Here is a 57,671-nt window from a genome sequence, read left to right as displayed (position 1 = left end):
CAACCTCGCTGCCGATACGGCCCATACCAAGCACGCCAAGAGTTTTGTTCATCAGCTCAACCCCAAGGAATGTCTTGCGATCCCACACTCCATTGATTGTCTTTGTGTAAGCCTGCGGGATATGACGGCATAATGCCATCATCATGGCAAAAGCATGCTCACACGTTGTGATGGTATTGCCATCAGGGGCGTTGATAACGATAATTCCGCGTTGGGTAGCTGCCTGCAGATCAATATTGTCAACGCCAACTCCGGCGCGGCCCACAACTTTAAGCTTCTTGCCAGCCTCCATGACGCGTGCTGTGACACGAGTTTGGCTGCGAACGAGCAGAGCATCATAATCAGCGATAATATTGATCAGTTCATCCTCCGACAATCCTGTTTGCTTTGCGACTATAATGTCTTGTGCATCAACAAGCTTCTGAATCCCGAAGTCGCTAATCGGGTCGGACACTAATACTTTGAACATGGAATTCTCCCTCCTGAGCATGGCAATATCATTTATTAGAAACGGCAAAAGCCGTTATCTTACCGATGAGATATGGACTTGTTATGTACCTTGGAATATAGCAAAAAACTCTCATCCACATACTACGACCGTAGTAAGGGACGAGAGTTCCATCTTCGCGGTGCCACCCTAATTCGCTGCTTATTCGCATAAGCAGCCTTACACGTCTATGCCAGACGTCGAACGTTAACGGGTTCGATTCGGTTACGCCTACTGCCATCAGGGTTCGACGCAACAACTCCGGAACGCTGGAACAAGACAATCCGCCACCGATTCGCACCGACCATCGGCTCTCTGCAGGCTTCACTGAATGTTCGTTTCCTTCACCGTTTGACTCATGAAATTTTACTTAATGTACCATGCAAATGCTAGGGTGTCAATAGATATTTTTACGAACATAATCGTTTCATATATAAAAAATGTACGGTTTATGGTTTTTCGGCAGATCCTTTTAACAAATGATTTTTACAAGCCTGTATTGCGATTCGAGAAGAATGAATCAGTTCATCCTCTTTGGATTTTGTTCGGATTTCGAGTGCTTTTTCGAACCATTGGAGTGCTGCTTCGTAATTCGATTGATCATATTGATTTTTGCCACAATGCTGATAAAGAAAGTCAAGCATTCCAAAGTGTTGATCATGTATATTCGCTTGTTCTAGGAGTTTGTGGAACATATGGTTGGATGTGTGAAAGTCCTTCATCCATTGATAGGTATGGGCAAGGCGTAATTTGTTAATCCACACCTGCTTGGCGTTGTTGTTTGACGAATGGATGGCGATGGCGGAATTCAAATAGGTTATGCTGTCCTTATAATTTCCGACTATTCGGCTGTAGACACCAATCATTCCGTATTGTTTTCCCAAGTCCTCTTGATTTTGAGCAGATGCATGCAATTTCTCCTTTACATAAACGATGGCTTTGCGCATATCAGAAGCGGAGTGCGGAACTTCTCTCAGCTTGTCATCGAAGTAAAAGGTACAGTTGTAAGGTGTAAATATTGACAAAAAATGGACTCCCCCTTCTTCGTGAAGTGCATTCATTCTACAAGGTGTTGACCCAATTGGCAATGCAATCGTTGTAATTGTTGATACTGCGTGATTCCTAACTTGAATGAACCATCTTTTATCTGATATGATGCTTCTATTGAGCGTTATAATAAGGATTGCTAACTCGTTAGGCAGGGATGTAATGAAACAGAAATGGAATGATTTCAAATCTCGACAAGTAGACATCCAACAGTTAGATGATAAGGTGCTACTCTTAAATTTGTATGTAACGCAAGCAATTACGTTGATTCTTGGTGTGGTATGGATTTGGCTGCAAGGGAGAAATCCTTTCTCGTTGCTTATTATCCAGACGGGCGATTTAACATGGGTGTGGCTGGGAGCGGGGTTGGCTGCTCTTGTGATTATTGTCGACATCGCGGTTTCTAGATTTGTGCCAGAAGATATGACGGATGATGGGGGAGTGAATGAGAAGCTTTTCCGCTCACGTCCGGTATGGCATATCATTGTGATCTCGTTTATAGTGGGTATATGTGAGGAAATGCTCTTTCGTGGGGCGATACAGCATGCATTTGGCGCATATTGGACGAGTATTATTTTCGCAGCTATCCACGTACGGTATTTGCGCCATTGGTTACCAACTGGAATGGTGTTTCTAATTAGCTTTGCTTTGGGTACTATTTATGAGTGGACAGGAACCTTATGGGCTCCAATACTAGCACACTTTATCATTGATCTCATTATGGGACTCATTATACGATTTCGGAGGGAAGTATGAGCGAGAATCACCCACACCCTTTATTTCGAGGGTTCTCTCGCAAGCAAGAGCCAGACCTACATAGCCCGGCACTAGATGCTTTACGTTCATTGAGAGAAAATTCATCGAAGAAAGATACACATACCGCGCAACAACATACAGGCAGCAATCAAGCAATGACGGAAGAACGATTGCTCAATCTTGCTGAAAATATTGCCATGCAAGAGGAAGAGCTTGATGATCGATCGCTGCCTTCAAGAAAAAAGTTATTTCCGTCAAGTTATGTAAGACTAACAAAGTGGTTTTATAATATTTTATTTTTGTTATTTGTAGGCTTGTTAATTGGACTACTATTATGGGGTCGCCATAAGCTGGGGCTGGAGGGGTAATCCATGTTGATTGCTTACACTGTCATTGCAGGCTTGCTGGCAGCAGCCGGGGGGCTTGTTGTCTATATGTTATGGGAAGCACGGGGGTTTACAATTACAGAAGAAGAAGTGGTACTGAAGCGGTTGCCGTCGTCTTTCGACGGGGTCCGCTTGTTTTTTATTAGCGACTTCCACAGAAGGCGGTTAACGGAGAGCCATATCGCGCAGATCCAACGCCACTCACAGGCGGCAATGGTACTGGTCGGCGGGGATATAACTGAGTTTGGAGCGCCGCTTGCGTACAGTGTCGAGAATATGGAGAGGCTGCGCCGCCTTGGGCCAGTGGCTGCTGTACATGGCAATCATGATTACAAGGCAAATGTTCGTGAGCTTGATGATAAATTGAACCAATTAGGTGTCAAGCTGCTGGATAATGAGGCAATTCGGCTAGAGCAGCACGGGCATTTTATATGGCTTGTAGGCTGGGACGACTACAGCTCCAAACGAACGAATGTGAAGCTTGCCATGAATGAGCCTCAGCAAGAACCTGCGTGTACAATTGTTCTGACTCATGATCCGCTGGCTTTGCGGAAGGCTGAGCTGCAAGGGATTGATCTCGTATTGTCAGGGCATACGCATGGCGGTCAAATTTATCTGCCTGGATACGGGCCGCTGCGCACCTCGAAATTTTACCGCAAATATTTATCTGGCTGGCATACATTTACAGGACTAAAAGGCTCTACGGCTTTGTTTATTACAAAAGGGTTTGGAACATCACATATCCCACTCCGTTTATTTTGCAAACCTGAAGCGCATTTTATTACACTCCGTTCGGGCATTGATGGCCGCATTTCCTGATTTTTTACCGCATGGTTCGTTACAGATGGGCTCACACTACAATTGATCCTAACTAATTGAAGGAGGGAACTACAGTGAAAGTGACATCGTTCATTTCTGGTGCTGCTATTGGTATTTTGGCTGGAATGTATTTGGCAGATCGTCGTTCGCTGGCTAATTTGCAGTCCAGATTGCAAGTTGCTGGCAATGTCGTTCAGGATGTAGTAGGCAAGGCGAAGGATAAGGTTATGGATGCATCAGCAAGCATGCCGGATATTGCCTCCTTGCTCGACTTGAAGATGTCCAAAGAGGCGCCTAAGTCTGACGCGTTCAGTTTGGATCGGGTTAAGGAACTGATTGATCGCGATCCAGAAGTGAAGCGTAAGGTGGATGCCATTTTACGGGAAAATGGACTGGCTCCAACACCATCCAATCTGAATGCTGTAAAACTGGAAACCACTACTACGACAATATCCAACGCTTCTAAGTCGCAAGCTGCACCGCGAACAAAACCGTTTGAAGAAAATCAATCCACCCACTGATTGTAGAAGATCGATATTGGAAAAAGCTGCCGATTGAGTCGGCAGCTTCTTTGTGTTTATACACTCAATATACTGTCAACTATTTTATGTAGTGCAAATCCATGCAAGAAATGATAACATGAATTACATAGAACCATTTTCAGCACATATTATATGTTGCTTCATAATCTGTTATAACCGAAGTTGCAAAGGAGGGTCCTGTCATGAAGATCGAACGTATCAGTCAAGACAAGATTCGAATTTTTCTTACGTTCGACGATTTGTCTGAGCGCGGGATCAAACGCGACGACTTGTGGCGAGAAATGTCTAAGCTGCAGGAATTGTTCGCAGAGATGATGGATCAGGCGTATACCGAACTCGGATTTGATGCGACGGGACCGTTAGCCGTGGAAGTATTCGCAATGCCTGCACAGGGGATGGTTGTCATCGTAACGCGAACACACTGGAACCAGGCGTCAGGTCATGGCGATGGCATCGAAGATGACGAGTTGGATGATGTATATGAAATGGAAGTTACGCTTGAGGAGAGCGATACGATCGTATTCGCGTTCCGGGATTTTGAAGACTTCATCGAGGCGGCACATACGGTTCATGGCAATTTTGCCGTTCCAGGTGCGCTCTACCAATATAATGGACAGTGGATTTTCCATGCGGAACCGACGAATGTGGATCCCCAGCGATTGCAAGCTTTTATTGCAATTATGGCTGAGTATGGGGAAGCAGCGTCAGTGACGACAGCTGTTCTGGAGGAGTATGGAAAGTGTATCATTACAGAGGATGCCATTGCCGTTACTTGTACACATTTCAATCCGCGCCGTGCATAATACAGCGTAATATGCGACCGTGAACAGGGAGTGCTTGTGATTTTTCATGAGAAGTGGAAAATTCGGGCTCCCTGTTTTGCGTTTTTCCCGCTGGAGGCTATGTCAACCAATATATGCAATTTGCGATTGATTGGACACTCTGTATTATAAAATCAGTCAGATGTATGTTTTCATCAACATTATTCGACACAATAAGCGCTGTCGCATAACAGTATGATATACTTACAATATCAAACTTTTACGGATATCTAACCGACCATAGAGTTAGTCGCCAAAGGAGGATGTGAAGGTGACTTTGCTTACTGCTCTTAGCACGCTCGTCGCGGACACTTCTCAGTTGGCGATACAATCTGGTGAAGCTGCGACACCCATTTTTCCCTTGCTTACAGCAGCAATCGCACCTGGTATTGCGTTGCTGGCGTATTTCTATTTGAAGGATCGTTACGATTATGAACCGATTCACATGGTCATTCGTGTGTTTCTGCTTGGGTTTCTAATTGTATTTCCGATCATGATTATTCAGCATGGCCTCGTATTGTGGTGGGGCAAAAATCCATATATTTATTCCTTTTTTATCTCTTCTGGCGTTGAAGAGTTTGTCAAATGGTTTGTGTTATATCATATGATCTACAATCACGTAGAATTTGATGAGCATTATGATGGCATTTTGTATGCAGTTGCCGTATCGCTCGGTTTCGCCACGATAGAGAATGTCATGTACGCATGGTTGAATCAAACATCGTTTTCCCAAATGCTTGTGCGTGCTCTGCTGCCTGTATCCGGACATGCCTTGTTCGGTGTTATTATGGGTTATTATATGGGGAAAGCGAAATTTTATGGCGGACATTCGCGAAAATATTTGCTGTACTCGATTGGAATTCCTTTGTTCTGGCATGGAGTTTACGATCTGATTTTAATGACAGTGACTCGTTATTGGATATGGTTCGTAGTACCTTTAATGCTGTTTCTCTGGTATTTCGGCATGGGGAAGGTACGAAGAGCCAGTGCCCGCTCTCCTCTTAGGATGGTAAATTCAGAAGAAGAGGTTAATGTGGAGCAATAATGGGAATGCTATTATTTACAAGCTCAAATTGTGCGAGGCACGAACGGGCGCAGTTCAAGGGAAGCAAGGAGGGCTCATGTGAGGGTGAAGGTTATCATTCGCTGCAAATGCTGCGGCGAAAAATTCATTCTTCGTGGCAAACGGGAAAAAGGTCGAATTGAAACCGGCTTCAAGCAGTGCATCTGTGATAATCGGGATGCATTCCATATTGATGAAGAACCAATATGATGACTTCGATATAAGAGTGCAATAATGGGAATCGATGCATAAACCTCCCTCATATCCAACAAACTAACATCACTATGATGTACAAGTTGCTGTGAAGGGAGACGTTTGTACCATGTATAAACGATTAAGTGCGGTGATGTTTCCTATTTTTGCGCTCTTATTTGTTGGAGCGATTGTATGGGGATATCAAGAACATCAAGAGAAGAACTCTATATTGATTAAGGCAGAGAACCAATACCAGCGTGCCTTCCATGATTTGACCTATCATGTTGATAAGCTTCATTCCGAACTGGGGCAGACACTTGCAGTAAACTCCAAGTCGCAAGGGATGCATCGGAAAGGTCTTGTCAATGTATGGAGAATTACGAGTCAAGCGCAAAATGAGATTAGTCAGCTACCTTTGACACTGCTGCCATTTAACAAGACAGAAGATTTTTTGTCGCGCATCTCTAATTTTTCTTACCGAGCTGCCGTCCGGGATTTGACGAAACAGCCGCTCAGTGATGATGAGGTAAAAATACTCAAGACGCTGCACCAAAATGCAGCGCAAATTTCACAGGATTTACAGCAGGTTCAAAACAAGGTGTTAAAAGACAATCTACGTTGGATGGATGTTGAAACAGCAATGGCGTCCGAGCAAAAAACGATGGATAATACGATCATCGACGGATTTAAAACCGTAGATAAAAAGGTGAGCGCATATCCAGAACTGAACTGGGGGCCTTCGATTTCCAGCGTATATACAAAGCGTTCTGTGAAAATGCTGAAAGGCAATCCCTTATCGGAGCAGCAAATTAAAGAAAAAGCTGAAAAATTCTTGGTTAAAAAACCGAATGAGCCTGTACAAGTAAGAAAGAATGGTAAAGGAACAGACTACGAGTCCTATACGGTATTCACGAAGTTAAAAGACGATGGCAGTGCACTAACACTCGACTATACAAATCAGGGCTTCCTTATGTCGTATATGGACACACGCCATGTAGGCAAAAAAAAGCTGACGATGGCTGAAGGAGAGCAAGCAGCCAAGAAGTTCCTGAAGAAAAATGGTTATCCGGACATGGCTGCGGTTCGATATGATGAATACAACAATACGGGAAGCTATACTCTTGTGCCTGTAGCTGATGGTGTCTATATTTATCCGCAGCAGGTTACGGCGCGTGTTGCACTGGACAATGGCGAAGTGACAGGCTTGCAAGCGGCGGATTTTGTTTATGAAGACAAGGAACGCAAGGTGGGCAAGCCGACTTTGGGTAAAAAAGAGGCACAAGCTATGCTGAATCCAAGCATGAACATATTATATGATCGCATGTCGCTCATCAAAAATGATCTTTCCGAGGAAGTGCTCTGTTATGAATTCGGAGGCAAAATTAATGGTGGCGCGTATCGCATATTCATCAATGCTGAAAATGGCACAGAAGAGCAAATCGAAGAAATGAAGATGTTAAAATCGTAGTGTAATGCAGGGGTTCCAATTCCTACAAGGGATTGGAACCTTTTTCCTTTTAGTATTCTGCTATCATGGTATAATCTTCTTGGAGGGGAAGCAAATGCTGCCGAACGTCAACGATACCTTGTATGTACAGTTAATTCGTGAAAAAACGGAAGGGCTAACCTATAAGGCGAGAGTAACAGAGGTAAATGAACAACTACTATGGATGGAGATTCCGCTATCGGAGGAAACAGGAAAGTATGGTTTGTTCTCCAATGGCGATGAACTTGATATATATTTTTCTCAATCCGATGGGACGAAATGGAATTTTCGTTCGCAAGTCATGGGAAGACGACAGGATACAATTCCAATGATGTCAATCCGAAAACCAGAGCCTCATTGGCTGACACAAATGCAGCGGCGCAATTATTTGCGTATTCAAGCATTTTTGGAGATGGCAATTCGTACAACTGATGGCGTGAAGTTCCTGGCACTTACAGAGGATATTAGCGGAGGAGGTCTCTCATTTACAACAGATTTCAAATGGGGACTGCGCGAATCCCAAGTGCTGCATTGCTGGATTGCTGTGCCTTTTCGCAATGGATCAATAGAACATGTTCCGTTTACTGGCCATATTGTTCGTGTTCAGCCAATGGAGGAACATCGTCAATTAGTGATGCTTAAGTTTGAGCAAATTGCAAATGTCGAACAGCAAAGGCTAATTCGCTATTGTTTTGAACGACAGTTGGATTTACGTAAATAGCATATTAATATCTGTAAGCTGTGCATAGGTTGAATGCAAGGTTGCCATACTACTTCCAAAATGAACGAAGAGGTGACTCCTCTTGCAAAGTCGACAGGAAAAGTGGAATCGTGAAGTATCAGGACGTTCTTTTCGCAGGCATATTAGTCGAATAGAGCTTTGCAGTCTGGCTTCTAAATGGCTGATTCGTGCTTTATTAGTACTTGTTATTAGTGTTGTCATTGCCCAATGCCTTCTATTGGGGGGGGCTTCCCGCCAGTGGTTGTCTCCTGTAGATAAGCTGGAAGGGATCCCTTTTCATCCTTATGCTAAATAAGGGGAGCATCTCTGGTAGTGGCACGAGGAAAATAGATATACGATGATTACCTTTTTGCATCCCTATTCTATGTGTGGTATAATTTTCACGTCGCAGGCAATGCCTGCTTTTTTCTTGAATGATAAAGTAATGTTTTTCTACGAAGGGAGTCAGACCCGTTGACACAGTCAGATTATAGCAGACATCGCATTAATATTGCCATCGACGGGCCTGCAGGAGCTGGGAAGAGCACGGTTGCTCGCCTAGTAGCGCGTGAACTTGGATATATATACATTGATACTGGTGCGATGTACCGGGCAATATCCTTGCACATGTCGCGAGCAGGCATTCAACCTGAAGCGTCATCAGCACTCTCCGAAGAGCTGAAGCGTGTAACTTTGGAACTGATACCAGAAGGCGAGCGGCAATTCGTCATTTTGAATGGCGAAGACGTAACAGATAGCATCCGCACATCTGAAATTAGCCGTTTAGCATCTGATTATGCCAAGTCCCAAGTTGTTCGTGAGCAGCTTGTACATATGCAGCGTCAAATGGCAGCTCGTAAAGGTGTGGTTATGGATGGACGAGATATCGGCACACATGTGCTTCCTGATGCAGAATTAAAGTGGTTCATTACAGCTTCCGTAGAGGAGCGTGCCCGCAGACGTTATGCAGAATGGAAGGACAAGGAGAATGCTACTCTTGAGCAATTCATCCGAGAAATTGCAGATCGTGATCGGCAGGATGAGACTCGTGAGGTATCTCCGCTCCGTCAAGCTGATGATGCCGTACTGCTGGATACGACAGGCATGACTATTGATGATGTGGTAGCCACGATCGTTGAGCGTGCGAATTTACAAAAGAGTTGGTGAGCTGTAGCTATTATGTTCTATACGTTTGCAAGAGCAGTGCTTCGAGTATTGTATCGGATTTTGTTCCGGCTAGAAGCGAAAAAAAAGGATTACGTGCCCAAAGAGGGCGGTGTAGTCCTGTGCTCCAATCATATAAGCTTGTTAGACCCGCCAGCGATTGGAATTATGTTGGATCGCAAGGTTCGCTTTATGGCGAAGGCTGAACTTTTCGACGTACCGGTGCTTGGAAAGATTATTCATGGTCTGGGAGCATTTCCGGTCAAGCGTGGTGGAGTTGGGAAAGAGACTATTCGTACGGCTTTCAATTTGCTGCGCGATGGAGATATTATGGGCATTTTCCCTGAAGGAACACGCAATACGGATGGTGCAGTTGCTGCGAAGAAGGGTGCTGCGATGATTGCCTTGAAGAGTGGGGCAGCTGTAGTTCCCGTAGCTGTTATTGGAGAATATAAGCTGTTTCGCAAAACAAAAGTCGTATATGGCCCGCCAATCGATATGTCGGACTTGTTAGAGCAGGGCAGTGGTGGGCTGGAAATGGCGACTGACCGCATTATGGAACATATCCATCGAATAATACATGAAGAAACGGCTTCATCATAATTCATGCATGTTTTTGCTTCAATGGTATGATACTACAGGTATTATTTTCTGGTATGCAACAACCATTAGTTGTAAGGAACTCTGCTTCTTTTGAAGCGGGTTTTGAATAAATGGGGTTCAATCGAGGAGGTATTTCACATGTCTGAAGAAACAAAAGTTAACGAAACTGCCGAAACGGCAAGCCAAGAAGCGTTGGAGAACATCGTTTCCTTGAAGAAAGGCGATACCGTCAAAGGCACAATCGTCAAAATCGATGACAATCAAGCAGTAGTAAGCATTGGCTATAAATACGATGGCATCATTCCTGTACGCGAGCTGACTGCAGTATCGGTTGACAATGCTGCAGATGTGGTTGAAGTGGGCCAAGAAGTTGAATGCAAGGTTGTTAGCATTGACGATGAGAAGGAACGTCTTGTTCTGTCCAAGCGTCAAGTGGACAGCGAACAGGCTTGGGACGATATGCAGAAGCATTTCGAAGCACAAGATGTTTTCGAAGTAACAGTCGCTGATGTTGTAAAAGGCGGCGTTGTAGCTGATGTTGGCGTTCGTGCATTCATCCCTGCATCCATGGTTGAACGTCATTTCGTTGAAGATTTCAGCGATTACAAGGGACGTACGCTCCGGGTAAAAGTTAAAGAAATCGACCGTGAAAACAACAAGCTCATCCTTTCCCAAAAGGATGTATTGGAAGCAGAATTCGAAGCTAACAAAATTCGTGTTATGGAAGGCTTAACCGAAGGACAAGAACTCGAAGGAACTGTTCAACGCTTGACGCAATTCGGTGCGTTCGTTGATGTTGGAGGCGTAGATGGACTTGTTCACGTGTCTGAATTGGCATGGAACCATGTTGAGAAGCCTTCTGATGTCGTATCCGAAGGTCAAAAGGTTAAAGTCAAAGTATTGAAGGTTGATCCGGCTAACGGGAAAATCAGCTTGAGTATTAAGGCGACTCAGCCTGGTCCTTGGGAACAAGCGAGCAGCAACATTAAGACTGGTGATATCCTGACTGGTGAAGTAAAGCGCTTGGTTGATTTCGGAGCATTCGTTGAGGTGGCTCCAGGAGTTGAAGGCTTGGTTCACATCTCCCAAATCGCACACCGTCATGTAGCTACACCTTATGAAGTATTGAAACAAGGTCAAACTGTCCAAGTGAAAGTACTTGATTTCAGCCCTGCTGAGAAGCGTGTAAGCTTGAGCATCAAGGAAACAGAAGAAGCTCCTGCTATAGCTCCGAAGCCAGAGAAGAAAGTAAAGGAAGAACTGAACAATCCGAATGTATCGCTGACAAATCAGGCAATGAGCGTAACGCTTGGTGAACGTTTCGGCGATATGTTGAACAAGTTCAAAAACTAACATAAATCTTTACCTTTTTTAATACCGGCGGACTCTTCGGAGTTCGCCGTTTATTTTTGTTACGCGCTTCAAATAATAGCATCAAACAAGGAAGGAGCTGCTGTTTCGATGACGTCGTCAGGGGTGTTGGCAGTCGCGGTATGGATATGCTTTGCAATCTTAGTGGCAAGTGGGTGGCGAATGTCTCTGTTCCCTGCTGCTGTGAAATCAACGGTAATCGTGATCGGACTCAGCTGGCTGCTTCTACGAAATTGGACATTCATGCTGGCCTATGGACATCAGATTAATGGTGCATGGCTGTGGTGGATAATAATGGCGCTCCTGCTGCTTCGCAAGCAAACGCTTAGCCAATTGTTGGCATTGTGTGGACATACAGCTATGGTTGCGGCTATTTGGATGTGGCTTGAGTTGTTGAGTCGTTTTTCCCTGCAAATGTCAGAATCGTTATATCATTTTTGGTTGATTGCAGGAGTTTTCTCCTGCTATATGCTTTTGTTTACAACAGAATGGAGTATGCAATGGATGATTTTGACGTTCGGTTTAACGTTAGGGGAAGTTCTCGTTCATTTGCGTCTGCATTCGCTTATATCTGCTGGGGAAGGGCAAGTTCAGGATGTATGGTGGCTGACATTTTTGATCGTTCGTTTGCTGTCTGCTATGTTGGAGTGGATTAGAGGAAAGTTCTTAAGAGGACTTATTGGCTCCGAATAATACGGAAAAATGCGGAATCTATAAGTGTTTCAACCAATTCCGTTAGCCAAGAACCGCTTTTTTTGATATGATGATGTACGTGTATAGTTGCAAATTATGAAGGAGTGAAATGCATGGCAAAACCCATTGTTGCCATTGTCGGGCGGCCGAATGTCGGCAAGTCCACTATATTTAACCGAATCATCGGCGACCGATTGGCTATAGTGGAGGACAAGCCTGGTGTAACACGTGACCGTATTTACGGGACGGGTGAGTGGAATGGTAAACCGTTCAACATTATTGACACAGGCGGAATCGAAGTTTACGGTGAAGATGAAATGCTGCGTTCCATTCGTGTGCAAGCGGAGTTGGCTATTGAGGAAGCAGATGTAATTGTATTTATGTGTGAAGCGAAGTCCGGCGTAACGCAAGCGGATGAAGAAGTTGCACAAATGTTGTTCCGCTCAGGCAAGCCGATCGTTCTAGCGGTAAATAAAGTCGACAACATGAGTCGTATGGATGACATTTATGAATTCTACAGCCTTGGCTTTGGAGATCCGGTTCCAATTTCGGGATCTCATGGAACAGGGATTGGCGATTTGCTTGATGAAGTCGTAAATAATTTGCCGGATTTATCGGATGAAGAATATGGTGAAGATGTAATAAAGGTTGCCCTGATTGGCAGACCGAATGTCGGTAAATCTTCGCTTGTCAACGCGATACTCGGCGAAGAGCGAGTCATTGTCAGCGATGTGGCAGGAACAACACGCGATGCGATCGATACCCCCTTCGAGAAGGATGATCAGCGATTCGTACTGATAGATACAGCTGGTATGCGCAAGCGCGGCAAAGTATACGAAACAACGGAAAAATACAGTGTTATGCGCTCGATGAAGGCGATTGAGCGGGCAGATGTCGTTCTGGTTGTCATTAATGGTGAAGAAGGGATTATTGAACAAGACAAACATATTGCAGGATATGCTCATGAAGCAGGCAAGGCAGTTCTGTTCGTCGTCAATAAATGGGATGTCGTTGATAAAGATGATAAGACCATGCACCAATTCGAAACCAAGATTCGCGACCATTTCTTATTTATGACGTACGCACCAATTGTGTTCTTATCTGCGAAGACTAAGCAGCGTTTACATAAACTGCTTCCTGTCGTACAACATGTTGCTCAGCAGCACGCGAAGCGCATTCCAACACACTTGTTAAATGACGTTGTAACTGATGCTGTCGCCTATAATCCGCCACCAACGGATAAGGGAAGACGTCTCAGAATCAATTATGCGACTCAAGTTGCGGTTAAGCCGCCAACGATTGTCGTGTTCGTAAATGATCCTGAACTGATGCACTTCTCCTATGAGCGATATTTAGAAAATCGTATCCGTGCAGCGTTCGACTTTGAAGGGACACCGATCCGGATATTCACACGCCGGAAATCCGACGAAAGTTAGGAGCGAGCGGAATTGACGCTATCTATTATCGCAATTGCATCGAGTTACCTTCTCGGTTCAGTCAGCTTTAGCCTTCTTATTGGAAAATGGCTTCGTGGTATCGATATCCGTCAGCACGGAAGTGGAAATGCAGGAGCAACCAACACGCTGCGCGTATTGGGCAAAGGGCCTGCTATTGGTGTGCTTCTGCTTGATGCAGCCAAAGGAATGGTAGCTGTTCTGATGGGCTATTTGCTATCGGACAGCACTTGGGTTATGGTTTTGTGCGGAATTGCCGCTATCGTAGGCCATAACTGGCCGATTTATTTCCGTTTTCGCGGTGGGAAGGGCATTGCTACCACAATTGGGGTATTGGCTGTATTAGCATTTTTGCCAGCTCTATGTGCGGGTATTATTGCGATTGCATCAATTGCTTGGAAACGTTATGTTTCGTTAGGATCATTGCTTTTTGCTGGTCTAACCCCGATCTTCATCTTGCTGTTCGGTTACGATTGGAGCATTTTTTGGGGAAGTCTGCTCCTCTGTGTATTTGCGTTCTATCGTCACCGGAGCAATATTGTAAAGCTGGTACAAGGAACGGAAAATCGACTGGGCTCCAGTAAGGGGGGCGTATCTCGTGTCCGTTAAAGTTGCTGTATTCGTAGCAGGGAGCTGGGGTACTGCCTTGAGTGAAGTTCTCGCACATAATGGACATGATGTATACTTATGGACGAGAAATGTACAACAAGCAGAAGAAATCAATTCTAGGCATACGAACGAAAAATATTTGCCTAATGTAACGCTGCATGCTGGAATTCGGGCAACCAACTCGGTAGAAGAGGCTATGAACGGAGCGAAGGCATGCGTTGTGGTTGCGCCATCTGCAGCAATGCGCCAAGTGGCGGGTATGATAAAGCCGCTTCTGACGGACGATATGGTTATTGTACATGCGACGAAGGGGTTTGAAACGGAAACATTAAAGCGGATGTCTGAGGTTCTCGAAGAAGAGCTTGCATGCAGTGCTGATCGTATTGCTGTGTTATCAGGCCCTAGCCATGCCGAGGAAGTTGTTAAGCAATGTCCGACGACTGTGGTGGTCGCTTCGACAAGTACGAAGGCTGCTGAGCAAGCGCAGGATTTATTCATGAATGAGTCTTTCTTCCGAGTATACACCAATCCAGATGTGCTCGGCGTTGAACTTGCCGGCGCGCTCAAAAATATCATCGCCTTAGGCGCAGGTTTATCTGATGGGCTAGGGTTCGGAGATAATGGGAAAGCTGCACTTCTAACGCGTGGATTGGCTGAGATTGCACGGCTGGGAGTTGTGATGGGAGCCAATCCGATGACGTTTGCTGGCCTAGCTGGTGTCGGAGATCTCGTTGTAACTTGTACGAGTAGACATAGCCGTAACTGGAGAGCAGGCTCGCTGATTGGTCAAGGTATGGCGGTGGATGAAGTATTATCGCATATGGGGATGGTCGTCGAAGGGATTCGAACGACGAAAGCGGCTCATTCTCTAGCAGAGCGCTTTGAAGTTCAGATGCCAATTACAGAACAGCTTTACCGCGTATTGTTCGAAAAACGTGACCCGAAGACAGCGGTTGAACGATTGATGGGGCGAGTTCGGAAGAATGAAATTGAAGAAGTTGCCACTTCGAATTGGTCATCGTAGATTCATAGGCTTGTATGAGCTCTATTATTGATGAATAATCTTTCACCTTCTTAATTATGATGACATACACTGTAGAGAGTACAGACCCGAGGAGGGGCGATATGTCGAATAAATTTCCGAAGGATGCATTGAATGCCATCAATAAGAAGTCAGGCAAGAATATAACGGAAAATCAGATTAAAAAGCTTGCAGGTACGGTGAAACCTTCAACGATGCAGAATGAGGCGCAATTGCGGCAGTTGATTAAACAAGTTGCTGCAATGGCTAAACTCCCGGTCTCCGAATCGACGATAAATGATATTGTCAGCACCGTAAAGAAGAGCGGAGTAAATGCGAACAACCTGGAAGCATTGATGAAATTGATGAAGAAATAGCCGCTGCAATCAGTTTCGCATGAAAGAAAGCGACACGACAGCCATAAGGCATGTTGTGTCGTTTTTTTGTGTTTGTTGTTGTAAAACGTTTCTCTTCTAATTCATCGAATGGTATAATGAGAGCAGTTTGAATGAATGGGAGAATCGGGAAAATGGACAGTATGACAAAAATGTGGGTATCTTTTATTGGAATTGGTCTGATGGCCTTTTCCGCACTGCTCATTGCTTTTGCCAGAAGTAAGACGAGAGGCTGGATTCGAGGCATTCTTTCGCTTATTGCGTTCATTATGCTGCTTGCAGGCATGGTATATGGGTTTTTCTCTATTATGTAAGCGCACAACATACAAGCTCTCTAACTCGTAATGGACGATGGGGCGATGAAGGAGTGTGATTGAGGATGGTGGACATCCTATTTGTAGGCAAGACGAAGCAAGCTAACATTTCAGTTCCCGTAGGCACCACACTACTTGATGCGGCCAAGGAATCAGGTGTGGACTGGAATTATGCTTGTACGCGGGGGACTTGTGCACGTTGCCGCTGCTTGATTGAAGTAGGACATGAATATGTATCTGAAGTAACGGATGCAGAATGGAATCGTATGGGGGAAGAAGAGTTCGAACAGGGCTATCGTCTTTCTTGTCAGGTTGTTGCAGAGGCAGATGGCTTCATTCGGGCAGTACATAAGCCATATTTCTAATACATACATCATTCGTTTGGCTGACAGCCTGGATGAGTGAGCATGATTCAAATCGAATGGAGCAATTGGCATGATATTATCATTATCCGTACCTATAATGGATACAATTGAACAACTAACAGAGTCGGTGGATAAGGATACGAAGCACTGGATGCTAGGTGGAAGCTGCGGATTGGCATTGCAGGGAGTATCGCTTGGGCGGGAGCCACGGGATGTAGATATATATGCGGACGAAATCGATGCAAAACGGCTGCAGGAACAATGGAAGTTATTTGCTATCGACGTTCCGGAGTGGAATGAAACGCTCACATATCGTTCGTTATTAAGCCATTACCAAATCGGAGAGGTTCCTGTTGAACTGGTCGGACAGTTCATCGTCACCACCCCGAATTGCCAATATAAGACAATCATACACGATTCATTGTGGAACCATCGAATCACGTATGAAATCGCTCATTCCAGCATTGCGCTAATGCCTCTTGCACATGAACTGGTGTTCAATATTTTGCGACAGCGGGAGGATCGAGTCTCCTCGATAGCGCGGGTGATAAATACCGCCCCAGAAGAGCATATCGCTGCTATGAGTGCGGTATTGGCGAATTGCTCTGCACCGGAGTATATGGCGGCTTTAGTAGGTGGGCGGTGCCCGAATATAAAAGCTCATTTTGGTTAATAAAATATGAATTTGATGACTACAGAAAGAGCCGTATGATAGCCCAGTCAACTGTGAGGAAAGGGGCTGACGATTATGGGGACGATAGTGCGGTTTGAGCCTTCTGGAAAGGTGTGGGAGGTTAAGCGTTCGATGACGGTATTGGACGCAGCGCGGAGAGCAGGTGTTGCGATCCGTACAAGATGCAGCGGGAAGGCAGGCTGCCTAATGTGTAAAGTGAATGTAGCGATTGACGTGGATGGAATACTCGGGGAACCTACGTTAGCAGAATGCAATAAGCTTGGCATTAGTTCCCCGCAAGGGCTTCGATTATCGTGCCAAACGCTGCTCACAGGGAAGACGGGCACAGTAACGGTAGAAGTGCCAGAGGATCCATTGAAAGAACTTATCCGTCGCAAACTTGCGGAACAGGAAGAAGACAGATTATGGTGACGGCGGATAAAAAGGACTGTTATAGCCCCTAGTATGGGATGATAAATGAGGAGGAAATGTGGTTGAGTTCGGGTAGGAAAATCGGATGCATCGCACTATTCATCATTATTAGCATGACGCTTCAGGGATGTCTATATCCCAAAGATCAGCGCAAAGAGAGCCAACAATCGGTTCGTGAAGGTGTGCTGCTTGTCCAAAATGCGGTGGAACAGTACCAAAAGGATTCAGGATTGCTTCCGCTAATTAGTAGTGATGAAAGTGTTCCGCGTTATGAAAAGTTTCGCGTTAATTTTGATTTGCTCAAGCGAAGAGATCTGCTTAGTGCAATCCCTGGAAGTGCGTTTGAGTCCGGCGGATCGGGTGTTTATCTGATCATTGATGAAGAAACGAATCCAAAGGTGAAGGTAATGGACTTGCTCACCTCTCAGCGAGTCAACGATCTTACTCGTGCCATCGATTCATATAAGCGATCCAAGGGAACACTGCCGAAGCAGGAGGAGATCTATCCTGGATTCTATCGGATTGATGAGCAATTAATTAGTGTACGTCCAGCAGAGGTGCACAGTCCATTCAGCCGCAGAGTGCTGGAGTTCATGATGGATGATCAAGGAAGAGTTTATGCGGATTATGCGCAGGACATCATGCAGCTAATAGATGCCTCTAAGATACAGCCGTCTGGGCAAGAAAAAGATCTGCGGCCTATGCTCACGGATGCTTCCTTCTATGTACCGGTTAAGTCTGTCGCTTACAAATGGAGCAAGGGTGCGCCTGTTCCACAAGTAGAGACTTCCAAATCGTGAAATCATAAAATGAAATTTAGGTCAGTCGTTTCGACTGGCCTTTTTTGTATGTAAATAGGCTTGGTTTGCGAATCTATGTGCAATATATGGCATACTTCGTTTCTAACATCATATATCTGATTTGGAAGGCGAATATTTATTACCTTCTACGTACGTGCCCAATAGGGGGTCACCCGCGAAGGATATCATTACTTTCTACTAGAACAGAATCATTTTCAAAAATGTTTTGTGTGAGGGGCATATTTATGCCGTCTAGCAAATAAGATGTTACTAGTCCAAAAGCATGTACGAGTTGCGTCGAAATGCCCTTGTACGACGTGAAATCTCGGCGGCGAACACTGGCGACAACGGCAACAGCTCAATCCTAGCAACGGTGCCAATCGTTTCTGAAGGGCGAGAGGCGAACGTTGTCTCGTAGTCCGTCGGAAAAATTTGAGGAGGGGATATCAATTGGAGAAAGTGGACATTTTTAAGGACATAGCCGAGCGTACCGGCGGGGATATTTACCTCGGGGTCGTCGGTGCGGTCCGCACAGGGAAATCGACGTTCATCAAACGATTTATGGAAACGGTCGTATTGCCTAATATCACGAACGAATCCGACCGCATTCGAGCAGTGGATGAATTGCCGCAAAGCGCTGCTGGCAAGACCATTATGACGACCGAGCCAAAATTCGTTCCGAATAATGCAGTTCAAATTAAAGTAGCAGAAGGCTTGGATGTAAATGTTCGACTAGTAGACTGCGTAGGTTATGCGGTATCTGGGGCCAAAGGCTACGAAGATGAGAATGGACCACGCATGATTAATACGCCGTGGTTCGAAGAGCCGATACCATTCCAGGAAGCGGCTGAAATCGGCACGCGTAAAGTCATCCAAGAGCATTCTACACTAGGTGTTGTCGTGACCACAGACGGTACGATTGCGGAGATTCCACGAAGCTCGTACATCGAGTCTGAGGAGCGCGTTATTGAAGAGTTGAAGGAAGTCGGCAAACCATTTGTGCTGATTATTAACTCGACAAAACCCCGCAGCGAAGAGACAATTGCACTGCGTAATGAGCTGCAGATTAAATACGACATACCGGTAATGGCACTTAGTGCGGCAACGATGGGCGAAGAAGATGTAATGGGCGTATTGCGAGAAGTACTTTATGAATTCCCAGTTCACGAAGTAAACGTCAATTTGCCTAGTTGGGTAATGGTATTGAACGACAATCATTGGTTGCGCTCCAGCTATGAGGCGTCCGTGCGGGATACGGTCAAGGATATTAGACGACTAAGAGACGTTGACCGTGTTGTACAGCAATTTATGGAGTATGATTTCATTGCCAGAGCTGGATTGAGCGGAATGGACATGGGTCAAGGCGTTGCTGAGATTGACTTGTACGCGCCGGACGAATTATACGACCAAATCCTGATGGAAGTGGTCGGGGTAGAAATACGAGGCAAGGATCATTTGCTTCAACTGATGCAGGAATTCGCGCATGCGAAGCGGGAATACGACCGATTCGCAGATGCGCTTGAAATGGTCAAGACGACGGGTTACGGAATTGCAGCACCTACCTTGAACGAAATGGCACTCGATGAGCCGGAACTTATTCGTCAAGGCTCACGCTTCGGAGTACGTCTAAAAGCAACGGCTCCTTCGATTCATATGATTCGCGTCGATGTAGAGTCTGAATTTGCTCCAATTATCGGGACAGAGAAGCAGAGCGAAGAGTTGATGCGTTACTTGATGCAGGATTTTGAAAATGATCCAACGAAGATATGGGAATCTGATATTTTCGGCAGATCGCTTCATTCCATCGTACGTGAAGGCATACAAGGCAAAATCGCTATGATGCCAGACAATGCTCGTTACAAGCTTCAAGAGACATTGGGCCGTATTATCAACGAAGGCTCAGGAGGTCTCATCGCTATCATTCTATAATGGCTATGCAATTTGCCTAAGCTGCAGTTCCGCAAGGAACATGCAGCTTAGTTTTTTTGCGTGGAACAACAAAAAAATCATCAATATTTTATCGCTAAATGAATTTACAGACTCGAAAGAAGCGGTTATATTTAAGAATAATGCCGTTAACGGTAAAATGTGGGATTTTAACCATCTGTCTATAAATAAAAGAAGGATCAGTAAAGTCAAGAGGCGGGATTGAAATGAGCAGCGTATGGAAAGCGCCTGTAGATTCAAGCATACGTTCCGCGCATGTCTCCGATACGGGTGCGGCAGGCCAATGTCAATTTGAATTGGATTCAAATTTGTACATGCTTGGAATAACGAAGTCGTATAACGGGGTATCCGTTCTAAAGCAAGTCAACTTTACTGCAGCAAGCGGTGAAATTCATGCTCTTGTTGGCTCCAATGGAGCGGGGAAGAGTACGTTGATGAATATATTGTCAGGCGCATGTCAGTCTGATGTCGGAGTCATCCAGCTTGGGAGTGAACAACTATCGATTCAATCCCCAGCAGATGCAAAGAGGCATGGCATTCACTGTGTATATCAGGAAGTCGATGTCGCACTTGTTCCTAATCTGACGGTGGCTGAGAACATTATGATGGATGATTTAAGCATGGGCAATCGTTCTTGTTGGGTTCGCCCAGCGAATCTGAAAAAAAGAGCTGCTGCAATCATGGATGATTTAGGGTTTATGATCTCTCCTTCACAAAGAGTGGAGGAATGCACCTTAGCTGAGAAACAGATGGTGCTCATATCCCGGATATTTATGAATCAAGCCAAAATTGTCATATTTGACGAGCCGACCGCATCGCTAAGCATTGAGGAATCTGAACGGTTATTTGCTGTTATGCGTTCACTTCGGGATCAGGGGGTAATTGTTCTGTTTATTACCCACCGATTAGCGGAGGTGTTTCAGCAGTGTGACAAAATTACGATTTTGCGTGATGGGGAATTGGTTCTTAGTTCTCCGATCTCTGAAATATGTCCCAAGGAAGCAATTCAATGCATGCTGGATCGAACGTTGGATGAGGAATTTCCAATGAATTCCTCGGTTGGCAGTGAAGTGCTGTTGACAGTGCAAGGGATTACATGCGGGAAAAAGTTAAAAAATGTAAGTTTTGAATTGAGGAGAGGGGAAATTCTTGTATTTGTTGGCCTAGTTGGATCAGGGAAAACAAAACTTGCCCGTATCCTTGGGGGGGCTGAACCGTGCGACACCGGAGAGATGACTCTGAATGGACATATCCTTCGGCCCCATTCTGTGCGTGACGCCATTCATGCAGGCATTGTGCTTGTTCCTGAGGAGCGCCGCAAGTACAGCTTATTTATGGACGAGTCCGTACAGAGCAATCTTTGTATTTCATCATTGCCCAATTATTGCACTGCCGGCTTTGTATCTACTGCACGGGAGCGAATATTAGCTGAGCGGGTAATGAAACAACTTGACATTAAAGCTGCATCCACGAAGCAGAAAGTGAAATACTTAAGCGGAGGTAACCAACAGAAAATTGCAATTGGAAAGTGGCTGGATACGGATGCGCATGTATTTGTGCTTGATGAACCGACAAATGGTATAGATGTAGGGGCAAAAAATGAAATTTTCCGTATTATTGGCCAGTTGTCGGATGAAGGCAGGGGAATCATCTACTTTACAAGCGATATGTATGAGGCTTTAATGGTGGGTGATCGTATTGTTGTTATGTATGATGGGGAAATGGTGAAGCTATTCAACCGAGGTGAAGCTACGGAGGAGCAACTGCTGTTCTATGCTTCTGCTGGGAAGAGATTGCGAGACGATGGAGATCGAACGGTGTGCGGTACGCGGTAAGAAGTTAAGAAGATACACTGTAATCACTTTGTTACTCACTCCCTACTTGCATTTGTGAGAACGGTATATTACTATAAATTTGTTCTGTGACCGATTTGGAAACAGATTGGATATTGTGTATTGCGCTGTTTTGCTGACGATCAGGTATAAATTTAAGAGAAACAGTGAAAAAAATGGATAACGATGCATACTTGAATCAGGAGGTGAACAGAAATGAACAAATCTGAATTGGTAACTGAAGTGGCTGAAGCTACAGAATTGTCCAAGAAAGATGTGACTAAGGTTGTTGATGCTGTATTCGAAGCAATTTCGAACGCGCTTCAGAATGGCGACAAAGTCCAATTGGTAGGATTCGGTAACTTTGAAGTGCGCGAACGTTCCGCTCGCAAAGGCCGCAACCCGCAAACGGGTGAGGAGATCGAAATTCCTGCAAGCAAAATCCCTGCGTTCAAACCAGGCAAAGCACTTAAAGATGGCATCAAATAAGTGAACTTACATACTTTTGTCTAATAGGGGAACGCAAGTGAGGCAGAAGCCGCGACATGATGTCGCGGCTTCTGCGCCTTTTCAGAGAGGGAGTTGTGGAGTGTGTTGCTCTAAACCAGTTCTAACAGTGTTTCTGCTGTGTGCACTGTCACTATAGGCAACCAGTACAATACGCTGTCCACTTGACTGGCTGAGTTGCTCTTCCCATTGCTGAAGCTGCTGGAGCTGGCTGGATTGTAATTGTGCTGGGTGCATTGTAGTATCTCCTTTTTTAGATGAAACATGCTACACTAATAGTATGCCCGAAGCTTGGGGATTCACATGGTAATGCTACTGGGAAGCTAATACATAGGCTGGGAGGTTAACAAGTTGGAGACACAAAATGACTTTATCGTGATAAAGGCGAAAGATCAGGGGGTTCAGGTGATCGGCCTGACACGAGGAACGGATACGAAATTCCATCATACGGAGAAGCTGGACAAGAATGAAGTGCTCGTGGCTCAGTTCACAGATCACACTTCTGCGATTAAGATCCGCGGCAAAGCGGTTGTCATGACGAAGCACGGTATGATTCATACCGATAAAGAAGAATAGTTTGAATTTTACAGTTTTTATGAGAGAGCAGGCATAGCCTGCTTTTTTTCTTTATAGACATGAGGTATGGACATACCTTTGAACGTCGACACTGTCTGTTATCTGGAGTGTTGTATTGTATGGATCTACAATTTGTGGAGGTGCACATTTCGAAATGAAGGATTTGCATCGATATCGAACAATGGTCTCGGTACTTTTCGCTACGATTATGCTGCCGCTAGGATTAGGGCTGCTGTATTCAATGGGGGCTCAAAAGCCTGATCCCCATAAGGATATGGCAGTATTTACACCTTCGCCGGGTATAATCAAGCTCAGCTCTGAGCAGGTTGTGGATTATTTGTCAGAGCTTCCCTTGCAATTGAAGTTCAGTCGTGTGTCTTGGCACTCCGGAAAATTGGCGGTTGATGTAAAGGTTGCCGCCACAATTGTTCATCCAGAAATTATTTATAATGATATGTATGAGCTTCTTCGCTTTGCCTTCATGCAAACGAGCAATGTAGATCGGCTGCAACTGCGCGTTGTGATTCAAGACGACATGGCCAAGAAGAAATATGTGCTGCTTGGCATGGATGCATTGCGTGCTCAAGTAGACGCGGAGAGCTTGAAACTGTTGCAAAAGTCGAAAGGAATTATGCCAAAGCAGCTTGAAGATGCATGGCGCGTCATACATACGCCTCATTGGGAGCGACAGTTTCCCGATGCTGGCATGGAGGAAGAGGTAAAGTCTTGACATACTGGATAAACGAAGAAATGTTGTCCTATCACTTTAAACATATGCTATAATGATTTAGATTGCGACATCCGTATGGATGACTAACCGGTACAGTCGGAGGCAGCAGATGAATGGTTATCATATCTCGCAATTGGCTAAGCGGTATGTTGAACATGACATGATCCAGGCGCACACGGAACTACCTGCGTTTCCTAACGCAAGAGTGGAGCTGATGTTCGCCTTTTTAAACCGCAGCAAGCCAACAGCGGAACATAGTGAATTATTTGCATTAGTTACATCGCTCGTGCAGATTGGATTAGACACGCACGATACGATCGAATTGGCCGCGGAAGAGCATAACGATCGTAACTTGCGCTCTCGTCAGCTCAAGGTATTGGCTGGGGATTACTTTAGCAGCCGCTTCTATAACTTGCTTGCACAGCAAGCTCAGATTGATGCGGTGCGCACCTTGAGCCAAGCGGTATGCGATATTAATCGTTTGAAGATGACGGTAGTAGACAAGATGAAGCATTGGACGATGACCGCAGAAGAATACTTACGGTCGAGCGTTACGCTGAAGAAGCTGTTGTTCCAATCCTTCAATGCTCAAATGAATCAAGAGGATGTCCCAACCTGGGAAGAACTGCTTGATGCGATGACCGAGCTCGAAGTGTTAGAACGAGAGCAGGAACGAGCGGATCAATTCGCTCGATTTGAAGGAAGCTGGTCTTACTGGCATGTATGGCAGCAAGGCACAGATGATGAACGAAGAAAATTGAAGCACAAGACGCATGACGAGTTGTTCTGGAATGCGCTCATGTCCAAGTATGAGGTGAGGGAACAGCTTGCTTATCAGGCGCGTGTATCGCGAGACAAGCTGCATACGCTAGCGGTAGCTTTGCCGCTAGATAAGAACACAAGACAGCGTCTCGGCGCATTCTTAGCTCTACCCCGTCTGTGAATGAGTTAGCGTTCAACTCCAATAGATCGACGATACGTTCGGCGGAGAAAGGAATAGGTGACAGATCGTGGAGACACATTCGCCAAAGACTGGCAAGACTAAAGAACATTATGTTCAAGAAGTATTTCAAAGTATCGCTCCGAAATACGATATCATGAATGATATACTGAGCTTCAGACGTCACAAGGCTTGGCGCAATTTCACGATGCGCAAGATGGATATGAAGCAGGGGGAAACCGCATTGGATTTGTGCTGCGGAACCTGTGATTGGACCATCCAACTCGCAGAAGCAAGCGGTACAGGCAAGATTACGGGGCTGGATTTCAGTTCAAATATGCTGGCCGTCGGTCAGAAGAAGGTTGACGAAGCTGGGCTGAACAGCCAAGTTGAGCTTGTAGAGGGAAATGCGATGGAGCTTCCTTTTTCAGACAGCAGCTTCGACTATGTGACCATTGGATTTGGTTTGCGCAATGTCCCGGATTTTGAACAGGTCATTCGTGAAATGCGCAGGGTTGTTAAGCCAGGTGGACAAGTTGTATGCCTAGAGCTAAGCAAGCCGACTTGGCAGCCGTTCAAGGGGATTTATTATTTTTATTTCCGCCATGTGCTGCCGCTGCTTGGTAAGTTAATAGCGAAACGGTACGAGCAGTATAAGTGGCTTCCTGAGTCACTGGTAACGTTCCCTGGCCGCAAGGAGTTAGAACAGATGTTTAGAGACAATGGACTTGAACGTGTGCAAGCATATCCATTCTTCGGCGGGATTGCCGCTCTTCACATCGGCACGAAGGGGAATGAACATGTTTAAAAAAGTACGTATATTCTTAGAAATGATTAAGTTCGAGCATACCATCTTTGCTCTTCCATTCGCGTTCATGGGGGCACTATTGGGAGCGATGGTTGTACATCAGCGCTTCCCGACCCTACCTGAGTGGGGCTGGATTCTAATGGCGATGTTCGGTGCTCGAAGTGCCGCAATGGCGCTTAATCGACTGATTGATGCGGCTATCGATGCGAAGAATCCGAGAACTGCCAATCGAGCGATTCCAGCGGGGTTGCTGAAAGCTGGAGAAGTGATATTATTTACGGCCGTATCATTCGGTCTTTTATTTTGGGCTGCGGCCAATTTAGAGCCGCTATCTGTGTACCTGCTTCCGATTGCTGTTTTTATGCTTGTCTTTTATTCTTTTACGAAGCGGTTCACATGGTTGTGCCACGTTGTGCTGGGGCTTACGATTGCATTAGCTCCGCTTGGCGGCTGGGTAGCTGTAACGAATGAAATTAATGCCCCGGCTCTCATCTTTTATTTAACCGTGTCGTTGTGGACAGCAGGATTTGATGTTATTTATGCATGTCAGGATTATGAGTTCGATAAGAAGGAAGGCCTAAATTCGATACCGGTACGCTTTGGTATTGCGAAGTCGCTGTGGATTGCAAGAGGATTTCATATTGCAACGGCATTTGGATTTATCCTGTTATTATTTTTAACGCAATTAAGCTGGTGGTATATCGTTGGTACGGTTATTGCTAGTGCATTGCTCATTTATGAGCATTTGCTTGTAAAGCCTCACGATTTGAGTAAGCTCAACACGGCTTTCTTTACGATGAACGGCGTACTCAGTATCGTTGTATTTTGCTTTACGCTCATTGACTTGGTGGTGATGAAATGATGATTGCTCCTTCTAGGAAGCATTATGTAGTGGGAATCACCGGAGCAAGCGGTGCAATATACGGTGTGCGGCTGATTCAGTCTTTGCTGGAAGCAGACTACGAAGTGCATCTAATCGTTTCGGATGCAGGATGGCGTGTGTTGAAGGAGGAGCTTGGCTGGAATGTTACGAAGCGTCAGCAGGCAATTGAGCAGGCGTTCGGAGAGCTGTCCCATCGCGTTACATATCATCCGAATCAAGATATTGGAGCAAGCATTGCAAGCGGCTCATATCGGGTGCAGGGCATGGTAATCATGCCTTGTTCCATGGGCACACTCTCATCGATTGCACACGGTGCTTCCGATAATCTGATGGGACGGGCCGCAGACGTTATGATGAAGGAAGGCCGTCCGCTGCTTATCGTTCCGCGTGAGACGCCTATGCATGCCATACATTTGGAAAATATGCTGAAGCTCGCGAATATGGGCGTCCGCATTGTGCCTGCAATGCCAGCATTTTACTATCATCCGAAGACATTGGATGATATAATTAATTTCCTTGTTGGCAAAGTGTTGGACTGCATGAACATCGAGCATCAGTTGTTCACAAGGTGGGGGGATTCGGATGCACACACAATCGAAGATTCGGATCGGCCGAATTGATTACACGAATGTGTGGCCGATCTTTTATCATTTCCGCCCAACAGGCTTGCATGCTGGTGTTGAGATGATTCCTGCAGTGCCTTCAACCCTAAATAGGGCAATGGCCGAAGGAAGAATTGATATGGGGCCGATATCGGCCTTCGCATATGGAGTATCTTCAAGCCAATACGCGCTTTTTCCGAACTTATCAGTTAGCGCGTATGGCAGGGTAAATTCGATACTGCTATTCGTAAAGAGGTCGCTTCAGGAGGCGCTGCAAGGAACAATCGCGTTAACGACATCTTCCGCGACATCCATTAACCTGATGAAGATTATTGCTTCCAAGTTTTATAGAGCTAGTCCGAGGTACGTTTCGCTCGATCCTGACTTGGAACAAATGATGGAGCAAGCGGATGCTGCCTTGTTAATTGGAGACCATGCAATCCGGGCTTCGTGGAGCAACACTGCTTATGAGGTCATAGATCTTGGAGAGTTATGGCATAAGTGGACAGGACATTGGATGACCTTTGCCGTGTGGGCTGTACGCAAGGAAGCCATTCAGCGCTATCCAGCTGATATTGAACGCATTGTACAGGCATTCGAGGCGAGCAAGCATATAAGTATTCGCAATGCTGAGCCGCTTGTCCAGGATGCGGTACGTTCGATCGGTGGAACGACAATGTACTGGCGCCACTATTTTTCTCAATTGAACTATGATTTCGGAAGGCCGCAGCAAGAGGGCCTCCGTCTTTATTTTCAATATGCGTATGAGTTAGGACTTATAGATCACGAAGTTCATTTGGAACTTTGGTCGGAAAATACGGTTGGTTAGGTGAAGGCATGAAACTGTGGGACATTTATGCGACAATGAAACAAGACGTATCGTATATTGAGCGTGAATTGGAGCGAAACATTCGCTCTGATCACCAGCTTCTTACGGAAGCGTCGCTGCATCTACTGAAAGCGGGAGGCAAACGGATTCGTCCTGTGTTCGTTCTGCTTGCAGGAAAATTCGGTACATACGATATAGAACAGCTGAAGCGAGTTGCTGTGCCTCTGGAACTAATACATATGGCTTCACTCGTGCATGATGATGTCATAGACGATGCGGAGATGCGAAGAGGACAGCTTACTGTAAAGGCTAAATGGGACAATCGCGTTGCCATGTATGCGGGCGATTATATGTACGGTCAAGCCTTAATGGTAGCGACAGAATTGCGACAGCCTGAAATTCACCGTATATTGTCTAAGGCAATGGTGGAAATGTGCATTGGTGAAATGGAGCAAATTCGAGATTTCTTCAATACAAATCAGACAATCCGGCAGTACCTGCTTCGGATCCGCCGCAAGACAGCATTGCTCATTGCAATCAGCTGCCAGCTGGGTGCGATTGCTGCACATGCAGAATCAAAGATTGGCTATGCCTTGTATCGATTCGGCTACAATGTAGGCATGGCATTTCAAATCAGAGATGATGTGCTTGACCTGACAGGTACGGAGGAACAAATTGGCAAGCCGCCAGGGAACGATATTCGCCAAGGGAATTTGACGCTGCCGGTTATATTTGCGTTACAAGACGATAAGCTGCAAGTGCCGCTGCTACGAGAAATTGATCGAATCCGTGAGCAAAATGGTGATACGGATGTATCTGCTGCGCTAAATATGATTCGTCAAAGTAACGGGATTAAGCGTGCTGAAGAGTTGGCTAACCGATATATTGAAAAAGCACTTGCTGAATTGGAACGCCTGCCGAACATCCGTGCTCGCCGTAATCTGCGCGATATTGCTTACTTTATTGCGAATCGTAACCATTGATTTGAACTATGGTGAAAAAATCGGGTGCCATTTGAAGAAATATTTGGTATAATGCGTGTGTTAGACGACTTCACATTTGAGTAGGAGTGATCGTATGGAACGCACATTCATCATGGTCAAACCTGACGGAGTACAAAGAGGCCTCATAGGTGATATCGTAGGCCGATTTGAACGTAAGGGCTTTAAACTTGTAGCTGGAAAACTGATGAAAATCTCGCGTGAACAAGCTGAACGTCATTATGCAGAACATGCACAAAAACCTTTTTTTGGCGAACTCGTTGACTTTATTACATCTGGTCCAGTGTTTGCTATGATATGGGAGGGTGACGATGTTATCAGCTTGTCGCGCTTGATGATCGGCAAGACGAAAGTGATTGAAGCTGCACCAGGGACGATACGGGGAGACTATGCAAGTCATACGAACTTCAATGTGGTTCACGGTTCGGATTCTCCAGAAAGCGCTGAACGTGAAATCGCAAACTTATTCTCAGAAGTGGATTCATTTTGTTATGAGCGGGCATTGGAGCCGTGGATTTAATCGGTGCCATGAACGCGGCTCATACATACAGAAGTAAATCTATTTTTTTGTTTTCTGTTGTAAGAGCTTACATAGGCAGGATTTAAGAAAGAACACGGCGAATAGTTACTATTCGACCGTGTTTTTTTATATTGTCAAGTTGATAGGATACGAGGTACTATTCACATAGCATGTAGCAACTCATTTGCAACATACATATACGAACTAGAAGGTGTGAGCACAATTGTCAGAACATAAGACGACCGTATGGAATGCTGCTTCTATTTTCCCTGCTGCTAATGCGGCACCTGGGCAGGAGGCTGCGGTGGATCATGGAGATGATCAGGATTATGCGGAATTTGTCCAATATTTCCGATCAACTACAGGAATTGATTTATCACAATATAAGGAAACCCAAATGCGTAGACGCTTGTCTACATTGCGATTGAAGAATGGATACTCGACATTTGCGTCTTATTCGAAGGCGATGAGCAGCAATTCGGCCTTACTGGACGAAATGCTGGATCGGATGACGATCAATGTATCTGAATTTTGGCGCAATCCATTGCGATGGGATACGCTGCGTACTCGTGTGCTTCCTGAACTATCTGCACGAACACAGCATGTAAAGTGCTGGAGTGCCGCTTGCTCAACAGGAGAGGAGCCTTACACGCTGGCGATGATACTCGACGATTTGGGCCTGCTTGATCGAACAGAACTTACGGCAACGGATATTGATGAGAATGCTCTCGGGAGAGCTCAACAAGCAATATATGTAGAGCGTTCATTAAAAGATGTTCCTTCATCATTCAAGAGCCGCTATTTTACGCAGCAAGTGAATAGTTTTCACATCATTGATCGCTTGAAAAAAGCGATTCACTTCCGCAAACAAAACTTACTAACCGATCTATTTGCGACGCAGCATGATTTGATCATTTGCCGGAATGTAATGATATACTTCACGGAAGAAGCAAAGCATGAGCTGTATCGGAAATTCGCCGATTCACTCAAGCCTGGCGGCGTCTTATTTGTTGGAAGCACGGAGCAAATCTTCAATCCGCAGCAGTATCATCTTGAGACGATAGAAACTTTCTTCTATCGCAAGCTGTAGCTGCTTGATCATCATAACGTATATGATTTTGTACTCGTACATGATGAACGAACTGAATCGTACTTAGATGAGCGAATGAATGAGATGTGGGAGATGCGCCCTAGCGCTTGCGATCAAGCGTTGCGGGCGTGTTTTGTTTTCTTGTCAAACGTTGGCTCCTATACTATAATGAGAAAAAAGTTAAGGGTTTTAGCCATTTACAGCATTACAGCCTAAAGGGGGAGCAACTTGTGAGTCTACGTTATTTGACTGCAGGAGAAACACATGGACCGCAGCTAACGGCCATTGTTGAAGGAATGCCTAGCAACATGGTTATTGATTTCGAACAACTCAATTTCCAACTTCATCGCCGTCAAAAAGGTTATGGCCGCGGGAGACGAATGCAAATTGAGAAAGATACAGCAACAATCGTTGGCGGTGTGCGTCATGGACGTACGACAGGTGCTCCAATTGCTATAGTAGTTGAGAACAATGATTGGAAGCATTGGACCAAAATTATGAATGTGGAGCCGATTGAAGGGACTGATGAAGAGAAGCGTCGCGTTCATCGCCCGCGTCCAGGTCATGCGGATCTGAACGGCGGCTTGAAATATCAATTGAAGGATTTGCGCAATGTACTGGAGCGCTCCAGCGCGCGTGAGACAGCTGCTCGCGTGGCTGTTGGTGCAGTAGCTCGTCAATTCCTTGAAGCGTTCGGTGTCAAGATTGCTGGACAGGTTATTCGCATTGGCGAAATTGAAGCTCCTGCTCATCATTTGCCGATTGATGAAATTAGAGAACGCACGGAGGCATCTTCTGTTCGGGTCGTCGATCCAGAGACAGAGAAGAAGATGGAAGCATATATTGACCAAATTAAAGGGGAAGGCGACTCAATTGGCGGTATTGTTGAGTGCATCGTGGAAGGTCTTCCTGTTGGATTGGGCAGCCACGTGCAATATGACCGCAAGCTGGACGGCCGCATTGCCCAAGCAGTCATGTCGATCAATGCCTTTAAAGGGGTAGAAATCGGTATCGGGTTCGAGGCGGGGCAACTGCGCGGATCGCAAGTTCATGATGAGATCCTCTACAGTGAACAATCGGGCTATACTCGTGCTACGAACCGACTCGGTGGTTTTGAAGGCGGGATGACAAATGGAATGCCTGTAGTCGTGCGCGGTGTCATGAAGCCTATCCCAACATTATATAAACCGCTGCGCAGTGTTGATATTGATACGAAGGAGCCATTTACAGCACAGGTAGAGCGTTCTGACGCATGTGCGGTGCCAGCAGCGAGCGTTGTAATGGAGCATGTAGTTGCGTGGGAAGTTGCAAAGGCATTTTTGGAAAAATTCGGCGGTGATTCGATGGAAGAAATCCGCGCCAACTATGAGCAATATTTGGAACAAGTATCCCGATATTAAAGGGGGGAACGTGATGAGCAAGAATCTCACTTTGAATGCAGCAGAGTTAACGGTTGAACTGGGGGAGCGTTCTTATCCGATTTGGATTGGCAGCGGTCTTCTTAACCGTATCGGTGAGGCGTTCCAATTACGGGGCATCCCTACTCGCAGTCCGATCGTCATTATTACGGACGAGCACGTTGCTCCGCTATACTTGAATCATACAGAAGGCAACCTTCGCCGTGCAGGGTATCAAGTTCATTCCTTTGTTGTGGCGGCTGGTGAATCGTCCAAGTCGCTGCGAGTGTATGAACAATGCATTACGGCTGCACTTGATGCTGGATGTGATCGCCATTCCTCTATTGTTGCCCTTGGCGGTGGCGTTGTCGGAGACTTGGCTGGCTATGTAGCGGCAACTTATATGCGCGGCATTCGATTCATTCAGGTGCCCACAACGATATTGGCTCATGACAGCAGTGTTGGAGGCAAGGTAGCAGTTAACCATCCGTTCGCCAAAAATATAATCGGCGCCTTCCATCAGCCGGAAATGGTATTGTACGATACTTCTACGCTGCTAACCTTGCCGGATCGAGAAGTTCGAGCAGGATTAGCTGAAATGATTAAGCACGGCCTTATATGGGATGAGAAGTTCACTGCTTGGTGTGAAGTGCAAGCTGACCGCTTGCTGGCTAAAGACGAGGAAGCACTAACGTACGGCTTGCTGAAGGGCTGTGCGATTAAGGCACAGGTTGTCTCACAAGATGAGCGGGAACACGATTTGCGAGCGATATTGAATCTGGGACATACGATTGGGCATGCCTTGGAGGCTGTCGCAGGATATGGTGAATTGCTGCATGGAGAAGCTATCTCAATCGGTATGGTAGGTGCTGCTCGTATTGCAGAACAACTCGGCGAAGATAAGCAAATAGCGATCCGCACAGAGAATATACTGAAGAAATACGGCTTGCCTGTAACAGTACCGAAGCATATGAATACGGACGATATTGTGCAAGCTATGATGCATGACAAGAAGTTTAAGGAAGGGCACACCGTATTTATTGTGCCTACTGCCATTGGGCGTGTGGAAATTCGCAAGGATGTACCGGTCAGCCTTGTACGAGACATCATCGAAGAATTGAAGGGAAAGAAGGCGTGACCATGTACGCAAGAGGAATACGCGGTGCAACGACGGTAAGCCGCAATGATGCAGAGGAGATTTTGCAGTCGACCACGCTTCTGCTTGAGCAGATCGTTGAGCAAAATGACGTTCAGCCTGAACAGATTGCAAATATTTGGATTACAATGACAGAGGATTTGAATGCCACCTTTCCAGCACGTGCGATACGCGCCATGAAGGGGTGGGATCTTGTTCCCTTGATGTGCGCGGTAGAGATCCCGGTTAAGGGCAGCCTTCCATTGTGCATTCGATTAATGGTGACGATCAACACTGACAAAGAGCAGCACGAGATCCGCCATGTGTACTTAAATGAGGCAATTGGTCTCAGACCTGACTTGGCAGGCTCTTAGAAGTGGCTGAGCCAAGTAAGTGCGGATCGTTTGCGACCAAAAAATCAGTTACTGGATTGACGGAGAGTTCATTTCCGGTTATATTGATATCAGCATAGTTGAGCATAGTTGAGCAGAGTTGAGATTGAGATGAGTTGAGCTGAGACGAGATAGAATAGGAATAATATGGTCTATGTAGGCTTAAGCCTGTTGTATTTGCTGTACATCAATTTGATTGCAGCGAAGTAATGGAGCCAAATATAGGCTGTTCCTATCCTCATTTATTTGAATTACTCATCCACAATTTCATCGTATACCAACAAGCCTCTGCCTTGCGCAGAGGCTTTTTTATTCGAACGCACTGTTGTAAATGTTGTGCTATTCGTATATGACAACCATGGTTTCCGCGGAGGCGCCGTTTACAGTGGATAACAGAATAGAAATGTGTTGGTAGACGCTCTCGTTCATCACGCGCTATGTATTCGTTCTTGACGGCTACATAACGAAGTTGAAAGGAGTGGAAAGCGATGTATCCCCAATTGGACGAAGTTATCCGTCTGTCCCGGCAATATAATGTCATTCCGGTTGCAGAGACGATGATGGCTGATACAGAAACCCCAATTCGATTATTTCAAAGATTACGCAATGAACCATATGCTTTTTTGCTGGAGAGTGTGGAGGGTGGCGTCCAATGGGCCCGCTATTCCTTTATCGGAACGGATCCGTTCCTGCTCCTTCAAGGGAAAAACGGCCGATTGCGATTGATCGAACACGGACATATCACAGAGGTGCGAGAGCGCCCAATCGAGATGATGAAGAAGTTAATGCATAAATATAGAAGTCCAGCGATAGAAGGACTTCCTCCAATGACAGGTGGGGCTATCGGCTGCTTTGGCTATGATTTGGTTCAGCAGTATGAACGGTTGCCTCGACATAAGTATGATACATTGCAAATGGATGACATTCGATTTATGTTCTGCGATCAGTTGGTCGCCTTTGATCATGTGAAGCAGCAAATACAGTTCATTGTTAACATTCATGTTGAGCCAGATAGTTCAGAAGACATGATTCGTTATCGATACGAGCGAGCGAGACAGAAGCTGCGAGGTCTGCAGATGAAGCTGACAGCACCGCTTGCGAGCAGCACTAGACCGGTTCAGCAAGCATCGGCATCATCTGCGGGAGAAGAGGTACTGCGAGGCGTACGATCCTCAGAAACGAAGGAGTCGTTTATAGCTAAAGTAAATCGAGCAAAAGAGTATATTCGTTCCGGGGATATATTCCAAGTTGTGCTATCCCAGCGTTTTGAACGACAGACACAAGCGGATCCGCTTGATGTGTACCGGGTGCTTCGCATGACGAATCCATCGCCTTACATGTATGTGTTGAAGTCAGAGGACGATATGATTGTCGGTACCTCCCCAGAGATGCTTGTCCGCATTAAGGATGAGCGTGTAGAGACAAGACCGATTGCCGGAACGAGACCGCGCGGAGCCTCAGAAGAAGAGGATGCTGCGTTTGAGGCCGATCTCATGCAAGATGAGAAGGAACGAGCGGAGCACGTCATGCTGGTTGATCTCGGGCGGAATGATCTTGGCCGCGTATGCGAGTTCGGAACCGTACGCTGTGATACGTACATGAACGTGGAGCGGTATTCCCATGTGATGCATATCGTGTCGAACGTATCTGGCAAGCTGCGCAAGAACAAGGATTTTTTCGATGCCTTTCTGTCCTGTTTGCCGGCAGGCACATTATCCGGAGCCCCGAAGATTCGAGCAATGGAGATTATTGCCGAGCTGGAAGAAGAGTCGCGCGGGATCTATGGTGGAGCCATTGGTTATTTAGGCTTCAATGGGAATATGGATTCCTGCATTACGATACGAACGATTATTTTCCGAGAGGGCCGAGCATATGTTCAGGCCGGTGCAGGAGTTGTCTGGGATTCCATTCCGGAGAATGAATATGAAGAGACGATTAACAAAGCGAAGGCTTTGCTGCTGGCGATCCGAATGACCGAAGAGATGTTCGGAAGTAACAGTAGTTCTTCTAGGTCTGCTGCTCAAGACCGCAATACTGATGAGTCTCTATGCACAAGCACAATTGAACAGACAGCAATCAGAAGTACTACAGCCAACGCCACAATGCTGCCAGCGAACTGGGACTATTATATTGGTACGGAGGAACGGGCTGCTTCGCTTCCCGTCGCCGAGGGGAGGAACTTATGATGACGAGCCAACTTGTAATCGGGAATGCGTTGCTGAAGGAAGCGCTTGGCCATGTGCTGTCGGGACAGCACCTAAGCCGTGGAGAAGCTCGCGATGTCATGGCCAATGTTATGGATGGTCACGCAACATCCGCACAAATCGGCGCTCTGCTTGCAGGACTGCGCTTGAAGGGAGAAACGGTTGATGAAATCGCTGGTTTTGCTGAAGCGATGCGCAGCCGGGCCTATCAAGTCGTAACCTTGCGTGAGCGTTTGCTGGACACGTGTGGCACAGGCGGTTCGGGCATTCATAAGTTAAATGTCTCTACAGTCGCGGCGATTATCGCATCGTCCGCATCCGTTCGGGTTGCGAAGCATGGCAATCGTTCTGCTTCCAGTCGTTCCGGCAGTGCGGATGTTCTGGAGGCGCTCGGTGTCAATATCCAGTTAACAAGTGAAGAAGCTGCCCAGTGCTTGGAACGAATCGGAATCTGCTTCATGTTCGCTCAAGTGTATCATCCTGCGATGAAGCATGCGGCTGCGCCGCGTAAAGAGCTTGGTGTTCGCACGGTATTTAACATGCTCGGTCCTTTAACAAATCCAGCAGGAGCGGATCGGCAGGTGCTAGGTATTTATGACCGTACGAAGACGGATACGATCGCGGCAGTCTTGCGAGAGCTCGGGTTGAAGCGGGCACTTGTTGTTGCTAGTGAGGATGGCTTGGATGAAATCAGCTTATCTGCTCCAACACAGGTGAGTGAACTGAAAAACGGAGAAGTATTCACATATACGATTACGCCTGAGGAACTCGGACTTCGCACGCAGCCGTTGAAAAATGTGCTTGGCGGCGATGCCTCAACGAACGCACAAATTATTCGCGGGCTACTATATGGAGAGCAGGGAGCCCACCGGGATATTGTTCTTGCCAATGCGGGCGCTTGCATCTATGTAGCGGGACAATCGGGATCGATCGCTGAAGGTGTTCGAATAGCTGCTGAAGCAATCGATAATGGATTGGCAAATCAAAAGCTGGATCAATGGATCGCAGTGACTGGAGGGCTAAGTCATGTTTCTTGAACGGATAGTACGTACGAAGGAAGAAGAAGTACAAACGCTTAGACAAGTGATGAATCGAATCGAGGCGGAGAAGATGGCAGCAGAGCTTCCTCCATGTCGAGGTTTTATCGATTCACTGACTGCAAATAAAAATCGTTCGGTTGCCTTGATTGCTGAAGTAAAGAAGGCGTCGCCATCCAAAGGGCTGATCCGTCAGCATTTTGATCCAGCCGAGATTGTTGCTGAATATGAGGCAGCAGGCGCAGATGCATTGTCCGTGTTAACGGATCAGGTCTATTTTCAAGGCGGCAGCGAAATTTTGCAGCAGGTGCGCGCCTTAACGGATTTGCCGATATTACGGAAGGAATTTATTATCGATGAACTCCAATTGTTTGAAGCAAGGTTACTAGGTGCGGATGCAGTGCTGCTTATCGCAGCCATCTTGAGTGATAATCAACTGCGGCATTTGCACGACACTGCTAGACAACTTGGCATGGATGTTCTGGTAGAAGTACATGATGAGGCGGAGATGGAGCGTGTTGGCAGGATAGAAGGCATCAAGCTCATAGGCATTAATAATCGCAACCTGCATACGTTTGAGACGGATATCGAGCAGACTAATCGGATTCGACATCTAGCGCCGACAGGCTGTATCTTAGTGAGCGAAAGCGGCATCCATCTTCCGGCACATATACATCGTATGGATGAGCTGGATGTTGATGCGGTGCTAGTCGGAGAGCATTTCATGAGACAAAAAGATATAAAGGCTGCAGTGGAGCAGTTGATGAGCGGGCTTCTAAACCCAAATACTGTTATCTGATTAGCTAAAAAGGGAAGAAAACGAGGATGGATGTCTGAATATGTAAGGAGCAAGCATTATGGCAGTGAATGAACGATCATGCAGTGAGCACTCATCCAAAGTTAAAATCTGTGGCTTGACCAATCTGGACATAACTCGTCGAGTTGTACAGATGAAGCCCGATCATATCGGATTTGTTTTTGCGCCAAGTCGAAGACAGGTTGATCCGCAGCGAGTGAAGCAGTGGCTGTTCCAGCTCAGCAGAGAAGAACAAGAATTGCCTGATATTGTAGGTGTGTTCGCGAATCCAACTCGTGAAGAGCTGAAGCAAGTGCTGGATTTGGCTCCGATTACAAGTGTTCAGCTCCATGTGAAGAATAATACGGCACTGTTGGCGTGGATAAAGGATCACTATGATGTACAAATATGGAGGTCGATTCCGATCAATGGATCAGACGAGGGCATATTCTATTCGGTTAGCACGGCAGTGAACGAGTTGGATGTTCAATATGCGGATGTTGTCCTGCTTGATACGTTTTGTCCTGTGCAGGGCGGCGGTTCTGGAAAAGTATTTGATTGGACGGTAATACCAGCCTATACAGACGCTTTGGCGGAATTCGAGCTTCCACTTTATATTGCGGGCGGGTTGACGCCTGATAATGTAGAGTTGGTAGTAAGGGAATATGGGATTCAAGGTGTAGACGTATCCAGCGGCGTGGAAACTAATGGAGTGAAAGATGTCGTAAAGGTTCAGAAGTTTATCGAAAGGGTGAGGGGAAAATGAGCAACATGGAAAAGATTGCAGCAACCGTTTTACCGGATGAGAACGGTAGATTCGGACCATTTGGAGGCCGATTTGTGCCAGAAACATTAATGAATGCGCTGTTGGAGCTGGAAGAGGCATATCGCTCACACGTAAAGGATCCTGAATTCCAACAAGAGCTGATCAAGCTCCTGACTCAATACTCAGGCCGGCCGACCTCGCTTTATTACGCAGAGAGGCTCACTGCTACGCTGGGCGGCGCTAAAATTTATTTGAAGCGTGAGGATTTGAACCACACCGGGGCTCATAAAATTAACAACACAATCGGGCAAGCTTTGCTTGCAAAACGTATGGGCAAGACCAAGCTTATTGCTGAAACGGGAGCGGGCCAGCACGGTGTTGCGACAGCAACGGTTGCAGCGCTGCTAGGCATGGAATGCAAAGTATTCATGGGTGAAGAGGATATGAAGCGGCAAAGCTTAAATGTGTTCCGGATGAAGCTGCTTGGTGCCGAAGTCGTGCCTGTGTTGTCAGGCACACGGACATTGAAGGATGCTGGGAATGAAACGCTGCGATACTGGGTGAGCAATGTCCAGGATACATTCTATATTCTGGGATCAGTAGTTGGTCCACATCCATATCCGATGATCGTAAGAGACTTCCAGCGCGTTATCGGAGATGAAACACGCCAGCAAATGGTTGAACTGGAGGGGCGCTTGCCGAACATGCTGATCGCAGCAGTAGGTGGGGGCAGCAATTCCATGGGGATGTTCTATCCATTTTTGCAGGATGAATCCGTTCAGCTTGTTGGGGTAGAGGCGGCAGGAAAAGGAGTAGATACACCCTATCACGCAGCTACAATGACGCTGGGGACACCAGGCGTATTTCAGGGATCGATGAGTTATTTGCTGCAGGATCAGTTCGGTCAAGTTCAGCCAGCACATTCGATATCAGCAGGACTTGATTATCCGGGCGTAGGTCCAGAGCATTCATATTTAAAATATACGGAGAGAGCCACATACGTACCAATTACAGATGAGGAGGCGCTGAATGCGCTGCAATTGCTTTGCCGCACGGAAGGTATTATTCCGGCATTGGAATCTTCTCATGCGGTTGCGCAGGCAATGAAATCGGCGCCTGCTATGAATAAGGAAGATATAATTGTCATTTGCTTGTCCGGCCGGGGGGACAAAGACGTTGGCACGATTATGGAGACGTTGGGGGAGGATTTGGTATGAGTCAGACAGTAGCAAGCAGCAATTTGTTGGATGATACATTCCGTACATTAAAAGCAATTGGCAAGTCTGCTTTAATGCCCTTTATCACGTTAGGCGATCCAACGTGTGAGATAACGCTTGAGTTACTACTGCAAATGGAGCAGGCGGGTGCTGACATTATTGAATTAGGCATTCCATATTCTGATCCGCTTGCTGATGGTCCGGTAATCGAACGTGCATCTGCCCGGGCATTGCGCAATCAAGTATCCATTGCAGATGCGCTACGTGTTGCTGCACAAGCGCGAAAACGAGGAGCGGGCATTCCTTATGTGTTGTTTACCTACTATAATCCGGTACTGCAATTCGGCCTTGACAGCTTCGTACAGGAGGCAAGGAAGGCTGGAATTAGCGGTATTATTATTCCTGACTTGCCTTATGAAGAGAGCCATGAAGTCAGGGAAGCCGCTGATCGTGAGGGCATTCATCTTATACCGTTGGTAGCTCCGACATCAGATGCGCGGGTAGGCGCAATCGTAGCTGAAGGAAGAGGCTTCATTTATTGTGTATCCTCACTCGGTGTAACAGGTGTCAGAGACAGCTTCGACACGCAGGTCGATGGTTTCATCGATTTGGTTCGGCGCAGTACAGAGCTTCCGATTGCGATTGGCTTCGGCATCTCGACTGCAGCGCATGTGCGGCATTTTGCGAAGCGTTGTGACGGTGTCATCGTAGGAAGTGCTATCGTGCGGCGCATTGAAGAAGCGCTGCCGTTATTGGAGGATTCGAATTCGGCTGCAGAGGGCATCTTGCAAATTTGTGATTTTGTGCGACAATTAAAACATTAATTTTTTGCATTTGCAATCACTTTTGTAAATGAGAAAGGTGGTATACCCACATGCAGCCGAAGAACAGTGTTGTTCACCTGCCTGTATATCAGCCAGGGAAATCAGTTGATGAAGTAAAGCGAGAGCTGGGCTTGGATCGCATTATCAAGCTGGCTTCCAATGAGAATCCGTTCGGATCTTCTGAGCAAGCGAAGCAAGCTATCTTACAAGAAGTGAACAATATGAGCATTTATCCAGATGGAGCAGCTCGAGCACTGACCGATGCTGTTGCGGCGCATTTGGATGTTGAGCGAAAACAATTGATTTTTGGCGCTGGCTCAGATGAAATTATTTTAATGATATGCCGCGCGTATCTCGTGCCCGGCGATGAGATTGTCATAGCGGATCAGACATTCCCCCAATATAAGCACAATGCAGAAATTGAGGGAGCCGTAACTATAGAGGTTCCGCTGAAGGATGGAGCGCATGATCTGGACGCGATGCTTGCTGCCGTGAATGACCGGACGAAAATCGTATGGATTTGCAATCCAAACAATCCGACGGGAACGATTGTAAGCGCTGATGAGCTGGATCAATTTATCGCACGTATACCTGCACATGTAATGGTTGTATTGGATGAGGCATACTGTGAATATGTAACAGATCCGAACTTCCGTGATGGTTTAGAGCTAGTACGCCGTTATTCCAATGTTGTTTCCTTGCGAACATTTTCGAAAATTTATGGATTGGCGTCCTTGCGCATCGGTTATGGAATCGGACACCCTGATGTGATTCATACGATCAATCAGGTTCGTGAGCCATTTAACACAACTCGCTTCGCTCAGGCAGCAGCTTTAGCTGCCGTACAGGATCAAGCCTTCATTGAAGATTGCAGGCAGAAGAATGCAGCTGGAATTCAGTATGTACAGCAGCAATTTGCGCGTATGAATCTGGATAGCTTTCCAGCACACGGAAACTTCATAATGGTTGATGTAGGATTTTCAGCAATTGAAGTCTTTAACGCACTCCTGCGTCGCGGCATTATAACCCGCGCAGGCCATAGCAAATATCCGCAGCATATCCGAATTACGATTGGCAGCCAAGAAGAAAATGAGGCAATGGTTCAAGCCTTGGAAGAAGCATTGGAAGAGGTTAAGGTGACGAAATGAGAACTAAGATTACAATTGTAGGCGTAGGGCTCATAGGCGGCTCTCTCGCCTTATGCTTTAAGAACAGGCCGGGTATACATGTCGTTGGTTATTCCCCAAGTCAATCATCAGCAGAGAAGTATATAGAGCGCGGCGTCGTAGATGAAGCGACGACTTCCTTGCGTGATGCGGTTGAGGATGCGGATTACATCTTCGTATGTGTTCCAGTGGGAATGCTGGAATCAATGCTGAATGATTTGCAGAATTTGCCGCTCAAGCCGGGCTGTATCGTAACTGATGTAGGAAGCACGAAGTCATCGGTAGCGCGTTGCGCACGTGGACTGCAATGGGAGGACGTACACTTTATTGGTGGTCATCCAATGGCTGGCTCGGAGCGCTCGGGTGTTGAAGCGGCTACTACACTGCTGTTCGAAAATGCTTTTTATGTACTAACACCTGATGAATCGGCTAATGAAGAAGCTTATAGCAGGCTTGTATCCTTGCTCCGATATACGAAGGCGCATATCATTCGGATGAATCCGGAAGAGCACGATGAGGTAGTTGGCGCAATCAGTCATTTGCCGCATGTGGTCGCAGTAGCCTTGGTGAATCAGGTACGCTCCTATAATGAGAAGAATGAGCTGTATGAGCTGCTCGCTGCCGGTGGATTCCGGGACATTACCCGTATTGCATCCAGTGATCCTGTCATATGGAGAGACATTCTTATTAACAATAGGGATGTCGTTCTTCGTTTACTTTTAGACTGGAAAGCGTCTACGGAGCAATTTATCGATATATTGCAGCGACAGGACGGTGAAGGGATAATCCAGCAGTTTGCTGAGGCTGGCGACTTCCGGAGCCGCATGCCGGAACGCCGCAAAGGCGTTATCCAATCGCTCTACGAACTATACGTCAATGTACCCGATCATCCTGGTATTATCGGCAGTATTGCAACAGAGCTTGGTAATCATCACATTAACTTGAGCAATGTTCAAATAATTGAAAGCCGCGAGGACGTGCCGGGCGTACTCCGATTGTCATTCCGTCAGCAGGGGGACTGGGATCGAGCGAAGGAACTGCTAAGCTCCAAAGGGTACGAAGTATTCATATAACGGAAAAATTTGTGAATTGAAGAAAATTTTTAACGAAAACCTATTGACGACGTGAAAACGTATACATTATAATAGCAGTACAGTATGGTTTCTCTCCACTCCTATCCAATAAAATTGCACAAGTTGTGCAGCCACTCCAATCGGGGTGGTCTTTTTTTTGTCTTTAAATTTTGAAGCGCATTTTAGTATATACACGCACATTAATTTTACATATGACAAAGGATGTTTTCCCTCTATCTGTAAAAAAGAAGGTTTTACCAAATTATAATTGTATGATACTACCAAAAAGATAGAAATCAGCATAGCTTTATAGGAAAATGGCACTCCATAAAGCAATGTGTCTAGAGTAACGTAAGGGGAGAATAGTCGTGAAAATTGATATAAACCATATAGGTTCAATTACAACATACGGATGATTGCAACCGGCATTTTGTCACTCTTAATTAACCACTCCAATTGGAGTGTTTTTTTGTTAAATCCGAATCTTAAAAAATTTTTAAGCAATTTTCGACTTTATTATGCTAAAATACGACTTGAAATGCTAAGGGTCGAGTGTCATGATATCAAGACACAGATCATACCCATAGTACGTAATCATTAGGTTTATAAGTTTCTTTATAACAATTTTCTCCGATTCGCAACTTTTTTTCACATCGAGAGTATAACCATTCAGGTAGCGCATCGGGATGGATATGGAAAGCAAGGAGGACTTGAATCCATGACCGATTCCCAAATCATCCGCGAAATCAAGGACGGGAACACAGAAGTTTTTGCGGAATTGATGAATCGTTATCAACGTAAACTGTTATCATTTATTTATCATATGTTGAAAAATTCCCAGTTGGAGCTATTAGCAGAAGATTTATGTGCAGAGACATTTTACAAGGCATACCGAAGCCTGCATACATTCCGGGAATCAGATGCTTCCTTCTCAACTTGGCTGTATACGATAGCCCGCAACACCGTGTTAAGCGAGCTGCGTAAGCAGAGAAGCATTCAAGTCTCGCTTGATGAGGAGCAAGGAATCATTCCGGAAGCGCCTAAGGAAGCGGCGCCTGAGTATGCATTGCTGCGGCATGAAAAGGTAGAATTGGTGCGTGAGGCAATAAGCAGGTTGCCTGACAAACAGCGCTCTGCTCTCATTCTTCGAGAATACGACCAACTGGACTATCAAGAAATCGCCCAGGTATTGGGGCAGACCGTAAGTTCGGTTAAATCGTTGTTGTTCCGGGCTCGAGCCAGTGTGAAGATACAGTTAGAACCATACATAAAGGAGCCCGGTCTTGAAGGGATGAACTAACATGAAATGTGCGGAAGCGCTCGAATGGATATCGAACTATGTCGATATGCCTGTTGACGATCCGCAGCGTGAAGCTATCGATCATCATCTGAAAGGATGCGAAGCGTGCGCGGAACAGTTCGCAGTATGGTCTGCGAGCATGGATTGGGTGGAAGATGAAGCTGAGTTGGAGCTTGATGCGGAACGAACAAGCAGCTTAGCGGCGAGTCGTGTTATGGATCGCATATATGACGAGCAGCAATGGCTAATGCCTGTACATAGACGTTCTCATGCGTTATCCCTGCGCTCACGTCAAGTGATAGCGGGGATTATCGCTTTTTGTATGGCCATGTTCCTCTGTGCTCTCGTCTTTCTCCTTATCCGCAATGAGCAGTCAAATATCAATGCAGTTAGTGGGGTATTGCCGACTGCGCTGGCGGGCAGCGAGCATTCTGGATTAGATACGTTTACTATAGAATTGCCAGTGGCGAGTAATGTAGGAGAACCGGCCATTTTGCATGTTGTCCCGACAATTCCCCATTATTGGATTGCATTGTCGCTGTTCGGTGTAACTTTTGCATTGCTGCTATTGAACTGGTTGACACGAGTGCGTCAATAACAGAGGGATGAAGGAGTTACAATGAATCAGCATATAGGATTAGTGCGCCATGGGTTAACAGATTGGAACGCTCAAGGGAAGATACAAGGACAAACGGATATACCATTGAATGAGACAGGACGGAAGCAGGCGGCATTGCTTGCAGAGCGCCTTGTACGAGAACGTGCCCCATTTGATTATGTAATATCCAGTGGCTTGCAGCGAGCAGAAGAAACGGCGTCGATTTTGGCAGATGCCCTTCACATTCCAATGTTGTCACCAGAAGCTGGGCTTCGTGAACGAGCCTATGGTCTTGTAGAAGGAACAACGCCAGAGGAGCGAGAACAGCGCTGGGGTGCAGAATGGCGGCAACTGGATCTAGGACAGGAAAAAGATAAAGAACTTCAACAGCGCGCAGTTCATGCGCTAGAGCACGTTGCAAATCAGCACAAGGGAGCTAATCTGTTAGTGGTCTCTCATGGGGGCTGGCTGGCACAATTGTTCATTGCTTTATTCGGCAGTTCGGGACAAGGGCATATCGGAAATTTGTCCTACTCGGTATTAGAAAAGCGGTCGGAAGGCTGGCACCCATTGCTTTATAATTGTATGGAGCATATTTGCCACCTTGATCTGCCGGCGAGGCCGCGATAGCGTCACATCATCGAAACAGCAGTTCGTTTTCACGTAATGTGGAAGCGAACTGCTGTTTTGTGTTTGAAAAGGAGTCAACCTTATAGGATTTATTGTTGCTGGACGGTGATTATACCAATTTCAATCGACAAGCTGATCGATGTTTTCTGCGTGAATGTGAATAAATATGATAAAAATTCCAATAATGAGTAATGGACATCGAGGATTCGGCACATTACGTCTGACGGAAACGGAGGTCATGCATGAATTTAGCGGATATGCTCAGTTACGCGGATATTAATCAGCTAACTCGAATTGCTCAGCGTTATGGGTGCGTCTGCAATGAACATTCCAAGCACGAGCTTATTCAATCTATTCTGTCTGCGTTGGGCAGGAGGGATGTGTTCGAACAGCATGTCAGCGAAATGACGCTAGAAGAGCTAAGATTCCTTAACTCGATTTTGTTTGACAGGCGCGCTTCATTTAGCTTAGAGGAATTGATTGCTCGAGTTCAGCAGACAAGGTTCGATTTGGATTCTGATGGAGGAGAAAAGCAGGCACATAATGCAGCTCCAATGCCCCATCCGCGAGATACGATTTCAAAATTTAAACACAGTGGATGGCTGTTCAATGGATGCTCGCATCAAACGAAATATTTGTTTCAGGTGCCGAGCGATTTGAAGCTGAGATTGATTGATGTACTTCGTCAGTCGTTCGCGATGCACTTGACAGAAACAGATACGCCTACATCCTATCGCGACGAAGATGGACGGATGGCGGAGGATGTGCTTCACCTTCTGAAATTCATCGAGAATGGGAATGTGATGCTGAATGCAGAAGGTGTAATGTACAAAAAAACACAGCAGCAGCTTCTCGATTACTTTGCTGTACAGGAAGCCCCAATTGCCCGAGGTGAATGGCGATTTGGATACGGGAGAAGGTTCCATGACTATCCGAACCGCATGTCGCTCCTTTATGATTACGCATTCTATCAAGGATGGCTGGAGGAGGGTGATGGGCGGTTAAGTTGTACGCCTAAGGGCTTGGAACGAGTGGCAAGCGGAGGGGTGGAGTCTTCTGCTTCGTTGTACCGGTTTTGGTTAAAGCTGTATAAAAACGCGATTCCGAATTTGCTGTCCATTGTGCACTGGATTCAGCTTTGCACCAAGCAATGGACAACGCTTGATTCGTTGGAGCGGGCGCTACTTCCGTTTGTACGTCCTTTTTTCTTCGATACGCCACAATCTGTATTTCGGCAGCGAATTATAATGATGCTCGTCCATTTAGGTGTCATTCGATTCGGCGAAGATGAGCAATATGGGTCAGTCATACAGACGACTCGCAGAGGGCAGCTTATTATTGATAGTGTGTACGTTGCTCATGAGGACAAAATTCAGTTAGAAGTTGACAAGCGGCATTCTCATTGATACGATTGGGCCAAAAATTTCCTTAGCTAGGCATATAAAAGGCTTGAGCTGTGTGGAAATGGTCAATCGGGAGGATGCTATCGTATGTACATACCTTATCAAGGCATATTGCCAGTTGTTGATGCTTCCGTATATGTGGCGGAAGGAGCCAAGCTGATTGGAGACGTGACGATTGACGCTGAATCAAGCGTTTGGTTCAATGCAGTCCTTCGTGGCGATATGGCCCCAATACGCATTGGCAAGCGGGCGAATATTCAGGATGGCGTTATTGGGCATGTCAACGCCAATCAACCGCTTTTCGTAGAAGATGATGTCTCTGTAGGCCACGGTGCAATTATACATGGCTGCCGAATAGGCTACGGTACATTGATTGGCATGGGGGCGATTGTACTGAACGGTGCCGACATTGGTGAATATGCTTTAGTAGGAGCAGGTTCTGTCGTAACAGAAAATAAAAAAATACCGGCCTATACTCTTTCTCTAGGTTCACCCGCAAAAGTCATACGCGAACTGACAGATGAAGATGTAGAGCGAATGAAACGGACAACTCAGAACTATGTGGTGAAAGGAAAGGAATATAGGATCTCTTAATCGTGTTGGTTGGAGGTGTATCCTATGGATAAAATGAAAGTATCGTATGAGGCGATGTTAAGCTTAACAGCGGAAATGATATGGGACAACGCCATACGGAAATACCGTACGGAAAAGATATACGAAGAAATCGATAAAGCACTCGCTACAGGGGATGAAACATCGTTCCGAACCTTGACGGACGAACTGAAAACATTGCAGTAACAGCTTATGTAAACGTCCAACAGGATACCTTATGCACATTTATGGAATGAAGAGCGCAGCATTGCGGTTCTTCATTTTTTTGTTTATTTCAGTATAATGGTAAGGAATGACTAGGTAAATGATGGGGGAATCGTCATGAAATTTAGTGAATTAACGGAAGAGCAATGGGAAGAATGGGGGCCATATTTGGACACTTGTATTTTACCGGTCACAGGATTGAACGGCAGTGAATCTCCAATTGAGGCTGGCAATCGTCTCGAGAAACTGCGTGACTGGCTCGATGGGATCGAAATTCCTTTCCGAGGCAGAACAGTAACCTACCCTGCCTATCACTTTGTGTCTGAAAAGCTTGCTGATGATGAGTTGAACCTGTTGAATGGATTATGTTCGAGGTTGCGGAAGCAAGGTTTCGCATACATTGTCGTCGTCTCGGCACAGCTTCCTATTACAGGGGATAAGCTGCCGGAAGCGGATCTGGTCATTACACCGGCTGAAATGATGGCAGAGGATGCTGGAAATGCCTGCGCTGCGATGAAGGCACTTGTGCAAAATATGTGGACCACCACCCAAACTTCAGGATAAATGTGACAATATTCAAACATTTCACCCAAGAAAAAAGGTTCATTCTGGTAATTATATTGGTAAATTCTTGACGCTTTCATAGTGCTGGGATATTATAGTGATGTCCTAGTTTGAATGTGATTATCGTCATAGCAAGCTCTCAGAACGGTTGTGTAAAGGGGGGTTAGACAGTATATGAGTAAACTGCAGAATAACGAGCATCCACCTAAAAAGCCGCGAAAAGAAATGTCCCGTCGACAATTTCTTACATACACGCTGGGTGGGGCAAGTGCTTTCATGTTCGTTGGTCCTACTCTGCCGATGGTTCGGTTTGCAGTTGATCCACTGCTTCAGAAGAAGTCAGAAGGAGAGTACATTAAGGTTGCTGAAGTGAGCAAGATTACAGAATCGCCGACTGAATTTACTTTTGAAATCAAGCAGGTCGATGGCTGGTATGAGAGTACTCCAACGCTCACAGCATGGATAAGCAAGGATAAGGAAGGCAATATATTTGCGTTGTCTCCAATATGCAAGCACTTAGGATGTACAGTTGACTGGAATAAGAATCCGGCTTTCAAGGATCAGTATTTTTGCCCGTGCCATGGCGCGCACTATACAAAAGAAGGCAAGCAGCTAGCCGTTGCTCGTGCACCGCTCGATGAGTACAAAGTGCAGGTTAAGGATGGCTTTGTATACTTGGGCGATATCATAGCGAACCAACACGTGCAATAACGAGGAGGCGTAAATAACAGATGTTTAAAGGTGTTTATAACTGGATTGACGAACGTCTGGATATAACGCCGATGTGGCGCGATGTGGCGGATCATGAGGTGCCTGAGCACGTTAACCCTGCACACCATTTTTCTGCGTTCGTGTACTGTTTCGGTGGCTTGACGTTTTTTATTACGGTCATTCAGATTCTGTCAGGTATGTTCCTGACCATGTATTATGTCCCTGATATTGTGAACGCATACTACAGTGTCGAATATTTGCAAACGAAGGTTGCCTTCGGTCAAATTGTTCGCGGTATGCACCACTGGGGAGCAAGCTTAGTTATCGTTATGATGTTATTACATACGCTCCGTGTGTTCTTCACAGGTTCCTATAAGGCACCGCGTGAAATGAACTGGGTAGTCGGCATGCTCATCTTCTTCGTCATGCTGGGACTTGGATTCACGGGTTATTTGCTTCCTTGGGATAACAAAGCTTACTTTGCTACCAAGGTCGGCATGGAAATCGCGGATACCGTTCCATATATCGGTCCGTACTTGAAGGAATTGCTGCAGGGCGGCACAGTCGTTGGAGCGCAGACACTGACTCGCTTTTTCGCGATCCACGTGTTCTTCCTGCCGGGCGCACTTCTTGCCTTGCTGGGAGCGCATTTCTTCATGATTAGACGCCAAGGCATTTCGGGACCGCTATAAGGGAGGAGGAAACGAGATGGCACATGGAAATTCAAATGATGAAAAAGTCGTTTACGTTGGCGACTCGCGTGTAAAGAAGAGAACAACACCAGTGAAGCAACCGGATTATTCCTCGTATCCGGGAAAATCCGAAGCCTTCATTCCGAACTTTTTGCTGAAGGAGTGGATGGTTGGTTGTGTGGCACTGGTAGCCTTTCTGGTACTTACGATCTCAGAGGCTGCTCCGCTTGGATATCCAGCGAATCCGAATAACGCAGCGTTTGTTCCGATTCCAGACTGGTATTTCTTGTTTCTTTATCAATTTTTGAAATATCCTTATGCGTCAGGCAGCTATGTTGTTATCGGTACAGTATTGATTCCAGGTTTGGCTTTTGGCGGGCTTCTGCTCGCTCCGTTCCTAGACACAGGGAAAGAGCGCAGATTCTATCGCCGTCCAATCGCTTCCTCGATGATGATCGTAACGCTGCTCGCTTGTGTATATTTAACAAGAGTAGCCTGGACTCATTATGAGCATGAAATGGCAGATAAAAATATGATTCCTGAGCATATCGAGCGTGAGGAGAAGGCACGAGAGGCTGCCCAGAAGGGCGAGGCTTCAAGCCAACCGAAGCCAAGCAAAGGCATTGCAATCGTTGAAAAAGACGATCCTGCTTTTGCGAACATGAAAAAGGTCGGCTGCTTAAGCTGTCACGCTGTTGATATGAAGGGAGCTGCTGGACCTGCGCTTGTCGGCATTGGCGATAAGCTCAGCAAGGATGAGATCCTATCGGTCATTAAGGACGGTAAGGGCGGAATGCCTTCAATGGTTGAGGCGGCTAAGAAGGAAGGCCTGAACGACCAAGATATCGAACATATTGCAGATTGGCTTTCCAAACAAAAAGCAGCACAATAAAATAGATTAATGTTAAAATAGACCTGACTGTATCCGTGCAGTCAGGTCTTATTCTCGTATCAGGCTGATTTTTACCATACTAGATTGAATTGACTCACACACTATTACTTATTATCGGAATAGGGGTAATTATGAACTTGTTGTCATTGATGAGCACACGTTTTCTTTCGCAACGATGGGTATTATGGATGTTGTTTTGGAGCAATCTTGTAGGTACAATCTACGGTTACTATTGGTATAAAAAGCAGTTGATTTATACGTGGGAGCATCACCCTGCATGGCAAATTGTTTTCGTTCCTGATAGTCCAACGGCAAGTTTATTTTTTACGATCAGTATTGGATACCTATTGTTCAGACCGCGTCCGCGAACGGTTGTCGGGATGACCATAAAGCGGATCATTGAGGCGCTAGGTGTAGTTACTTCTATCAAATATGGAATATGGGCATGCGTCATGATTGTAGCTGGAGCTGCTCTAGGTTCTCCAATGGTATGGCAGGATTGGATGTTGATTGGCTCTCATTTGGTAATGGCTGTTGAAGGACTCTTGTTTGTTCGATTGTTTGCCTTTGGAAGCGCAGCAGTGACAGTGGCAGCTTGCTGGACTTGGCTTAACGACACGGTTGATTATAGTGCGGGTGTCTATCCTTGGCTTCCGTATCCACTAATTGAGAAATTGGGTGCAGTATGTGTCTTTACATTCGCTTGGACCGGCATTAGTGTAGCAATGACATGGCTGGCAATGCGATATCGAGATCATCGCACAACAAAATCAGAGGAAACCATGTTCTAAATGTGGACATACCCCCATACGATGATGGGGGAGGGATGTACATGCGTGCGGTATTTGTTTTTTTTAGTATGATAAGCTTCTTATGGTTGACCGATCCAATGTCAGCCTTATCTCGTAATGAAGCTGGCACTGCCCCAACTGCAAGCGAGAACTGGAAGCAGCTTGACAGCTATGCGGAACAATTGTATCGGGCCAGTGTGGCGGGAGAGCTGGAGCAGGTGCAGAAAACAATATATGCGATGGGCAAGCTGTTCACGGAAACTACGTTCAATGGTGCAACGAGTGTGGAAGGAGTACGGGCGCTTAGTGATGCCATTGTGCAAGTCAAGCGAATATTGCCTTCTATACAATTGAAGCAAGAGGAACTGATGCGTGCAACGGCAAGACTGCGGCTTGCTGCGGATGCCTTGGCTCATCCTAAGCAAGCAATGTGGCTGCAATACGAGCAAGTGCTTAGAGACGATATGACACGGATGCTATCTACAAATCAGAATAAAGAATGGATACCCTATGCCAATCGCTGGCTCGAGCATGTTGATCGTATCCGCCCTGCAGCTACGATTCAGCGAGATGTTCAAACGATTGAATTGATGGAATCATTAACTCAGTTCATTCGAGATTCTGCAAAGGGGAAGCACAGTCCCAAAGAAGCAAACGAGGCACTGAATAAACATGGCGACACGGTGTTGAGCCAGTTGTTCGGAACGGAAAAGGCGAACCCGACACTAGGCCCGCCAACGTATACGCCATTGCCTTTTCAGTGGATTTTTATGCTGGCCTTCATTGTATGTATGATGCTGGCTTATGTAGGTTTTCAAAAATACCGCTACGAGCAGAACGCAATTCGTCCAGGAAGCTTCCGCAATAAAAGGTAGCTAGATTGCAAAACAAGAAGTCTGACAAATAAGAAGAACTTCGTGCATCAGTAATTGGTGGCGAGTGGTGCAACTTTCTATATTTCCCCCAAAATAATAAGACCTCGAAATAGGTCGGACGGGAGTCTGGCTTACTTCGAGGTCTTATTCAGTTGGAAGCGGTTCGGTTATTCTTCCCGGAATCCTTCTCCAAGTACATCATGGACATCGTTCACAATGATAAATGCTCGCGGATCGATCGCTTTGACGATCGTTTTGAAGCGTCGAATCTCTGTGCGGCTAACTACACAATAGACCATTTGCTTCTGAGTACGGGAATATGCTCCTACAGCAGGGATAAGTGTGACCCCTCGTTCCATCTCCTTCGTAATGGCATCGGCAATCTCGCCAGAATAATCCGAGATGACGGTGAATGCTTTGGCAGCGTATGCGCCTTCTTGTATAAAATCAATGACGCGCGAGGAAATGAATACAGCGACAAGCGTGTATAAAATCTTTTCCTTCGGTATGTAGAACAAAGCGGCCCCAATGATGAATATATCGAGAATAAGAATAAATTGCCCCATGCTTATGCCAAGCTTGCGGTTAGCAATGCGGGCAATAATATCGACGCCCCCGGTTGTGCCGCCAAAGCGAAATACGATACCGAGACCTATTCCTACGGTGACACCTGCATACAATGTGGCTAAAATGAAATCATGCGAAGTTTGAAAGGGCTGGATCCAGTGCATGGAAACAGCTCGCTCGAACAGCCAGAGGAATAACGTAAGATTGAGAACTCCGTAAATACTAAGTGCCAACTGCTTAATGCCGAGGGCTCTCCAACCGATGATGAACAGAGGGATGTTCAGAGCCAGCGTTGAGATTGCTGGGTGGATGCCAGCAGCGTAATTCAGTAGAACGGTTATTCCTGTAACGCCGCCTTCCATTAATTGATTGGGGAGAATGAAGTAAATTAAACCAAATGCAAAAATCGCTGTCCCAACCGTAATCGGAAGAAACGTATTCCAAATGCGTTGAACAAAGGTCGATTTCACGAGGATTCAGGCTCCTTTAGGCAGAATGTCTCTTTTTCGTTCCTAAGTATATCGGATTAAGAGGAAGATAAAAAGCATTTGTTTTCCAGACGGTGATACGATAACATAGTAGCAGAAAGTAAGGAAATTCGACACCCGCTTATAGGGAAACGGATTACATCCATTTCAATTAACTTTTGCTTGAATAAAGAAGGGGATCGTATGAAAAATCCAGAAATGAAGTCTTTCCTCACCTCACTGCGCAGCAAGCCATTGGCACAAATGCAGCAGGAAGTCGATGACTACATATCACAGTTCAAGGAAGGCTATTTCAGTCCGCTTGCGATGCTGGCCCGATTATCCGAGGAAGTAGGGGAATTGGCTCGTGAGATTAATCATCGCTTCGGTGAGAAGCCGAAAAAGGCTTCTGAAGAAGACAACTCCATTGAGATGGAGCTTGGAGATATATTGTTCATTCTATTATGTTTCTCGAATTCGCTAGGAATTGATTTGACGAAGGCGCATGATGCCTGCATGCATAAGTTCAATACCCGAGATGCAAACCGATGGACACGAATCGAGGATGAAACGTCGAATTAGTAAACACAGAAGCAATTTATATCGTTATAGAAGCAGTTGGGGGGAAATACAATGGAACGAATTCGCGTAGCCGTATCTGGCGCGGGAGGACGTATGGGAAGAGAAGTTGTGAAAATGGTGCTGCAGGACGAGTCCTTAGAGCTGGTTGCGGCGATTGCTCCCTCAGCGGGTGCTGTTGACGCAGGCATCTTAGTAGGAATGCCTGCCTGCGGGGTGACAACTACTGCAGATGTGGAGGAGACGCTGCAAAAGGTAGAAGCAGATGTCATGGTCGATTTCTCTATTCCCCAAGTTGTGATGAAGAATACTCTGCTTGCGATTGAGCATGGGGTTCGTCCTGTAATTGGTGCGACAGGCTTTCAGTCGGAAGAAATTGAACAGTTGATGCAATTGTGCGAGGAGAAGAGGCTAGGCGGGCTGATTGCTCCGAATTTCTCCATTGGTGCGATTCTAATGATGAGATTTGCACAGCAAGCAGCAAAATACTTCCCGGATCTTGAGATTATTGAGTACCATGGGGATCAGAAGCTGGATGCTCCTTCGGGTACAGCGGTTAAGACAGCGGAGCTCATCTCGCAAGTTCGGGCAGAGCATCGTCAAGGCAATCCGAATGAAGAAGAGCAGATCGAAGGATCTCGGGGCGGGTACTATAATGGATTCCGGATACACAGTGTTCGCTTGCCAGGCGTTTTCGCCCAACAAGAGGTCATTTTCGGCGCGTATGGACAATCACTCAAAATCCGCCATGACTCTTATGAGCGTGCAGGGTATATGCCAGGTGTGAATATGGCGGTCAAGAGAGTAATGAATCTTGAACAATTGATTTATGGCTTTGAGCATCTGCTTGAAGACTAATCAATTTTTTTAGGTTATATATGATTAGTTCCGAAGCATTTCCTACAAGGGGCTTTGGAGTAAATGTGCAGGGACACACAACGGAGGGATAGACATGCTAAACATCGCATTTATTGCACATGATCGCAAAAAAGATGAAATCGTAAACTTTGTTATCGCTTATGAAAAAGTGTTCCAGGGACATCGACTGTACTCAACAGGCACGACAGGCCTTCGAATCATGGAGCAAACAGACCTGGATATTCACCGCTTCCAATCAGGCCCATTAGGGGGCGATCAACAGATCGGTGCCCTTGTAGCTCAAAATGAAATGGACTTCATTATTTTCCTGCGCGATCCGCTCATGGCACAGCCGCACGAGCCGGACATTATCGCACTTCTCCGTCTTTGTGATGTACAGGGGATACCGGTAGCAACAAATATTGCGACAGCGGAAATTCTCGTTAAGGCACTTGAGCGTGGCGATTTCGCTTGGCGTGAATTGGCACATAAATATAAGCCGGGAATGGAAGAATGATGAATACTCTCGACATTCTTGCATTCGGAGCACATCCCGACGATGTTGAAATTGGAATGGCAGGAACAATTGCCAAGCATACGAAGGCAGGGTACCGCGTCGGCATTTGTGATTTGACTGAAGCGGAAATGTCATCGAATGGTACGGTAGAGCTGCGCAGGGAAGAAGCAGAGAATGCGGGGCGTATTTTGCAGCTTGCTGCACGCGATAACTTGCGGCTTCCTGATCGCGGCTTGCAAATGTGCAAGGAGCATATTGACGCGGTGGTAGCAGCTATCCGCAAATATCGACCCCGTATTGTTTTCATGCCATACTGGGAAGATCGTCATCCGGATCATATAGCATGCAGCCGCATCGTGCAGGAAGCAGTCTTCAATGCAAAGCTGCGGCGCTATATGCCTGAGCTGCCTGCTCATACCGTGGAACAAGTTTATTTTTACTTTATTAACGATGTTGCTGGTTCTCAAGTTCTGGTGAATGTGTCCGATGTATATGATCAGAAGCGGGAATCGCTTCAGGCTTATCGGTCACAGTTTATGAAGCCGGATCGTGACAATGACTTCGTTGCGACTCCATTAAATCAAAATTATGTGGAGCGGGTTGCAGCGAGGGATTCGCTGCTTGGTCAGACTCGCGGATATGAATATGCGGAAGGCTTTGTGCTCAAAGGCCCTTTTGCAGTGTCTCTCTTCTTGTAAGAAATCCGTGTGTATGAATGGCGAAAAGGGGGAACGGCTATGAACGAAGGTCTTAAGATCGGCATTACGTGTTATCCGTCGCTTGGCGGCTCTGGTGTTGTTGCGACGGAGCTTGGCAAACTGTTGGCTGAGCGGGGACATCAAGTACATTTTATTACACACAATATTCCGTTTCGCTTAGGTGCAAGCTTTCAGAAGAATATCCATTATCACGAGGTCGATGTTAACGATTATTATGTATTTCGTTATCCTCCTTACGATTTATCTCTGGCAAGCAAGATGGCACAAGTGGCGAACATGCAGCAGCTTGATTTGCTGCACGTTCATTATGCGGTTCCGCATGCGGTGTGCGCTTATTTAGCCAAGCAAATGGCTCATCCTGACTTAAAGGTAGTTACTACCCTGCACGGAACCGATATAACAGTATTGGCTCAGGACGAATCACTCAAAGATATGATTCGCTTTGCAATAAATCAGAGTGATGCGGTGACGGCGGTATCGAATGATTTGATTCAGGAAACAAGAGATCTGCTCGATATTACGAAGCCGATCGACCTTACGTATAACTTCGTAGATAAGCGCATTTATTACCCGCGGGAAGTGACACAGTTCCGTGCAGATTTCGCTTATCCGAACGAGAAGATTCTCATGCATATTTCAAACTTCCGTCCTGTTAAGCGGGTAAGCGACGTAGTCGATATATTTAATCTGGTTCAGGAACAGGTTCCATCACGCCTGGTGTTCGTGGGCGAAGGGCCTGATATGCCGAAGGTTCAATGCCGCATTCGGGAACTGGGCTTGGAAGATCGCGTACATTTTCTCGGCAAGCAGGATGAGATAGCACAGGTGATTTCACTGGCTGATGTGCTCCTGCTTCCGTCGGAGAAGGAGAGCTTTGGATTGGTGGCGCTGGAAGCGATGGCTTGCGGCGTTCCTACAATTGGTTCGGAAGCAGGAGGGATTCCAGAGCTGGTTACCCATGGCGACACGGGCTTTCTTGCTCCGATTGGTGACACAGCTGCGATGGCTAATTATGCAATTCGCTTGTTGTCTGATCCGCAATTGGCGCAGCGGATGCACGAGGCTTGTTTGCACCGGGCCCGCCATGTGTTCTGCAATGATCTGATTACATGGCAATATGAACAAATTTATTATCGTGTGCTAGGGAAGGATGCAATGGTTCCGAAGCCGGTATGCTGAGAGTTGCAGTTGTTTATCATACCGCCCTGGAATGCACGATTCGAATGCGCGCAATGGCTATTTCCGTTGCGCGCTCTTGTATGTTAGTGATGTAAGGAGGGTGGCGATGAGTGGCGGAGACCGAAATGTTGATAGCTTGGAAAATAAAACGCTATTCGAAGAAGCGGCACTGGTCATGCACTGCCTCCTGAATGCGGGATTCAGTGCCTATATGGTAGGGGGCTGTGTCCGCGATCCGCTAATCGGACGACCGGTATATGATGTGGACATCGCGACTTCTGCCCGGCCTGAGCAGGTCGTGGCATTGTTCCAAAAGGTCATTCCAACGGGGCTGCAGCATGGAACGGTAACGGTAGTGATGCCCCAACATACGTATGAGGTGACAACCTTCCGCAAGGAGACGGCGTACGAAGGCCATCGCCGGCCGGAGGAAGTCGAATTTATTGATGATTTGATCGAAGACTTAAGAAGACGGGATTTCACGATCAATGCGATGGCGAAGGATGTGCATGGGTTCATTCATGATCCATTTGGCGGGCAAGCTGATTTGAAGCAGCTCGTGATTCGATGTGTAGGCATAGCAGAGGAGCGCTTTCTTGAGGACGCGCTGCGCATGATGCGGGGGGTGCGCTTTGCGTCATTGCTTGGCGGCGTATTTGCCAAGTCTACCTGGAAAGCGCTGTGTGCCAACAGGAAGACGCTGTCGTTCGTAGCGATGGAACGCGTGCGGGACGAGCTGTGGAAGCTGACGGCAGGCCCGAATCCGGCTCGCGGATGGGCCCTGCTCGTTCGCAGTGGTCTCCTGGCGCATGCAAAGGAGCCGCTGGGAGCGCTGGCGTCGACCGAGGCAGCCTTGTGGCAGCCGCTGCTGTGTGCGCTTGGCCGTGTGGATACGGCTGAGAAGCGCATAGCGCTGCTGCTGCTTGGGCATGAGGTCGACGAAGCGGAGGCGCAGCGCATCTTGCAGGCGCTGCGCTGCTCGGGCGCGCAGCAGGACGCCATACTGGCCGTCCTGCGCGCGGAT

Annotated in this window: 68 protein-coding genes and 1 other annotated feature (1 of these 69 running past the window's edge); of the genes, 65 read left to right on the top strand and 3 right to left on the bottom strand. The window is 46.4% G+C overall.

Annotated features, from left to right (window positions below; translation table 11 throughout):
* Positions 1-469: the 5' end (the start) of a phosphoglycerate dehydrogenase gene (gene serA / locus NO352_RS12800; RefSeq protein ID WP_005546854.1), read on the bottom strand. Its footprint begins 1,118 nt before the window's first position; 469 of the gene's 1,587 nt are visible here — the first part of the coding sequence; the start codon lies at positions 467-469; its stop codon lies off the left edge, out of view.
* 133 nt (positions 470-602) lie between these two features.
* Positions 603-844 (bottom strand) — a binding site (T-box leader).
* A 92-nt stretch (positions 845-936) separates the two neighbouring features.
* Positions 937-1,512, bottom strand: coding sequence for a tetratricopeptide repeat protein (locus NO352_RS12795; RefSeq protein WP_289355834.1), 576 nt, complete (start codon positions 1,510-1,512; stop codon positions 937-939).
* A 184-nt stretch (positions 1,513-1,696) separates the two neighbouring features.
* Here NO352_RS12795 and NO352_RS12790 point away from each other — a divergent pair, with 184 nt between their 5' ends.
* From NO352_RS12790 to NO352_RS12500, 59 genes are all read left to right on the top strand, one after another.
* Positions 1,697-2,290, top strand: a complete 594-nt coding sequence (locus NO352_RS12790; protein ID WP_005546860.1) for a type II CAAX endopeptidase family protein — start codon at positions 1,697-1,699, stop codon at positions 2,288-2,290.
* Positions 2,287-2,658: a hypothetical protein gene (locus NO352_RS12785; protein WP_289355833.1), complete on the top strand. Its 372-nt coding sequence runs from the start codon at positions 2,287-2,289 to the stop codon at positions 2,656-2,658. The genes NO352_RS12790 and NO352_RS12785 overlap by 4 nt, the downstream gene beginning before the upstream one ends.
* A 3-nt stretch (positions 2,659-2,661) precedes the next feature.
* On the top strand, positions 2,662-3,495 hold the full coding sequence (locus NO352_RS12780) for a metallophosphoesterase (RefSeq protein WP_262866610.1): 834 nt from the start codon (positions 2,662-2,664) through the stop codon (positions 3,493-3,495).
* Positions 3,496-3,569: 74 nt separating this feature from the next.
* Complete coding sequence (locus NO352_RS12775) at positions 3,570-4,016, top strand: hypothetical protein (protein WP_005546867.1); 447 nt, start codon at positions 3,570-3,572, stop codon at positions 4,014-4,016.
* A gap of 203 nt (positions 4,017-4,219) precedes the next feature.
* The gene (locus NO352_RS12770) at positions 4,220-4,840 is read left to right on the top strand and encodes a genetic competence negative regulator (RefSeq protein ID WP_289355832.1); all 621 of its coding nucleotides are present in this window, start codon (positions 4,220-4,222) and stop codon (positions 4,838-4,840) included.
* Positions 4,841-5,183: 343 nt separating this feature from the next.
* Complete coding sequence (prsW, locus tag NO352_RS12765) at positions 5,184-5,903, top strand: glutamic-type intramembrane protease PrsW (protein WP_289355887.1); 720 nt, start codon at positions 5,184-5,186, stop codon at positions 5,901-5,903.
* A gap of 78 nt (positions 5,904-5,981) precedes the next feature.
* Complete coding sequence (locus NO352_RS12760; RefSeq protein WP_289355831.1) at positions 5,982-6,131, top strand: hypothetical protein; 150 nt, start codon at positions 5,982-5,984, stop codon at positions 6,129-6,131.
* 112 nt (positions 6,132-6,243) lie between these two features.
* A complete protein-coding gene (ypeB, locus tag NO352_RS12755; protein ID WP_262866611.1) occupies positions 6,244-7,584 on the top strand; it encodes a germination protein YpeB in 1,341 nt (446 codons plus the stop codon).
* Between the two features lie 94 nt (positions 7,585-7,678).
* Entirely contained in the window at positions 7,679-8,323 is a 645-nt protein-coding gene (locus NO352_RS12750) for a flagellar brake protein (protein WP_005546879.1), read from the top strand.
* Positions 8,324-8,405: 82 nt separating this feature from the next.
* Positions 8,406-8,639 carry a hypothetical protein gene (locus NO352_RS12745; RefSeq protein WP_005546882.1) on the top strand — a complete coding sequence of 78 codons (234 nt, stop codon included), beginning with the start codon at positions 8,406-8,408 and terminating at the stop codon, positions 8,637-8,639.
* Between the two features lie 158 nt (positions 8,640-8,797).
* Positions 8,798-9,490, top strand: coding sequence for a (d)CMP kinase (gene cmk, locus NO352_RS12740; RefSeq protein WP_268599691.1), 693 nt, complete (start codon positions 8,798-8,800; stop codon positions 9,488-9,490).
* Between the two features lie 12 nt (positions 9,491-9,502).
* Positions 9,503-10,090 carry a lysophospholipid acyltransferase family protein gene (locus tag NO352_RS12735; RefSeq protein WP_163978132.1) on the top strand — a complete coding sequence of 196 codons (588 nt, stop codon included), beginning with the start codon at positions 9,503-9,505 and terminating at the stop codon, positions 10,088-10,090.
* Between the two features lie 138 nt (positions 10,091-10,228).
* Positions 10,229-11,443 carry a 30S ribosomal protein S1 gene (gene rpsA / locus NO352_RS12730; protein WP_005546887.1) on the top strand — a complete coding sequence of 405 codons (1,215 nt, stop codon included), beginning with the start codon at positions 10,229-10,231 and terminating at the stop codon, positions 11,441-11,443.
* Positions 11,444-11,551: 108 nt separating this feature from the next.
* Entirely contained in the window at positions 11,552-12,154 is a 603-nt protein-coding gene (locus NO352_RS12725; RefSeq protein WP_289355829.1) for a hypothetical protein, read from the top strand.
* 113 nt (positions 12,155-12,267) lie between these two features.
* A complete protein-coding gene (gene der / locus NO352_RS12720; RefSeq protein WP_005546889.1) occupies positions 12,268-13,590 on the top strand; it encodes a ribosome biogenesis GTPase Der in 1,323 nt (440 codons plus the stop codon).
* A gap of 12 nt (positions 13,591-13,602) precedes the next feature.
* Positions 13,603-14,217: a glycerol-3-phosphate 1-O-acyltransferase PlsY gene (plsY, locus tag NO352_RS12715; protein ID WP_005546890.1), complete on the top strand. Its 615-nt coding sequence runs from the start codon at positions 13,603-13,605 to the stop codon at positions 14,215-14,217.
* Complete coding sequence (locus NO352_RS12710) at positions 14,207-15,241, top strand: NAD(P)H-dependent glycerol-3-phosphate dehydrogenase (protein WP_289355828.1); 1,035 nt, start codon at positions 14,207-14,209, stop codon at positions 15,239-15,241. Before plsY ends, NO352_RS12710 begins: the two co-directional genes overlap by 11 nt.
* A gap of 101 nt (positions 15,242-15,342) precedes the next feature.
* A complete protein-coding gene (locus NO352_RS12705) occupies positions 15,343-15,615 on the top strand; it encodes a stage VI sporulation protein F (protein WP_005546892.1) in 273 nt (90 codons plus the stop codon).
* Positions 15,616-15,767: 152 nt separating this feature from the next.
* A complete protein-coding gene (locus NO352_RS12700) occupies positions 15,768-15,947 on the top strand; it encodes a DUF2768 family protein (RefSeq protein WP_005546893.1) in 180 nt (59 codons plus the stop codon).
* A gap of 65 nt (positions 15,948-16,012) precedes the next feature.
* Positions 16,013-16,312 (top strand): 2Fe-2S iron-sulfur cluster-binding protein, encoded by a 300-nt coding sequence (locus NO352_RS12695; protein ID WP_005546894.1) that lies wholly within the window; start codon positions 16,013-16,015, stop codon positions 16,310-16,312.
* Between the two features lie 70 nt (positions 16,313-16,382).
* Positions 16,383-16,985, top strand: a complete 603-nt coding sequence (locus NO352_RS12690; protein ID WP_005546896.1) for a nucleotidyltransferase family protein — start codon at positions 16,383-16,385, stop codon at positions 16,983-16,985.
* Between the two features lie 75 nt (positions 16,986-17,060).
* Entirely contained in the window at positions 17,061-17,417 is a 357-nt protein-coding gene (locus tag NO352_RS12685; protein ID WP_005546897.1) for a 2Fe-2S iron-sulfur cluster-binding protein, read from the top strand.
* Positions 17,418-17,473: 56 nt separating this feature from the next.
* Positions 17,474-18,217 (top strand): hypothetical protein, encoded by a 744-nt coding sequence (locus NO352_RS12680; protein ID WP_005546899.1) that lies wholly within the window; start codon positions 17,474-17,476, stop codon positions 18,215-18,217.
* 450 nt (positions 18,218-18,667) lie between these two features.
* Positions 18,668-20,146, top strand: a complete 1,479-nt coding sequence (gene spoIVA, locus NO352_RS12675) for a stage IV sporulation protein A (protein WP_005546901.1) — start codon at positions 18,668-18,670, stop codon at positions 20,144-20,146.
* 224 nt (positions 20,147-20,370) lie between these two features.
* Entirely contained in the window at positions 20,371-21,999 is a 1,629-nt protein-coding gene (locus NO352_RS12670; protein ID WP_326847681.1) for a sugar ABC transporter ATP-binding protein, read from the top strand.
* A gap of 213 nt (positions 22,000-22,212) precedes the next feature.
* Entirely contained in the window at positions 22,213-22,485 is a 273-nt protein-coding gene (locus NO352_RS12665) for an HU family DNA-binding protein (protein WP_005546905.1), read from the top strand.
* Positions 22,486-22,854: 369 nt separating this feature from the next.
* Positions 22,855-23,079 (top strand): trp RNA-binding attenuation protein MtrB, encoded by a 225-nt coding sequence (gene mtrB, locus NO352_RS12660; protein WP_005546907.1) that lies wholly within the window; start codon positions 22,855-22,857, stop codon positions 23,077-23,079.
* A 154-nt stretch (positions 23,080-23,233) separates the two neighbouring features.
* Positions 23,234-23,809, top strand: a complete 576-nt coding sequence (locus tag NO352_RS12655) for a hypothetical protein (RefSeq protein WP_289355824.1) — start codon at positions 23,234-23,236, stop codon at positions 23,807-23,809.
* Positions 23,810-23,918: 109 nt separating this feature from the next.
* A complete protein-coding gene (locus NO352_RS12650; RefSeq protein WP_005546909.1) occupies positions 23,919-24,752 on the top strand; it encodes a heptaprenyl diphosphate synthase component 1 in 834 nt (277 codons plus the stop codon).
* Between the two features lie 67 nt (positions 24,753-24,819).
* The gene (locus NO352_RS12645) at positions 24,820-25,557 is read left to right on the top strand and encodes a demethylmenaquinone methyltransferase (protein ID WP_005546912.1); all 738 of its coding nucleotides are present in this window, start codon (positions 24,820-24,822) and stop codon (positions 25,555-25,557) included.
* Complete coding sequence (locus NO352_RS12640) at positions 25,550-26,419, top strand: UbiA-like polyprenyltransferase (protein ID WP_005546914.1); 870 nt, start codon at positions 25,550-25,552, stop codon at positions 26,417-26,419. The genes NO352_RS12645 and NO352_RS12640 overlap by 8 nt, the downstream gene beginning before the upstream one ends.
* On the top strand, positions 26,416-27,060 hold the full coding sequence (locus NO352_RS12635) for a UbiX family flavin prenyltransferase (RefSeq protein ID WP_005546917.1): 645 nt from the start codon (positions 26,416-26,418) through the stop codon (positions 27,058-27,060). The genes NO352_RS12640 and NO352_RS12635 overlap by 4 nt, the downstream gene beginning before the upstream one ends.
* Positions 27,023-27,871, top strand: a complete 849-nt coding sequence (locus NO352_RS12630; protein ID WP_289355823.1) for a menaquinone biosynthesis protein — start codon at positions 27,023-27,025, stop codon at positions 27,869-27,871. Before NO352_RS12635 ends, NO352_RS12630 begins: the two co-directional genes overlap by 38 nt.
* 8 nt (positions 27,872-27,879) lie before the next feature.
* Positions 27,880-28,854 (top strand): heptaprenyl diphosphate synthase component II, encoded by a 975-nt coding sequence (hepT, locus tag NO352_RS12625; RefSeq protein WP_005546921.1) that lies wholly within the window; start codon positions 27,880-27,882, stop codon positions 28,852-28,854.
* A gap of 94 nt (positions 28,855-28,948) precedes the next feature.
* Positions 28,949-29,392 (top strand): nucleoside-diphosphate kinase, encoded by a 444-nt coding sequence (ndk, locus tag NO352_RS12620; RefSeq protein WP_163978146.1) that lies wholly within the window; start codon positions 28,949-28,951, stop codon positions 29,390-29,392.
* 223 nt (positions 29,393-29,615) lie between these two features.
* Positions 29,616-30,482 carry a CheR family methyltransferase gene (locus NO352_RS12615; RefSeq protein ID WP_005546923.1) on the top strand — a complete coding sequence of 289 codons (867 nt, stop codon included), beginning with the start codon at positions 29,616-29,618 and terminating at the stop codon, positions 30,480-30,482.
* A gap of 230 nt (positions 30,483-30,712) precedes the next feature.
* Positions 30,713-31,882 carry a chorismate synthase gene (gene aroC, locus NO352_RS12610; RefSeq protein WP_163978147.1) on the top strand — a complete coding sequence of 390 codons (1,170 nt, stop codon included), beginning with the start codon at positions 30,713-30,715 and terminating at the stop codon, positions 31,880-31,882.
* A 13-nt stretch (positions 31,883-31,895) separates the two neighbouring features.
* On the top strand, positions 31,896-33,017 hold the full coding sequence (aroB, locus tag NO352_RS12605; protein ID WP_005546927.1) for a 3-dehydroquinate synthase: 1,122 nt from the start codon (positions 31,896-31,898) through the stop codon (positions 33,015-33,017).
* A 2-nt stretch (positions 33,018-33,019) separates the two neighbouring features.
* Positions 33,020-33,388, top strand: a complete 369-nt coding sequence (gene aroH, locus NO352_RS12600) for a chorismate mutase (RefSeq protein ID WP_163978149.1) — start codon at positions 33,020-33,022, stop codon at positions 33,386-33,388.
* A 506-nt stretch (positions 33,389-33,894) separates the two neighbouring features.
* A complete protein-coding gene (trpE, locus tag NO352_RS12595) occupies positions 33,895-35,592 on the top strand; it encodes an anthranilate synthase component I (protein WP_289355822.1) in 1,698 nt (565 codons plus the stop codon).
* A complete protein-coding gene (gene trpD, locus NO352_RS12590) occupies positions 35,589-36,647 on the top strand; it encodes an anthranilate phosphoribosyltransferase (RefSeq protein WP_483311834.1) in 1,059 nt (352 codons plus the stop codon). The genes trpE and trpD overlap by 4 nt, the downstream gene beginning before the upstream one ends.
* Entirely contained in the window at positions 36,637-37,446 is an 810-nt protein-coding gene (gene trpC, locus NO352_RS12585) for an indole-3-glycerol phosphate synthase TrpC (protein WP_289355821.1), read from the top strand. Before trpD ends, trpC begins: the two co-directional genes overlap by 11 nt.
* Positions 37,447-37,504: 58 nt before the next feature.
* Entirely contained in the window at positions 37,505-38,209 is a 705-nt protein-coding gene (locus tag NO352_RS12580) for a phosphoribosylanthranilate isomerase (RefSeq protein ID WP_289355820.1), read from the top strand.
* Positions 38,206-39,426, top strand: coding sequence for a tryptophan synthase subunit beta (gene trpB, locus NO352_RS12575; protein WP_289355819.1), 1,221 nt, complete (start codon positions 38,206-38,208; stop codon positions 39,424-39,426). Before NO352_RS12580 ends, trpB begins: the two co-directional genes overlap by 4 nt.
* Positions 39,423-40,250, top strand: coding sequence for a tryptophan synthase subunit alpha (gene trpA, locus NO352_RS12570; protein ID WP_268622718.1), 828 nt, complete (start codon positions 39,423-39,425; stop codon positions 40,248-40,250). Before trpB ends, trpA begins: the two co-directional genes overlap by 4 nt.
* A gap of 50 nt (positions 40,251-40,300) precedes the next feature.
* A complete protein-coding gene (gene hisC, locus NO352_RS12565) occupies positions 40,301-41,398 on the top strand; it encodes a histidinol-phosphate transaminase (RefSeq protein ID WP_289355818.1) in 1,098 nt (365 codons plus the stop codon).
* Entirely contained in the window at positions 41,395-42,489 is a 1,095-nt protein-coding gene (locus tag NO352_RS12560; RefSeq protein ID WP_289355817.1) for a prephenate dehydrogenase, read from the top strand. The genes hisC and NO352_RS12560 overlap by 4 nt, the downstream gene beginning before the upstream one ends.
* 718 nt (positions 42,490-43,207) lie before the next feature.
* Positions 43,208-43,789, top strand: a complete 582-nt coding sequence (locus tag NO352_RS12555; protein WP_005546967.1) for an RNA polymerase sigma factor — start codon at positions 43,208-43,210, stop codon at positions 43,787-43,789.
* A 1-nt stretch (position 43,790) separates the two neighbouring features.
* A complete protein-coding gene (locus NO352_RS12550; protein WP_005546969.1) occupies positions 43,791-44,387 on the top strand; it encodes an anti-sigma factor family protein in 597 nt (198 codons plus the stop codon).
* 21 nt (positions 44,388-44,408) lie between these two features.
* A complete protein-coding gene (locus tag NO352_RS12545; protein WP_289355816.1) occupies positions 44,409-45,017 on the top strand; it encodes a histidine phosphatase family protein in 609 nt (202 codons plus the stop codon).
* A 242-nt stretch (positions 45,018-45,259) separates the two neighbouring features.
* On the top strand, positions 45,260-46,423 hold the full coding sequence (locus NO352_RS12540) for a hypothetical protein (protein ID WP_289355815.1): 1,164 nt from the start codon (positions 45,260-45,262) through the stop codon (positions 46,421-46,423).
* Positions 46,424-46,507: 84 nt separating this feature from the next.
* The gene (locus NO352_RS12535) at positions 46,508-47,014 is read left to right on the top strand and encodes a gamma carbonic anhydrase family protein (protein WP_289355814.1); all 507 of its coding nucleotides are present in this window, start codon (positions 46,508-46,510) and stop codon (positions 47,012-47,014) included.
* 24 nt (positions 47,015-47,038) lie between these two features.
* Positions 47,039-47,218 (top strand): IDEAL domain-containing protein, encoded by a 180-nt coding sequence (locus tag NO352_RS12530; protein WP_005546978.1) that lies wholly within the window; start codon positions 47,039-47,041, stop codon positions 47,216-47,218.
* Between the two features lie 135 nt (positions 47,219-47,353).
* Complete coding sequence (locus NO352_RS12525; RefSeq protein ID WP_005546980.1) at positions 47,354-47,800, top strand: DUF2487 family protein; 447 nt, start codon at positions 47,354-47,356, stop codon at positions 47,798-47,800.
* 174 nt (positions 47,801-47,974) lie between these two features.
* Positions 47,975-48,511, top strand: a complete 537-nt coding sequence (locus tag NO352_RS12520; protein WP_005546982.1) for a Rieske (2Fe-2S) protein — start codon at positions 47,975-47,977, stop codon at positions 48,509-48,511.
* A gap of 20 nt (positions 48,512-48,531) precedes the next feature.
* Positions 48,532-49,203 carry a menaquinol-cytochrome c reductase cytochrome b subunit gene (gene qcrB, locus NO352_RS12515; protein WP_005546984.1) on the top strand — a complete coding sequence of 224 codons (672 nt, stop codon included), beginning with the start codon at positions 48,532-48,534 and terminating at the stop codon, positions 49,201-49,203.
* A gap of 16 nt (positions 49,204-49,219) precedes the next feature.
* The gene (locus tag NO352_RS12510) at positions 49,220-50,095 is read left to right on the top strand and encodes a menaquinol-cytochrome c reductase cytochrome b/c subunit (RefSeq protein ID WP_005546986.1); all 876 of its coding nucleotides are present in this window, start codon (positions 49,220-49,222) and stop codon (positions 50,093-50,095) included.
* A 131-nt stretch (positions 50,096-50,226) separates the two neighbouring features.
* Positions 50,227-50,886 carry a DUF1405 domain-containing protein gene (locus NO352_RS12505; RefSeq protein ID WP_289355813.1) on the top strand — a complete coding sequence of 220 codons (660 nt, stop codon included), beginning with the start codon at positions 50,227-50,229 and terminating at the stop codon, positions 50,884-50,886.
* 41 nt (positions 50,887-50,927) lie between these two features.
* Positions 50,928-51,761 (top strand): sporulation protein YpjB, encoded by an 834-nt coding sequence (locus NO352_RS12500; protein WP_289355811.1) that lies wholly within the window; start codon positions 50,928-50,930, stop codon positions 51,759-51,761.
* A gap of 167 nt (positions 51,762-51,928) precedes the next feature.
* Here NO352_RS12500 and NO352_RS12495 read toward each other — a convergent pair whose 3' ends face one another.
* Entirely contained in the window at positions 51,929-52,798 is an 870-nt protein-coding gene (locus NO352_RS12495) for a YitT family protein (RefSeq protein WP_268599689.1), read from the bottom strand.
* Between the two features lie 201 nt (positions 52,799-52,999).
* Between NO352_RS12495 and NO352_RS12490 the strand changes: the two genes are divergently transcribed.
* The 6 genes from NO352_RS12490 to NO352_RS12465 all read left to right on the top strand — a co-directional run.
* Positions 53,000-53,377: a nucleotide pyrophosphohydrolase gene (locus tag NO352_RS12490; protein WP_171414306.1), complete on the top strand. Its 378-nt coding sequence runs from the start codon at positions 53,000-53,002 to the stop codon at positions 53,375-53,377.
* 51 nt (positions 53,378-53,428) lie between these two features.
* Positions 53,429-54,232 carry a 4-hydroxy-tetrahydrodipicolinate reductase gene (gene dapB / locus NO352_RS12485; protein WP_289355809.1) on the top strand — a complete coding sequence of 268 codons (804 nt, stop codon included), beginning with the start codon at positions 53,429-53,431 and terminating at the stop codon, positions 54,230-54,232.
* A 94-nt stretch (positions 54,233-54,326) separates the two neighbouring features.
* Positions 54,327-54,749: a methylglyoxal synthase gene (locus NO352_RS12480; protein WP_005546997.1), complete on the top strand. Its 423-nt coding sequence runs from the start codon at positions 54,327-54,329 to the stop codon at positions 54,747-54,749.
* Positions 54,746-55,447, top strand: coding sequence for a bacillithiol biosynthesis deacetylase BshB1 (gene bshB1 / locus NO352_RS12475; protein ID WP_005546998.1), 702 nt, complete (start codon positions 54,746-54,748; stop codon positions 55,445-55,447). The genes NO352_RS12480 and bshB1 overlap by 4 nt, the downstream gene beginning before the upstream one ends.
* Positions 55,448-55,486: 39 nt before the next feature.
* Positions 55,487-56,647, top strand: a complete 1,161-nt coding sequence (gene bshA / locus NO352_RS12470) for an N-acetyl-alpha-D-glucosaminyl L-malate synthase BshA (RefSeq protein ID WP_289355808.1) — start codon at positions 55,487-55,489, stop codon at positions 56,645-56,647.
* Between the two features lie 106 nt (positions 56,648-56,753).
* On the top strand, positions 56,754-57,671 hold a 918-nt coding region (locus NO352_RS12465; RefSeq protein WP_289355807.1), incomplete at its 3' end, for a CCA tRNA nucleotidyltransferase.

Origin of the sequence: Paenibacillus sp. S-12 (assembly GCF_030363895.1) — a bacterium.
Taxonomy (GTDB): domain Bacteria; phylum Bacillota; class Bacilli; order Paenibacillales; family Paenibacillaceae; genus Paenibacillus_B; species Paenibacillus_B alvei.
Note: the sequence above shows the minus strand (reverse complement) of the source record. Positions and strands in the feature narration are given on the sequence as shown.

Excerpts from the sequence above, each read along its gene's own strand:
- NO352_RS12790 (WP_005546860.1), top strand. The coding sequence starts at position 1,697 with ATGAAACAGAAATGGAATGATTTCAAATCTCGACAAGTAGACATCCAA.
- NO352_RS12785 (WP_289355833.1), top strand. The coding sequence starts at position 2,287 with ATGAGCGAGAATCACCCACACCCTTTATTTCGAGGGTTCTCTCGCAAG.
- NO352_RS12780 (WP_262866610.1), top strand. The coding sequence starts at position 2,662 with ATGTTGATTGCTTACACTGTCATTGCAGGCTTGCTGGCAGCAGCCGGG.
- NO352_RS12770 (WP_289355832.1), top strand. The coding sequence starts at position 4,220 with ATGAAGATCGAACGTATCAGTCAAGACAAGATTCGAATTTTTCTTACG.
- ypeB (WP_262866611.1), top strand. The coding sequence starts at position 6,244 with ATGTATAAACGATTAAGTGCGGTGATGTTTCCTATTTTTGCGCTCTTA.
- NO352_RS12750 (WP_005546879.1), top strand. The coding sequence starts at position 7,679 with ATGCTGCCGAACGTCAACGATACCTTGTATGTACAGTTAATTCGTGAA.
- NO352_RS12735 (WP_163978132.1), top strand. The coding sequence starts at position 9,503 with ATGTTCTATACGTTTGCAAGAGCAGTGCTTCGAGTATTGTATCGGATT.
- rpsA (WP_005546887.1), top strand. The coding sequence starts at position 10,229 with ATGTCTGAAGAAACAAAAGTTAACGAAACTGCCGAAACGGCAAGCCAA.
- NO352_RS12725 (WP_289355829.1), top strand. The coding sequence starts at position 11,552 with ATGACGTCGTCAGGGGTGTTGGCAGTCGCGGTATGGATATGCTTTGCA.
- der (WP_005546889.1), top strand. The coding sequence starts at position 12,268 with ATGGCAAAACCCATTGTTGCCATTGTCGGGCGGCCGAATGTCGGCAAG.
- NO352_RS12705 (WP_005546892.1), top strand. The coding sequence starts at position 15,343 with ATGTCGAATAAATTTCCGAAGGATGCATTGAATGCCATCAATAAGAAG.
- NO352_RS12700 (WP_005546893.1), top strand. The coding sequence starts at position 15,768 with ATGGACAGTATGACAAAAATGTGGGTATCTTTTATTGGAATTGGTCTG.
- NO352_RS12695 (WP_005546894.1), top strand. The coding sequence starts at position 16,013 with ATGGTGGACATCCTATTTGTAGGCAAGACGAAGCAAGCTAACATTTCA.
- NO352_RS12690 (WP_005546896.1), top strand. The coding sequence starts at position 16,383 with ATGATATTATCATTATCCGTACCTATAATGGATACAATTGAACAACTA.
- NO352_RS12685 (WP_005546897.1), top strand. The coding sequence starts at position 17,061 with ATGGGGACGATAGTGCGGTTTGAGCCTTCTGGAAAGGTGTGGGAGGTT.
- NO352_RS12680 (WP_005546899.1), top strand. The coding sequence starts at position 17,474 with ATGTGGTTGAGTTCGGGTAGGAAAATCGGATGCATCGCACTATTCATC.
- NO352_RS12670 (WP_326847681.1), top strand. The coding sequence starts at position 20,371 with ATGAGCAGCGTATGGAAAGCGCCTGTAGATTCAAGCATACGTTCCGCG.
- NO352_RS12665 (WP_005546905.1), top strand. The coding sequence starts at position 22,213 with ATGAACAAATCTGAATTGGTAACTGAAGTGGCTGAAGCTACAGAATTG.
- NO352_RS12655 (WP_289355824.1), top strand. The coding sequence starts at position 23,234 with ATGAAGGATTTGCATCGATATCGAACAATGGTCTCGGTACTTTTCGCT.
- NO352_RS12650 (WP_005546909.1), top strand. The coding sequence starts at position 23,919 with ATGAATGGTTATCATATCTCGCAATTGGCTAAGCGGTATGTTGAACAT.
- NO352_RS12640 (WP_005546914.1), top strand. The coding sequence starts at position 25,550 with ATGTTTAAAAAAGTACGTATATTCTTAGAAATGATTAAGTTCGAGCAT.
- NO352_RS12635 (WP_005546917.1), top strand. The coding sequence starts at position 26,416 with ATGATGATTGCTCCTTCTAGGAAGCATTATGTAGTGGGAATCACCGGA.
- NO352_RS12630 (WP_289355823.1), top strand. The coding sequence starts at position 27,023 with ATGCACACACAATCGAAGATTCGGATCGGCCGAATTGATTACACGAAT.
- hepT (WP_005546921.1), top strand. The coding sequence starts at position 27,880 with ATGAAACTGTGGGACATTTATGCGACAATGAAACAAGACGTATCGTAT.
- ndk (WP_163978146.1), top strand. The coding sequence starts at position 28,949 with ATGGAACGCACATTCATCATGGTCAAACCTGACGGAGTACAAAGAGGC.
- aroB (WP_005546927.1), top strand. The coding sequence starts at position 31,896 with ATGAGCAAGAATCTCACTTTGAATGCAGCAGAGTTAACGGTTGAACTG.
- aroH (WP_163978149.1), top strand. The coding sequence starts at position 33,020 with ATGTACGCAAGAGGAATACGCGGTGCAACGACGGTAAGCCGCAATGAT.
- trpE (WP_289355822.1), top strand. The coding sequence starts at position 33,895 with ATGTATCCCCAATTGGACGAAGTTATCCGTCTGTCCCGGCAATATAAT.
- trpD (WP_483311834.1), top strand. The coding sequence starts at position 35,589 with ATGATGACGAGCCAACTTGTAATCGGGAATGCGTTGCTGAAGGAAGCG.
- trpC (WP_289355821.1), top strand. The coding sequence starts at position 36,637 with ATGTTTCTTGAACGGATAGTACGTACGAAGGAAGAAGAAGTACAAACG.
- NO352_RS12580 (WP_289355820.1), top strand. The coding sequence starts at position 37,505 with ATGGCAGTGAATGAACGATCATGCAGTGAGCACTCATCCAAAGTTAAA.
- trpB (WP_289355819.1), top strand. The coding sequence starts at position 38,206 with ATGAGCAACATGGAAAAGATTGCAGCAACCGTTTTACCGGATGAGAAC.
- trpA (WP_268622718.1), top strand. The coding sequence starts at position 39,423 with ATGAGTCAGACAGTAGCAAGCAGCAATTTGTTGGATGATACATTCCGT.
- hisC (WP_289355818.1), top strand. The coding sequence starts at position 40,301 with ATGCAGCCGAAGAACAGTGTTGTTCACCTGCCTGTATATCAGCCAGGG.
- NO352_RS12560 (WP_289355817.1), top strand. The coding sequence starts at position 41,395 with ATGAGAACTAAGATTACAATTGTAGGCGTAGGGCTCATAGGCGGCTCT.
- NO352_RS12555 (WP_005546967.1), top strand. The coding sequence starts at position 43,208 with ATGACCGATTCCCAAATCATCCGCGAAATCAAGGACGGGAACACAGAA.
- NO352_RS12550 (WP_005546969.1), top strand. The coding sequence starts at position 43,791 with ATGAAATGTGCGGAAGCGCTCGAATGGATATCGAACTATGTCGATATG.
- NO352_RS12545 (WP_289355816.1), top strand. The coding sequence starts at position 44,409 with ATGAATCAGCATATAGGATTAGTGCGCCATGGGTTAACAGATTGGAAC.
- NO352_RS12540 (WP_289355815.1), top strand. The coding sequence starts at position 45,260 with ATGAATTTAGCGGATATGCTCAGTTACGCGGATATTAATCAGCTAACT.
- NO352_RS12535 (WP_289355814.1), top strand. The coding sequence starts at position 46,508 with ATGTACATACCTTATCAAGGCATATTGCCAGTTGTTGATGCTTCCGTA.
- NO352_RS12530 (WP_005546978.1), top strand. The coding sequence starts at position 47,039 with ATGGATAAAATGAAAGTATCGTATGAGGCGATGTTAAGCTTAACAGCG.
- NO352_RS12525 (WP_005546980.1), top strand. The coding sequence starts at position 47,354 with ATGAAATTTAGTGAATTAACGGAAGAGCAATGGGAAGAATGGGGGCCA.
- NO352_RS12520 (WP_005546982.1), top strand. The coding sequence starts at position 47,975 with ATGAGTAAACTGCAGAATAACGAGCATCCACCTAAAAAGCCGCGAAAA.
- qcrB (WP_005546984.1), top strand. The coding sequence starts at position 48,532 with ATGTTTAAAGGTGTTTATAACTGGATTGACGAACGTCTGGATATAACG.
- NO352_RS12510 (WP_005546986.1), top strand. The coding sequence starts at position 49,220 with ATGGCACATGGAAATTCAAATGATGAAAAAGTCGTTTACGTTGGCGAC.
- NO352_RS12505 (WP_289355813.1), top strand. The coding sequence starts at position 50,227 with ATGAACTTGTTGTCATTGATGAGCACACGTTTTCTTTCGCAACGATGG.
- NO352_RS12500 (WP_289355811.1), top strand. The coding sequence starts at position 50,928 with ATGCGTGCGGTATTTGTTTTTTTTAGTATGATAAGCTTCTTATGGTTG.
- NO352_RS12490 (WP_171414306.1), top strand. The coding sequence starts at position 53,000 with ATGAAAAATCCAGAAATGAAGTCTTTCCTCACCTCACTGCGCAGCAAG.
- dapB (WP_289355809.1), top strand. The coding sequence starts at position 53,429 with ATGGAACGAATTCGCGTAGCCGTATCTGGCGCGGGAGGACGTATGGGA.
- NO352_RS12480 (WP_005546997.1), top strand. The coding sequence starts at position 54,327 with ATGCTAAACATCGCATTTATTGCACATGATCGCAAAAAAGATGAAATC.
- bshB1 (WP_005546998.1), top strand. The coding sequence starts at position 54,746 with ATGATGAATACTCTCGACATTCTTGCATTCGGAGCACATCCCGACGAT.
- bshA (WP_289355808.1), top strand. The coding sequence starts at position 55,487 with ATGAACGAAGGTCTTAAGATCGGCATTACGTGTTATCCGTCGCTTGGC.